This is a genomic window from Pedococcus sp. NPDC057267 (assembly GCF_042668795.1).
Taxonomy (GTDB): domain Bacteria; phylum Actinomycetota; class Actinomycetes; order Actinomycetales; family Dermatophilaceae; genus Pedococcus.
Genome location: NZ_JBHUYG010000002.1, coordinates 1 through 57,186, shown reverse-complemented (window position 1 = coordinate 57,186; position 57,186 = coordinate 1). Strand labels below are relative to the sequence as shown.

General features: G+C 73.3%; 52 protein-coding genes (1 of these 52 only partly in view). 21 read left to right on the top strand and 31 right to left on the bottom strand.

Features of this window, described 5'->3' with window-relative positions; all coding sequences use genetic code 11:
- Nucleotides 1-879: the 3' portion of an HNH endonuclease gene (locus ACFUC1_RS00960; RefSeq protein WP_379116012.1), read on the top strand. It extends 549 nt beyond the left edge of the window; the window shows 879 of its 1,428 coding nt (coding positions 550-1,428); its start codon lies off the left edge, out of view; it ends in the stop codon at nucleotides 877-879.
- 95 nt (nucleotides 880-974) lie between these two features.
- Here the strand turns inward: ACFUC1_RS00960 and glgA are convergent, their stop codons facing one another.
- Nucleotides 975-2,171, bottom strand: coding sequence for a glycogen synthase (gene glgA / locus ACFUC1_RS00955; RefSeq protein WP_379116011.1), 1,197 nt, complete (start codon nucleotides 2,169-2,171; stop codon nucleotides 975-977).
- A gap of 76 nt (nucleotides 2,172-2,247) precedes the next feature.
- On the opposite strand from glgA, the gene glgC reads away from it, so the two are divergent.
- The 5 genes from glgC to cphA all read left to right on the top strand — a co-directional run bounded on the left by glgC (nucleotide 2,248) and on the right by cphA (nucleotide 9,470).
- Nucleotides 2,248-3,501, top strand: coding sequence for a glucose-1-phosphate adenylyltransferase (gene glgC / locus ACFUC1_RS00950; RefSeq protein WP_379116010.1), 1,254 nt, complete (start codon nucleotides 2,248-2,250; stop codon nucleotides 3,499-3,501).
- Entirely contained in the window at nucleotides 3,498-4,310 is an 813-nt protein-coding gene (locus ACFUC1_RS00945; protein WP_379116008.1) for an LLM class F420-dependent oxidoreductase, read from the top strand. The genes glgC and ACFUC1_RS00945 overlap by 4 nt, the downstream gene beginning before the upstream one ends.
- Nucleotides 4,311-4,473: 163 nt before the next feature.
- Nucleotides 4,474-5,679, top strand: a complete 1,206-nt coding sequence (gene serB, locus ACFUC1_RS00940) for a phosphoserine phosphatase SerB (protein WP_379116072.1) — start codon at nucleotides 4,474-4,476, stop codon at nucleotides 5,677-5,679.
- A gap of 9 nt (nucleotides 5,680-5,688) precedes the next feature.
- Nucleotides 5,689-6,549 carry a cyanophycinase gene (locus ACFUC1_RS00935; RefSeq protein WP_379116007.1) on the top strand — a complete coding sequence of 287 codons (861 nt, stop codon included), beginning with the start codon at nucleotides 5,689-5,691 and terminating at the stop codon, nucleotides 6,547-6,549.
- A gap of 68 nt (nucleotides 6,550-6,617) precedes the next feature.
- Complete coding sequence (gene cphA, locus ACFUC1_RS00930) at nucleotides 6,618-9,470, top strand: cyanophycin synthetase (RefSeq protein WP_379116006.1); 2,853 nt, start codon at nucleotides 6,618-6,620, stop codon at nucleotides 9,468-9,470.
- Between the two features lie 19 nt (nucleotides 9,471-9,489).
- On the opposite strand, the gene ACFUC1_RS00925 is transcribed toward cphA, so the two are convergent.
- Genes ACFUC1_RS00925 through ACFUC1_RS00915 form a run of 3 tightly spaced genes read right to left on the bottom strand, consistent with a single transcriptional unit; the run spans nucleotide 9,490 to nucleotide 13,255 of the window.
- The gene (locus ACFUC1_RS00925) at nucleotides 9,490-11,688 is read right to left on the bottom strand and encodes a tetratricopeptide repeat protein (RefSeq protein WP_379116005.1); all 2,199 of its coding nucleotides are present in this window, start codon (nucleotides 11,686-11,688) and stop codon (nucleotides 9,490-9,492) included.
- Between the two features lie 42 nt (nucleotides 11,689-11,730).
- Nucleotides 11,731-12,489: an enoyl-ACP reductase FabI gene (gene fabI, locus ACFUC1_RS00920; protein ID WP_379116004.1), complete on the bottom strand. Its 759-nt coding sequence runs from the start codon at nucleotides 12,487-12,489 to the stop codon at nucleotides 11,731-11,733.
- Nucleotides 12,490-12,544: 55 nt separating this feature from the next.
- On the bottom strand, nucleotides 12,545-13,255 hold the full coding sequence (locus tag ACFUC1_RS00915; protein WP_379116003.1) for a beta-ketoacyl-ACP reductase: 711 nt from the start codon (nucleotides 13,253-13,255) through the stop codon (nucleotides 12,545-12,547).
- Between the two features lie 153 nt (nucleotides 13,256-13,408).
- Between ACFUC1_RS00915 and ACFUC1_RS00910 the strand changes: the two genes are divergently transcribed.
- Entirely contained in the window at nucleotides 13,409-13,732 is a 324-nt protein-coding gene (locus ACFUC1_RS00910) for a DUF3099 domain-containing protein (protein WP_379116001.1), read from the top strand.
- Nucleotides 13,729-13,950 (top strand): hypothetical protein, encoded by a 222-nt coding sequence (locus ACFUC1_RS00905; RefSeq protein WP_379116000.1) that lies wholly within the window; start codon nucleotides 13,729-13,731, stop codon nucleotides 13,948-13,950. The genes ACFUC1_RS00910 and ACFUC1_RS00905 overlap by 4 nt, the downstream gene beginning before the upstream one ends.
- A gap of 29 nt (nucleotides 13,951-13,979) precedes the next feature.
- Here the strand turns inward: ACFUC1_RS00905 and moaA are convergent, their stop codons facing one another.
- Nucleotides 13,980-15,026 (bottom strand): GTP 3',8-cyclase MoaA, encoded by a 1,047-nt coding sequence (gene moaA / locus ACFUC1_RS00900; protein ID WP_379115999.1) that lies wholly within the window; start codon nucleotides 15,024-15,026, stop codon nucleotides 13,980-13,982.
- 32 nt (nucleotides 15,027-15,058) lie between these two features.
- Here moaA and ACFUC1_RS00895 point away from each other — a divergent pair, with 32 nt between their 5' ends.
- On the top strand, nucleotides 15,059-15,931 hold the full coding sequence (locus ACFUC1_RS00895) for an SURF1 family protein (protein ID WP_379115998.1): 873 nt from the start codon (nucleotides 15,059-15,061) through the stop codon (nucleotides 15,929-15,931).
- Between the two features lie 113 nt (nucleotides 15,932-16,044).
- Nucleotides 16,045-16,977, top strand: a complete 933-nt coding sequence (locus ACFUC1_RS00890; protein ID WP_379115997.1) for a DMT family transporter — start codon at nucleotides 16,045-16,047, stop codon at nucleotides 16,975-16,977.
- Here ACFUC1_RS00890 and ACFUC1_RS00885 read toward each other — a convergent pair.
- The 10 genes from ACFUC1_RS00885 to ACFUC1_RS00840 all read right to left on the bottom strand — a co-directional run bounded on the left by ACFUC1_RS00885 (nucleotide 16,974) and on the right by ACFUC1_RS00840 (nucleotide 28,516).
- A complete protein-coding gene (locus tag ACFUC1_RS00885; RefSeq protein WP_379115996.1) occupies nucleotides 16,974-18,851 on the bottom strand; it encodes an ABC transporter ATP-binding protein in 1,878 nt (625 codons plus the stop codon). The two genes, ACFUC1_RS00890 and ACFUC1_RS00885, sit on opposite strands and share 4 nt — an antisense overlap.
- 91 nt (nucleotides 18,852-18,942) lie before the next feature.
- A complete protein-coding gene (locus ACFUC1_RS00880; RefSeq protein WP_379115995.1) occupies nucleotides 18,943-19,734 on the bottom strand; it encodes an enoyl-CoA hydratase/isomerase family protein in 792 nt (263 codons plus the stop codon).
- Nucleotides 19,731-20,447, bottom strand: a complete 717-nt coding sequence (locus ACFUC1_RS00875; protein ID WP_379115994.1) for a sirohydrochlorin chelatase — start codon at nucleotides 20,445-20,447, stop codon at nucleotides 19,731-19,733. Before ACFUC1_RS00875 ends, ACFUC1_RS00880 begins: the two co-directional genes overlap by 4 nt.
- 10 nt (nucleotides 20,448-20,457) lie before the next feature.
- The gene (cobA, locus tag ACFUC1_RS00870) at nucleotides 20,458-21,732 is read right to left on the bottom strand and encodes a uroporphyrinogen-III C-methyltransferase (protein WP_379115993.1); all 1,275 of its coding nucleotides are present in this window, start codon (nucleotides 21,730-21,732) and stop codon (nucleotides 20,458-20,460) included.
- Complete coding sequence (locus tag ACFUC1_RS00865) at nucleotides 21,732-23,165, bottom strand: sulfate adenylyltransferase subunit 1 (protein WP_379115992.1); 1,434 nt, start codon at nucleotides 23,163-23,165, stop codon at nucleotides 21,732-21,734. The genes cobA and ACFUC1_RS00865 overlap by 1 nt, the downstream gene beginning before the upstream one ends.
- Nucleotides 23,165-24,139: a sulfate adenylyltransferase subunit CysD gene (gene cysD, locus ACFUC1_RS00860; RefSeq protein WP_379115991.1), complete on the bottom strand. Its 975-nt coding sequence runs from the start codon at nucleotides 24,137-24,139 to the stop codon at nucleotides 23,165-23,167. Before cysD ends, ACFUC1_RS00865 begins: the two co-directional genes overlap by 1 nt.
- Nucleotides 24,136-24,936, bottom strand: coding sequence for a phosphoadenylyl-sulfate reductase (locus ACFUC1_RS00855; RefSeq protein ID WP_379115990.1), 801 nt, complete (start codon nucleotides 24,934-24,936; stop codon nucleotides 24,136-24,138). Before ACFUC1_RS00855 ends, cysD begins: the two co-directional genes overlap by 4 nt.
- Complete coding sequence (locus ACFUC1_RS00850; protein WP_379115989.1) at nucleotides 24,933-25,136, bottom strand: hypothetical protein; 204 nt, start codon at nucleotides 25,134-25,136, stop codon at nucleotides 24,933-24,935. Before ACFUC1_RS00850 ends, ACFUC1_RS00855 begins: the two co-directional genes overlap by 4 nt.
- Complete coding sequence (locus tag ACFUC1_RS00845) at nucleotides 25,133-26,854, bottom strand: nitrite/sulfite reductase (RefSeq protein ID WP_379115988.1); 1,722 nt, start codon at nucleotides 26,852-26,854, stop codon at nucleotides 25,133-25,135. The genes ACFUC1_RS00850 and ACFUC1_RS00845 overlap by 4 nt, the downstream gene beginning before the upstream one ends.
- A gap of 60 nt (nucleotides 26,855-26,914) precedes the next feature.
- The gene (locus ACFUC1_RS00840; RefSeq protein ID WP_379115987.1) at nucleotides 26,915-28,516 is read right to left on the bottom strand and encodes an ABC-F family ATP-binding cassette domain-containing protein; all 1,602 of its coding nucleotides are present in this window, start codon (nucleotides 28,514-28,516) and stop codon (nucleotides 26,915-26,917) included.
- 152 nt (nucleotides 28,517-28,668) lie between these two features.
- Here ACFUC1_RS00840 and ACFUC1_RS00835 point away from each other — a divergent pair, with 152 nt between their 5' ends.
- Complete coding sequence (locus ACFUC1_RS00835) at nucleotides 28,669-29,598, top strand: neutral zinc metallopeptidase (RefSeq protein ID WP_379115986.1); 930 nt, start codon at nucleotides 28,669-28,671, stop codon at nucleotides 29,596-29,598.
- 33 nt (nucleotides 29,599-29,631) lie between these two features.
- Here the strand turns inward: ACFUC1_RS00835 and ACFUC1_RS00830 are convergent, their stop codons facing one another.
- From ACFUC1_RS00830 to ACFUC1_RS00775, 12 genes are all read right to left on the bottom strand, one after another.
- Nucleotides 29,632-30,189, bottom strand: coding sequence for an acVLRF1 family peptidyl-tRNA hydrolase (locus ACFUC1_RS00830; RefSeq protein ID WP_379115985.1), 558 nt, complete (start codon nucleotides 30,187-30,189; stop codon nucleotides 29,632-29,634).
- 37 nt (nucleotides 30,190-30,226) lie between these two features.
- On the bottom strand, nucleotides 30,227-30,556 hold the full coding sequence (locus ACFUC1_RS00825; protein ID WP_310157142.1) for a metal-sulfur cluster assembly factor: 330 nt from the start codon (nucleotides 30,554-30,556) through the stop codon (nucleotides 30,227-30,229).
- Nucleotides 30,553-31,044 carry a Fe-S cluster assembly sulfur transfer protein SufU gene (gene sufU / locus ACFUC1_RS00820; protein WP_379115984.1) on the bottom strand — a complete coding sequence of 164 codons (492 nt, stop codon included), beginning with the start codon at nucleotides 31,042-31,044 and terminating at the stop codon, nucleotides 30,553-30,555. Before sufU ends, ACFUC1_RS00825 begins: the two co-directional genes overlap by 4 nt.
- Nucleotide 31,045: 1 nt before the next feature.
- Entirely contained in the window at nucleotides 31,046-32,341 is a 1,296-nt protein-coding gene (locus ACFUC1_RS00815) for an aminotransferase class V-fold PLP-dependent enzyme (protein WP_379115983.1), read from the bottom strand.
- Nucleotides 32,342-32,386: 45 nt separating this feature from the next.
- Nucleotides 32,387-33,148 (bottom strand): Fe-S cluster assembly ATPase SufC, encoded by a 762-nt coding sequence (gene sufC / locus ACFUC1_RS00810; RefSeq protein ID WP_379115982.1) that lies wholly within the window; start codon nucleotides 33,146-33,148, stop codon nucleotides 32,387-32,389.
- Between the two features lie 33 nt (nucleotides 33,149-33,181).
- Nucleotides 33,182-33,541 carry a non-heme iron oxygenase ferredoxin subunit gene (locus tag ACFUC1_RS00805; protein ID WP_379115981.1) on the bottom strand — a complete coding sequence of 120 codons (360 nt, stop codon included), beginning with the start codon at nucleotides 33,539-33,541 and terminating at the stop codon, nucleotides 33,182-33,184.
- Nucleotides 33,538-34,749, bottom strand: a complete 1,212-nt coding sequence (gene sufD, locus ACFUC1_RS00800; RefSeq protein WP_379115980.1) for a Fe-S cluster assembly protein SufD — start codon at nucleotides 34,747-34,749, stop codon at nucleotides 33,538-33,540. Before sufD ends, ACFUC1_RS00805 begins: the two co-directional genes overlap by 4 nt.
- On the bottom strand, nucleotides 34,746-36,164 hold the full coding sequence (gene sufB, locus ACFUC1_RS00795) for a Fe-S cluster assembly protein SufB (RefSeq protein WP_316009103.1): 1,419 nt from the start codon (nucleotides 36,162-36,164) through the stop codon (nucleotides 34,746-34,748). Before sufB ends, sufD begins: the two co-directional genes overlap by 4 nt.
- Entirely contained in the window at nucleotides 36,161-36,898 is a 738-nt protein-coding gene (locus ACFUC1_RS00790) for a helix-turn-helix transcriptional regulator (RefSeq protein ID WP_379115979.1), read from the bottom strand. The genes sufB and ACFUC1_RS00790 overlap by 4 nt, the downstream gene beginning before the upstream one ends.
- A gap of 49 nt (nucleotides 36,899-36,947) precedes the next feature.
- Nucleotides 36,948-39,917: an AAA family ATPase gene (locus ACFUC1_RS00785; RefSeq protein WP_379115978.1), complete on the bottom strand. Its 2,970-nt coding sequence runs from the start codon at nucleotides 39,915-39,917 to the stop codon at nucleotides 36,948-36,950.
- Between the two features lie 53 nt (nucleotides 39,918-39,970).
- A complete protein-coding gene (locus ACFUC1_RS00780; RefSeq protein ID WP_379115977.1) occupies nucleotides 39,971-40,156 on the bottom strand; it encodes a hypothetical protein in 186 nt (61 codons plus the stop codon).
- 142 nt (nucleotides 40,157-40,298) lie between these two features.
- A complete protein-coding gene (locus ACFUC1_RS00775; protein ID WP_379115976.1) occupies nucleotides 40,299-40,481 on the bottom strand; it encodes a hypothetical protein in 183 nt (60 codons plus the stop codon).
- Nucleotides 40,482-40,662: 181 nt separating this feature from the next.
- On the opposite strand from ACFUC1_RS00775, the gene ACFUC1_RS00770 reads away from it, so the two are divergent.
- The 4 genes from ACFUC1_RS00770 (at nucleotide 40,663) to ACFUC1_RS00755 (ending at nucleotide 44,047) form a co-directional block, all read left to right on the top strand.
- Nucleotides 40,663-41,373 (top strand): ABC transporter ATP-binding protein, encoded by a 711-nt coding sequence (locus ACFUC1_RS00770; protein WP_379115975.1) that lies wholly within the window; start codon nucleotides 40,663-40,665, stop codon nucleotides 41,371-41,373.
- The gene (locus ACFUC1_RS00765; RefSeq protein ID WP_379115974.1) at nucleotides 41,370-42,152 is read left to right on the top strand and encodes an ABC transporter permease; all 783 of its coding nucleotides are present in this window, start codon (nucleotides 41,370-41,372) and stop codon (nucleotides 42,150-42,152) included. Before ACFUC1_RS00770 ends, ACFUC1_RS00765 begins: the two co-directional genes overlap by 4 nt.
- A 525-nt stretch (nucleotides 42,153-42,677) precedes the next feature.
- Nucleotides 42,678-43,661: a heme A synthase gene (locus ACFUC1_RS00760; protein ID WP_379115973.1), complete on the top strand. Its 984-nt coding sequence runs from the start codon at nucleotides 42,678-42,680 to the stop codon at nucleotides 43,659-43,661.
- A gap of 71 nt (nucleotides 43,662-43,732) precedes the next feature.
- Nucleotides 43,733-44,047, top strand: a complete 315-nt coding sequence (locus ACFUC1_RS00755) for a hypothetical protein (protein ID WP_379115972.1) — start codon at nucleotides 43,733-43,735, stop codon at nucleotides 44,045-44,047.
- Here ACFUC1_RS00755 and ACFUC1_RS00750 read toward each other — a convergent pair.
- Entirely contained in the window at nucleotides 44,034-44,984 is a 951-nt protein-coding gene (locus tag ACFUC1_RS00750; protein ID WP_379115971.1) for a heme o synthase, read from the bottom strand. The genes ACFUC1_RS00755 and ACFUC1_RS00750 overlap by 14 nt on opposite strands.
- A gap of 174 nt (nucleotides 44,985-45,158) precedes the next feature.
- Between ACFUC1_RS00750 and tkt the strand changes: the two genes are divergently transcribed.
- From tkt to pgl, 6 genes are read left to right on the top strand one after another with little or no spacing between them, the layout of a single operon-like run.
- Complete coding sequence (gene tkt, locus ACFUC1_RS00745) at nucleotides 45,159-47,327, top strand: transketolase (RefSeq protein WP_379115970.1); 2,169 nt, start codon at nucleotides 45,159-45,161, stop codon at nucleotides 47,325-47,327.
- A gap of 5 nt (nucleotides 47,328-47,332) precedes the next feature.
- Nucleotides 47,333-48,472, top strand: a complete 1,140-nt coding sequence (gene tal, locus ACFUC1_RS00740; protein ID WP_379115969.1) for a transaldolase — start codon at nucleotides 47,333-47,335, stop codon at nucleotides 48,470-48,472.
- Nucleotides 48,469-50,127, top strand: coding sequence for a glucose-6-phosphate isomerase (locus tag ACFUC1_RS00735; protein WP_379115968.1), 1,659 nt, complete (start codon nucleotides 48,469-48,471; stop codon nucleotides 50,125-50,127). The genes tal and ACFUC1_RS00735 overlap by 4 nt, the downstream gene beginning before the upstream one ends.
- On the top strand, nucleotides 50,124-51,668 hold the full coding sequence (gene zwf, locus ACFUC1_RS00730) for a glucose-6-phosphate dehydrogenase (RefSeq protein ID WP_379115967.1): 1,545 nt from the start codon (nucleotides 50,124-50,126) through the stop codon (nucleotides 51,666-51,668). Before ACFUC1_RS00735 ends, zwf begins: the two co-directional genes overlap by 4 nt.
- A gap of 55 nt (nucleotides 51,669-51,723) precedes the next feature.
- Entirely contained in the window at nucleotides 51,724-52,974 is a 1,251-nt protein-coding gene (gene opcA, locus ACFUC1_RS00725; RefSeq protein WP_379115966.1) for a glucose-6-phosphate dehydrogenase assembly protein OpcA, read from the top strand.
- Complete coding sequence (gene pgl / locus ACFUC1_RS00720; RefSeq protein WP_379115965.1) at nucleotides 52,971-53,714, top strand: 6-phosphogluconolactonase; 744 nt, start codon at nucleotides 52,971-52,973, stop codon at nucleotides 53,712-53,714. Before opcA ends, pgl begins: the two co-directional genes overlap by 4 nt.
- A gap of 22 nt (nucleotides 53,715-53,736) precedes the next feature.
- Here the strand turns inward: pgl and ACFUC1_RS00715 are convergent, their stop codons facing one another.
- From ACFUC1_RS00715 to ACFUC1_RS00705, 3 genes are read right to left on the bottom strand one after another with little or no spacing between them, the layout of a single operon-like run.
- Complete coding sequence (locus ACFUC1_RS00715) at nucleotides 53,737-54,522, bottom strand: glycosyltransferase (RefSeq protein ID WP_379115964.1); 786 nt, start codon at nucleotides 54,520-54,522, stop codon at nucleotides 53,737-53,739.
- Nucleotides 54,519-55,922 (bottom strand): PIG-L family deacetylase, encoded by a 1,404-nt coding sequence (locus tag ACFUC1_RS00710; protein WP_379115963.1) that lies wholly within the window; start codon nucleotides 55,920-55,922, stop codon nucleotides 54,519-54,521. Before ACFUC1_RS00710 ends, ACFUC1_RS00715 begins: the two co-directional genes overlap by 4 nt.
- Complete coding sequence (locus tag ACFUC1_RS00705; RefSeq protein WP_379115962.1) at nucleotides 55,919-57,052, bottom strand: acyl-CoA dehydrogenase family protein; 1,134 nt, start codon at nucleotides 57,050-57,052, stop codon at nucleotides 55,919-55,921. The genes ACFUC1_RS00710 and ACFUC1_RS00705 overlap by 4 nt, the downstream gene beginning before the upstream one ends.
- Nucleotides 57,053-57,186 lie beyond the last annotated feature (134 nt).

Sequence of the window (57,186 nt, the reverse complement as noted above, 5' to 3'; positions counted from 1 at the left end):
CCAGAGCTCGCCATGCACTACGACGCCAACGGCCGGTTCCACCTGCGCTACTCCGCTCCCGCCACCGTGGGTGCGCTGGTCGAGCAGGCCATCAAGGAGGCCAAGGACGCCCTGTTCACCCGGGCACGCGGGTCCGGGTCCGACGACGACGGCGACCCCGCACGGAGTCCAGGCGAGCCGGACCACACCGCCATGGCTGCTGCGGCCGCCGCCGGCCGGTCCGGCGTCACCGGCCGGCCGACCCACGCCGATGCCCTGGAGGAGCTGGCGAACCGGTCACTGGCCTCGATCGCCTCGACCAGCCGGGCGTCGCACTACCGGGTCTACCTGCACCTGTCGACCGACGGGGCGTGGGTCAACGGCGGTCACGCCATCCCGCTGCGGCTGCTGGGCCGGTTCGTCAGCGACGGCGTGGTCCAGCCGGTGTGGGAGACCGAGGGCCGCCCGGTCTCGGTGGGCCGCGGCATGCGGATCCTGCCCGAGCGGACACGCCGGCTGGTCGAGGACCGCGACCGCGGCTGCCGGTTTCCCGGGTGCGGGGCCACCCGGTTCGTCGAGGTCCACCACGTCCAGGCCTGGTCCGACGGGGGCGCCACCGACGAGGACAACCAGGTCAGCCTCTGCCCGCACCACCACGACGCCCTCGACCGGGGCGACTTCAGCCTCACCGGTGACCCGACCAGGCCCGACGGGCTCGTCGCGACCAACCGGTACGGCATCCGCATCCGGCCACCGCGCCCCGTCGACACCACACCTCCGCCGGGCGGCGACCCACCCGTCCCGCTGGACGCCTACACGCCGCCGACCGGTGAGCCGGTGCGCTGGCGGGACCTCGACATCCTCCCCGACTCCGGGCTACCACCACGCCGGGGTGGGTGAGCGCACGCACGCGGACTCGGCGACGGGCGCCTCCGGGCGGTGGACTGACACCCGCCCCAGGCCACCCAGTTCGCGGGGGCGCGGAAGGTGACCCGTCAGCGGCGGGCGAGGACGGAACGGTAGACGTCGAGGGTCTGCTCGCCGATCGACGCCCACGAGAACGCCTCGACCGCGCGCTTGCGGCCGGCCTGCCCCATCCGCCGGGCCCGGCCGGTGTCGCTCACCGCATCGGTGAGTGCCGCGGCGAGGTCGGCGACGAACCGGTCGGCGTCGAGCGGGATGCCGCTGCCGTCCTGGCGCTGCTCGATCGGCACCAGCCAGCCGGTCTCGCCGTCGACGACGACCTCGGGGATCCCGCCGGTGGCGGTCGCGACGACGGGCGCCTCGCAGGCCATGGCCTCGAGGTTGACGATGCCGAGGGGCTCGTAGATCGACGGGCAGGCAAAGACGGTCGCCGACGACAGCAGGGCGACGACCTCGGCACGCGGGAGCATCTCGGGGATCCACACGACCCCGGTGCGGCTCGTGCGCAGCTCCTCCATCAGGCCCTCGACCTCGGCCTTGATCTCAGGGGTGTCCGGCGACCCCGCGCACAGCACCAGCTGCACCTCCGGCGGCAGCTGCGCAGCCGCCCGCAGCAGGTACGGCAGTCCCTTCTGCCGGGTGATCCGCCCGACGAACACCACCGACGGCCGGTCGGGGTCCACCCCGTGCCGGCGCACCGTGTCGAGGTCCTCGTGCCGTCGCCACAGCTCGGAGTCGATGCCGTTGTGCACCACCGCGACCCGGTCCGGATCGACCTGCGGGTAGGAGCGCAGGACGTCCTGCCGCATGCCCTCGCTGACCGCGATCACCGCGTCCGCCGCCTCGTATGCCGTGCGCTCCACGAACGAGGACAGCCGGTACCCGCCGCCGAGCTGCTCGGCCTTCCACGGGCGCATCGGCTCCAACGAGTGCGCCGTGACGACGTGCGGCATGCCACCGAGGAGCGAGGCCACGTGGCCGCCGAAGTTGGCGTACCAGGTGTGGGAGTGGACGACGTCCGCGCCGACGCAGTCCCCCGCCATCGACAGGTCGACGCCCATGGTCCGCACGGCGGCGTTCGCGCCCGCGAGGTCCGGCAGGTCGGCATACCCGGTCGTGCCGTCCTCGGCCACGGGCTCGCCGAACGCGCGCACCCTGGTGTCGATGTCGCCGCGGGCACGCAGCGCGCGCACCAGCTCCGCGACGTGGACCCCCGCGCCGCCGTAGATGTTGGGCGGGTACTCCTTGCTGAGGATGTCCACTCTCACGCCCGGAAGACTAGTGCCGTGATCCGTTCGCGGACAGGGGTCGCCACGTCGGCTGGCATTCCCTAGGGTCAGCGGTATGCCGTATCGCCGCGGAGCCCCGAGAGTCCTGGCCATCGTCCTTGCGGGAGGGGAAGGCAAACGGCTCATGCCGCTCACCGCCGACCGCGCCAAGCCGGCCGTGCCGTTCGGCGGCATCTACCGGCTCATCGACTTCGCCCTCTCCAACGTCGTGAACTCCGGCTACCTCAAGGTCGTCGTGCTCACGCAGTACAAGTCGCACAGCCTCGACCGCCACGTCACCAAGACCTGGCGCATGTCGAACATGCTCGGCAACTACGTCACCCCGGTGCCGGCCCAGCAGCGCATCGACAAGAACTGGTACCTCGGCTCGGCGAACGCGATCTTCCAGAGCCTCAACCTGATCCACGACGAGCAGCCGGACATCGTCGTCGTCGTGGGCGCCGACCACGTCTACCGCATGGACTTCTCCCAGATGGTCAAGCAGCACATCGAGACCGGTGCAGGCGTGACCGTCGCGGCGATCCGCCAGCCGATCTCGCTCGCCGACCAGTTCGGCGTCATCGAGGTCGACGACGCGGACCGCCGCAAGATCGGCGCGTTCCGCGAGAAGCCCAAGGACGCCAAGGGCCTGCCGGACTCCCCTGACGAGGTGCTGGCGTCGATGGGCAACTACGTCTTCGACGCCGACGTGCTCGTCGAGGCGGTCACGCGCGACAACGACCGCGAGGGCAGCAAGCACGACATGGGCGGCGACATCGTGCCGGCGTTCGTCGCCGAGGGCCGCGGCTACGTCTACGACTTCAAGGACAACGTGATCCCGGGCGCGACCGAGCGCGACCAGGCGTACTGGCGCGACGTCGGGACGATGGACTCGTACTGGGAGGCCCACATGGACCTCGTGTCCATCCACCCTGTCTTCAACCTCTACAACTACGACTGGCCGATCTACACCGACTACGGCCCCTTCCCACCGGCCAAGCTGGTCCACGGCGCCGCGGGCAAGTTCGGCGAGGCGCACAACTCCGCCGTCTCCCCCGGTGTCGTCATCTCCGGAGCGACCGTCACCAACTCGGTCCTCTCGCCGCGCTGCCACATCCACAGCGGCACGACGATCGACGACAGCGTCCTGCTCGACGGGGTCGAGGTCGGCCGCGGCTGTGTCATCAGGCGCGCCATCATCGACAAGGGCGTCGTCGTCCCGCCGGACACCACGATCGGCGTGGACCGGGAGAAGGACCTGGCGCGCGGGTTCATGGTCACCGAGTCGGGGCTCACCGTCGTCGCCAAGCAGCAGGAGGTCCCCGCGTGAGCGAGCGTCCGATCCGGATCGCCGTCCAGCTCCAGCCCCAGCACGCCGAGTACGCCGCGATCCGCCGTGCCGCCGCGGAGGCGGAGGAGATCGGTGTCGACGTCGTGTTCAACTGGGACCACTTCTACCCGCTCTACGGCCAGGCCGACGGCGCGCACTTCGAGTGCTGGACGATGCTCGGCGCCTGGGCCGAGGCGACCGAGCGCGTCGAGATCGGTGCCCTCGTCACCTGCAACGGCTACCGGAACCCGCAGCTGCTGGCCGACATGGCCCGCACCGTCGACCACATCAGCGACGGCCGCCTCATCCTCGGCATCGGCTCGGGCTGGTTCGAGCGCGACTACGACGAGTACGGCTTCGAGTTCGGGACCGCGGGCGGCCGCCTCGACCGGCTGGCCCACGACCTGCCGCTCATCGAGCAGCGCTGGGCCAGGCTCAACCCACCGCCCACCCGCCCCATCCCCGTGCTGATCGGCGGTGGCGGCGAGCGCAAGACCCTGAAGATCGTCGCGCAGCACGCGAACATCTGGCACGGCTTCGGCAGCGCGGACACCATCGCGCACAAGCACGCCGTCCTCGACCAGTGGTGCGAGAAGATCGGCCGCGACCCGGCCGAGATCGAGCGATCCGCCGGTGTCTCCCCCAAGCCCGGGCGCCACCCCGAGGACGTCAAGGACTACGCCGCCGGCGCCGAGGCCCTGTATGCCGTGGGCACGCGCCTGTTCACCGTCGGCATCGGGGGCCCGCACTACGACCTCGGGCCGCTGCGCGACCTGGTCGCATGGCGAGACTCGCGCCAGGGGTCCTGACCCGCGTCGATATCGTGACCGCGTGACCGAGCCGAACCCCGAGCAGACGCCGGGGGGCGTCCCGACCACCGGCCCCGCTGCGACCACCGGTGCCGCTGCGACCACCGGTGCCGCTGCGACCACCGGTGCCGCTGCGACCACCTGCGCCGAGGACGTCGCGACCCTGCTCGTCACCATCAGCGGTGACGACCGCCCGGGAGTGACCAGCGCGTTCTTCGACGCCATCGCCGATGTCGGGGCGGAGGTGCGCGACCTCGAGCAGGTGGTGGTCCGCGGCCACCTCACCCTCGCCATGCTCCTCGCGCCGGGGGCCGGCGAGGACCGGCTGCGCGAGGTGCTCACCGCCGTCGGCCGCGACCTCGGCCTCAAGGTCAAGCTGCGCAGCGGCACCGGAGACAGCCTGCGCCAGCGCAGCGGACGTGCCGCCGTGGTCGTGCTGGGGTCCCCGCTCCGGGCGAGTGCCGTCGCCTCGGTGACCGCCCGGATCGCCTCGCACGGAGCCAACATCGACCGCATCCGCCGGTTGGCGCGCTACCCGGTCACGACCGTCGAGTTCGACGTCTCAGGCGCCGACGTCGACCGGCTGCGCCGCGAGCTCGCCCTGGAGTCGAGCATCCACGGCGTCGACATCTCCGTCGCGGTCGGCGGCCTCGCCCGGCGGGGCCGCCGGCTCGTCGTCATGGACGTCGACTCCACCCTCATCCAGGACGAGGTCATCGAGCTGCTGGCCCTGCACGCCGGCAAGGAGCGCGAGGTCGCCGAGGTGACCGAGGCCGCCATGCGCGGCGAGCTCGACTTCGCGGAGAGCCTGCGCCAGCGGGTGGCCGTCCTCGAGGGCCTGCCGGTGTCGGTGCTGGACGACGTGCGGGCCGCCGTCCGGTTCACCCCCGGGGCCCGGACCCTCGTTCGCACCCTGAAGCGGCTGGGCTTCACCGTCGCCGTCGTCTCCGGCGGGTTCCTCGAGGTCGTCGAGGACCTGGCGCGGGAGCTCGGCATCGACCACGCCCACGCCAACCGCCTCGAGGTGCGCGACGGCCTGCTGACGGGCCGCGTGCTCGGCGAGATCGTCGACCGGCAGGGCAAGGCGCGGGCGCTTCGCCGGTTCGCCGAGGAGGCCGGGCTGCCGTTGTCGCGGACCGTGGCCATCGGCGACGGCGCCAACGACCTGGACATGCTCGAGGCCGCGGGCCTCGGCGTGGCGTTCAACGCCAAGCCGGTGGTGCGCGAGCAGGCCGACACCTCGGTGACCGTCCCGTACCTCGACGCGGTCCTCTACCTGCTCGGCATCACGCGCGAGGAGATCGAGGAGGCGGACGCGGCTGACGGCACGCCGACACCGGCTCCGCCGATCCCGCAGCCCGGCTCCTAGGCTGGCGCAATGGCATCCCCGAGGAAGCGCGGCCGGCCCACCCTGTTCGTCATCGGGGGTGCCGAGGACCGCGTCGGCAAGGCGACCGTGCTGCGGCGGTTCGTCCGCCTCGCGGGCGGGCGGCGCGCCCGCATCGTCCTCATTCCCACGGCGTCCTCGTTCCCCGACGAGGTGACCGCCTCGTACACCGACGTCTTCACCCGGCTCGGCGCCCCGGCTCCCTCGGTCGTCGACCCCCAGGACCGGGTGGAGGCCCACGACGAGGAGCTCGTCGCCCTCGTGGACGGGGCCACCGGCGTCTTCATGAGCGGCGGCAGCCAGCTCAAGCTCAGCCAGCGCTTCCCGGGCACCCCGCTCGGCGACGCGATCCACCGGGCGCACGCCCGGGGTGCGGTCGTCGGCGGCACGTCGGCCGGCGCCTCGATCATGAGCCAGTTCATGATCTCGATGGGCGACGAGGGCATCACCCCGCGCCAGCGGCACAGCCAGCTCAGCGCCGGTCTCGGCCTCGTCGAGGGCGTCATCATCGACCAGCACTTCGCCCAGCGGTCGCGCTACGGGCGGCTCATGTCGATGGTGGCCGCCTCCCCCAGCCTGCTCGGCATCGGCATCGACGAGGACACCGCGGTCGAGCTCGTCGACGGCCGCACGTTCACCGTGCACGGCTCGGGTGCGGTGTTCGTGCTCGACTGCCGCACCGCCCAGTCCGACGCGCCCGACGCCCGCCGGGGGGCCCCGCTGATGGTGTCCGGAGCGGTCGTGCACTCGCTGCCCGCAGGCGCTACGTTCGACCTCGCCGAGGTGCGGCTCGTCGAGTTCGTCGAGAAGCACCCGGACGCCGCGGTCGCCCTGGCGACGGCCAAGGCCTGACCGCCCCCGGAGCGTGTGCCGACGACGTCACTGCCCCCGTCCGTCCTGCTGACCAGCGAGGAGTGCCCATGGCAGACCGTCCCACCCCGACCGGACCCGCGGCCCCGGAGCTGCGGATCGTCGAGTCGCGGGTCTACCGCGGTGGGAACGTGTGGTCCTACAACCCGGCGATCCACCTGGTCGTCGACCTCGGTGTCCTCGAGGGCTACCCCAGCGACACGATCGAGGGCTTCACGGACCGCCTGGTCGAGCTGCTCCCCGGCCTGGAGAACCACACCTGCTCGCGCGGCGTGAAGGGCGGGTTCGTCGAGCGGCTGCGCGAGGGCACCTGGCTCGGGCACGTCGCCGAGCACGTCGCGCTGCAGCTGCAGCAGGAGGCAGGGCACGACCTGCGCCGGGGCAAGACCCGGGCGGTCAAGGGCCAGCCCGGCCGCTACAACGTCATCTACGACTACAACGACGAGACCGTGGGACTGGCCGCGGGGACGCTCGCGGTGCGGCTGGTGAACCACCTTGTGCGTGCCGAGGAGGGCTTCGACTTCACCGAGGCGCTCGACGTCTTCCTCCGCCAGGCCCAGCGCGCGGCGTTCGGCCCGTCGACGCAGGCGATCCTCGAGGAAGCCATCTCCCGGGACATCCCGTACATCCGCCTCAACAGCGCCTCCCTCGTCCAGCTGGGCCAGGGGGTCCACGCGCAGCGGATCCGCGCCACGATGACGTCCAAGACCGGCGCGCTGGCCGTCGACATCGCCTCCGACAAGGACATGACGACCCGGCTGCTCGCCTCTGCGGGGCTGCCCGTGCCGAAGCAGGAGACCGTCCGGTCCGCCGACGGGGCTGCCGCCGCGGCCCGGCGCATCGGCTTCCCCGTCGTCGTCAAGCCGCTCGACGGCAACCACGGCCGGGGTGTCGTGCTCGACCTGCAGTCCGAGGACGAGGTCCGGGACGCCTTCGTCGTCGCCGAGGGCGAGTCGCGGCGCGGCTACGTCATCGTCGAGTCGTTCATCACCGGCCGCGACTACCGGTGCCTCATCGTGGGCGGGAAGATGCAGGCGATCGCCGAGCGCGTCCCGGCGCACGTGATCGGCGACGGGTCCCACACGGTGAGCGAGCTGGTCGACATCACCAACGCCGACCCCCGTCGCGGCGTCGGCCACGAGAAGGTCCTCACCCGCATCAAGGTCGACGACGCGGCAGTGGCGCTCGTCCGCGACCAGGGCTGGGAGATGGACCAGGTGCCGCCGGAGGGGCAGATGGTCAAGCTCGCCCTCACCGGCAACATGTCGACGGGCGGCATCTCCGTCGACCGCACCTTCGAGGCCCACCCGGACAACGTCGAGATCGCCGAGGAGGCGGCCCGGATGATCGGGCTCGACGTCGCCGGCATCGACTTCATCTGCCCCGACATCGCCTCGCCCGTGCGTGAGACCGGCGGCGCGATCTGCGAGGTGAACGCCGCGCCCGGGTTCCGGATGCACACGCACCCGACGGTCGGCGAGCCGCAGTACATCGCCCGGCCCGTCGTGGACCTGCTCTTCCCACCCGGCTCCCCCTCCCGCGTGCCGATCGTGGCCGTCACCGGCACCAACGGCAAGACGACCACGTCGCGCATGATCGCCCACATCTTCAAGGGGATCGGGCGCAAGGTCGGCATGACCTCCACCGACGGCATCGTGATCGACGAGCGGCTCGTCTACAAGGCGGACGCCTCCGGCCCGCGGTCCGCGCGGATGGTCCTGCAGAACCCGCGCGTCGACTTCGCCGTCATGGAGGTCGCCCGCGGCGGCATCCTGCGCGAGGGACTCGGCTACGACCGCAACGACGTCGCCGTCGTCACCAACATCGCGCCGGACCACCTCGGCATGAAGGGCATCGACACCCTCGAGCAGCTGGCCGACGTCAAGGCGGTCATCGTCGAGGCCGTGCCGCGGGACGGCTTTGCGGTCCTCAACGCCGACGACGACCTCGTGCGCAAGATGCGCCGGCGCTGCTCCGGCAGCGTCGTCTGGTTCTCGCTCCAGCCGCCGGGCAGCAAGGTGCGCGAGTACATCGACGACCACTGCCGTCGCGGTGGCCGGGCCGTGGTGCTCGAGCCGACCGACCGCGGCGACATGATCACCATCAAGCACGGGCGCCGCTCGATGCAGCTCGCCTGGACGCACCTGCTTCCCGCGACCTTCGGCGGCACCGCGAAGTTCAACGTCGCCAACGCGATGGCGGCTGCGGGCGCCGCCTTCGCCGCCGGGGCCGGCCTCCACGAGATCCGCCAGGGCCTGCGCACCTTCACCACGAGCTACTACCTCTCCCCCGGCCGCATGAACCTCGTCAACGTGCACAACGTGGACGTGTTCGTCGACTACTGCCACAACGCCCCCGGCATGCGGGTGCTGGGCGAGTTCGTCGACCGGTATGCCGAGCAGAAGTCCGGTCAGGCGGACCTGGGCAAAGTCTCCCGGATCGGCATGGTGTCGACCGCAGGCGACCGCCGCGACGACGACATGCGCGAGCTGGGCGCCATCGCGGCACGCCACTTCGACGTCGTCGTCGTCCGCGAGGACAAGCGCCTCCGCGGCCGGCCGTTGGGCGAGACGGCCGAGCTCATCGCCGACGGAGTCCGCGCGGAGATGGGCAAGGAGGGCGTGCGCTGCCGCCAGGTCGAGGTCGTGCTGGCGGAGGTCGACGCGGTGCGGCACTGCATGGCCCGTGCCAACCCCGGCGACGTCGTCGTGCTCTGCGTCGACCAGCACGCCGAGGTGCTCGCCGAGCTCGAGACGATGACGCAGTCGGCCCAGGCGGGCGCGCACAACCGCGACGGCGTGAGCGACCCCGACCTCGACCCGGTCGAGCTCCAGAGCGAGGCGGAGGTGGCCGGCAACGAGGCCGCCGCGGAGGGCGCGGAGGGCGAACCGGTCACTGCCTGAGGGGCGGTGACCGGGCGGCTCACCGCCCGCGCAGCTGTGCGGCATACCGCGACAGCGCGCCTCGGTAGCCCTGGGTGTCGTCGTCGCCGGCGTGGTGCAGCAGGACCTCCAGGAGGTCCGCCACGGCCTCGCCGGGGCGGCCGCAGTCGAACGCCGCCAGTGCACGGAACGCCGCCACCGCGGCGGACCCCGGGCGCTCCGACTCGAGCTGGGTGAGCAGGTCGTACGCCGCGTCGGCATGACCGGTGTTGCGCAGGCTGGACGCGAGCTGGATCCGGGCCCGGTGCCGGTGCGGCTCGCGCAGGCCTCCAGCGAGGGCCTCGCGGTACGCCTCGACGGCCTCGGACTCGCGGTCGGCCGCGTCGAGCGCCGAGGCGTACTCGTAGACCAGCCGGGGGTCGTCCGGGCGACGGTCGCGCAGGACCCGCGCGGCCTCGACCCGGGCGCTGTGGTCGTGGAGGGCCCACAGGGCGGTGATCTCGGGCTCCAGCTCGTGCTCCCCGCGGGCCGCAACGACCTTGCGCCGCACGTCCGCGGCCGTGTCGGAGGTGGCGCCCTGCTCCCCCAGCCAGGCCGCCACCTGCGCCCGCTCCGAGTGGCACATCAGGGCCACCACGTCGCCGTCGGCGGCGCCGGGGACGAGCGCCTGCAGTCCGCCCAGCTCGGTGTCGTAGGACTCGATGTCGGCCACGCCGGCGCGGGCCAGCCCGGCGCGAAGGTGGGCCTCGAGCTCCTCCATGGTGCGCCCGCGCAGGTAGTGCGCCTTGTGCGCTGCGACCACCCTGTCGGCGCGCAGCCCGGCGATCTCGCCCATGGCCTCGAGCAGCTCGTCGGTGCGGTCGCCGGCGAGGCCCAGGCCGAGGTGGACCTGGCCGCCGGGCACCGTCAGGCCGTGCGCCACGTCGAGCAGCGCCTCGAGGCCCGCCTCGTTGTGCGCGAGGTCGACGATGACCGTGATCTCGGCGCCGTCGGGGCGCCTCAGCGTGTACGTGTTCATGCGCCCGGGGTTGAGCCGGTCGTCCGGTGCGAACGTCCGCAGCCCCTCGACGACCGCGTCGCGCGGTATGCCGAGCCCGAGCGCCGCTGCCGCACCGGCGAGGACGTTCGCGATGTTGTGCTGCGACAGGCCCGACAGCGTGGCCGGCACGTCGAGCACGCTGACCAGGCGGTCGGGGTCGCGGCCGGCCTCGAGCACGGTGACGTCGCCGTCGAGGACCGTCACGGCACGGCCGCCGAGGTCCAGCGCCTGGCGGATCGCCGGCGCGTCGGACCGCAGGGCGAAGACCCACGGCTTGGCGCGGGTCCCGGTGCGCATCGCCCAGACCCGCGGGTCCTCGCCGTTGAGCACGGCCCAGCCACCGGGCCGCGTGGCCTTGGTGACGATCGCCTTGACCTCGGCCAGCTGGTCGACGGTGTCGATCCCCTGCATCCCGAGGTGGTCGGCCGACACGTTCGTGACGACGCTGACGTCGTTGTGGCTGACGCCCATGCCCTTGAGCAGCATGCCCCCGCGCGCGGTCTCCAGGATGGCCAGCTGGACGCCGGGGGCGCTGAGGACCGCCCGCGCCCCGGCGGGCCCCGAGTAGTCGCCGGCCTCGACGAGCTCGCCCTGGACGACGATGCCATCGGTCGAGGACCAGCCGGTCCGCAGGCCGGCGGTCATGCCGATGTGCCCGAGCAGCCGGGTCGTGGTGGTCTTCCCGTTGGTGCCGGTCACGGAGGCGACAGGGATCGTGGGCCGGACGATCGCGGGCCGGTCCCCGGGTGCGGCGGCCGCCACCACGGCCGCCTGGTCGGCGACCGCGTCCCGGCCCTCGAGCCAGGCCTGCAGGACCGGACCGGTGGCCTCGCCCAGCGCCCTCGCCCGCCCGCGGCGTCGCCAGACGAACGCGACGACGACCTGCGCGGGGCTGGAGCCGGCCCGCACCCGCACGCCGAGCCGGGTGGTCCCGCTGGCCGCCGCGGTCGCGCGGACGGCGCGCTCCACGACGCGCATGACGAACCGCTGGCGCGCCTGCGTGCCGGGCGCACCCGGCCGGGCACCAGGCATACCGACGCGCCCGGCGAGGCGACCCAGGTCGGGCTCGGCTGCTGCGAGGTACCCGGGCAGGTCGAGGGTGACCTTGACCGCCGGCTTGGCGAAGTAGAGGTTCGGCCCCTCGAGGACGCGGACCTCGGTGACCGTGACGGTCTCGGCCACGCCGGATGCGGACGTCATGGCGTCAGACGCTACTGCCCGCCCCCGGCTCGCGCGCCGCCGCTACTGGCCCATGGCGTGCACGCCGCCGTCGACGTGCACGATCTCGCCGGTGGTGGCGGGGAACCAGTCGGACAGAAGGGCTGCACAGGCCTTCGCGGCGGGCACCGGGTCGTTGACGTCCCAGCCCAGCGGGGCCCGCTGGCCCCAGGTGTCCTCGAAGGCGACGAAGCCCGGGATCGACTTGGCCGCGGTCGTGCGGATCGGCCCGGCGGAGACCAGGTTGCTGCGGATGCCCTTCGGCCCGAGGTCGCGGGCGAGGTAGCGGTTCGTGGACTCGAACGCCGCCTTGGCCACACCCATCCAGTCGTACACGGGCCAGGCGAACTTCGCGTCGAAGGTGAGGCCGACGATCGCCCCGCCCTCGCGCATCAGCGGCAGGGCCGCGACGGCCAGCGACTTCAGCGAGTAGGCCGAGGCGTGCATCGCCGTCGACACGTCCTCGAACGTGCCCTCCATGAAGTTGAAGGCACCCTGCGGCGCGAACCCGATCGAGTGGAGCACGCCATCGAGGTGGTCGACGTGCTCGCCGAGCCGCTCGGCCAGGCTGTCGAGGTCGCCCTGGTTCGTGACGTCGAGCTCGATGACCGGCGGGGTGGTCGGCAGCCGCCTGGCGATGGTCTGGGTGATCTTGAAGGTGCGCCCGAACGACGTCAGGACCACCTCGGCCCCCTGCTCCTGCGCCAGCTTGGCGACGTGGAACGCGATCGAGGAGTCCATGAGGACGCCGGTGACCAGCAGCTTCTTGCCCTCGAGCAACATGGGGGTTCTCCTTCGTGGAGTGGGGTCCTGCAGGGGGTCGGACAGGTGGGTCGGGTCAGTGGCCCATGCCGAGGCCGCCGTCGACCGGGATGACGGCGCCGGTGATGTATGCCGCGTCGTCGCCGGCGAGGAACCGCACCGCGGCGGCGACCTCGTCCGCCTGGCCGAAGCGGCCGGCGGGGATGCTCGCGAGGTAGGCCTTCTGCCGGTCCTCGGGCAGGGCCGCGGTCATGTCGGTCTCGATGAAGCCGGGGGCGACGACGTTGGCCGTGATGCCGCGACCGCCGAGCTCGCGCGAGATGGAGCGGGCGAGGCCGACGAGGCCGGACTTGCTGGCGGCGTAGTTGGCCTGCCCGGGCGACCCGTAGAGACCGACGACGCTGGAGATGAAGACGATGCGGCCGCGGCGCGCGCGGATCATGCCCTTGACCGCGCGACGGGCGCAGCGGAAGGCCCCGGCGAGGTTGGTGTCGAGGACGGAGTCGAACTCCTCGTCGCTCATCCGCATCAGGAGGGTGTCCCGGGTGATGCCCGCGTTGGCGACGAGCACCTCGACGGGGCCACCCAGCAGCTCCTCGGCCTCGGTGAAGGCCGCGTCGACGCTGGCGGTGTTGGTGACCTCGCAGCGGACCGCCCGCAGGCCCTCGGGGGCCTCGCCGGAGCGGTTCGTCACCACGACGTTCTCACCGGCAGCGTCGAGGGCTCGGGCGATCGCCAGCCCGATGCCGCGGTTGCCCCCCGTGACGAGGATGTTGCGCCCAGCCATCGATCTCCTCCGTGCCTCGCGGCGGTCGGTCGGTCGTGCGACGGGCCCCGTCCGGGGCCCGCTGCGACCCTACCGACTACCCATCGGTAGGCCGCACCCGGAACGCCCGGGGCCAGATCGGTGGCGTCGACCGTCCCGGCTTATCGTTGAAGGGTGCCCCGTCCCCGCCGCTCCCACCACGACGAGCCCGTCGTGCAGTCGGTGACCTCCGCCCCCGAGTCGCTGGCCGAGGAACAGGCCCACCGGATCAAGCGCTACCTGCTGACCATGGCCGTGCGCACCGTCTGCTTCGTCGGTGCGGCGGTGACGGCCACCAAGGGTGCGTCTCCCTGGGTGTGGGGCACGCTGTCCATCGCGGCGATCCTGCTGCCGTACGTCGCCGTCGTCATGGCCAACGCCGTCCGGCCCCGCGCCCCGGGCGGCTCACGCCCGGTCGTGCCGCGCGGGGACGGGCCGCCGCAGATCGGGCCGCGGTGACCCCAGCGGTGACCGACCTCGTCTGCAGCGCCAAGGGCTGCCGCCGCGAGGCGACCTGGGCGCACCTGTGGAACAACCCGAAGCTGCACACCCCCGACCGGCGCAAGGTGTGGCTGGCGTGCGCCGACCACCGGGACTCCCTCGGGGAGTTCCTGTCCGTCCGGGGCTTCCTCAGGGAGACCGTGGCGGCGGACGCCATCCCTGCGGACGCGGGCTAGCGCTCCCCCGTGTCGGCACGCCAAGCCGGCTAGCCGCCGATCGAGGACATCGGGCGCGCCGGCTGCACGAACGCCTCCGTGCCGATCCCGTGCCCGGGTGCCTTGCGCCACATCTCCCCACGGATGAGGCCGGCGATCTCCTCGTCGCTCGCGCCGTCGCGCAGCGGGCCGCGCAGGTCGGTCTCGGCCTGCGAGAAGAGGCAGTTGCGCACCTGGCCGTCGGCCGTCAGCCGGGTGCGGTCGCACGCGGCGCAGAACGGCGCGGACACGCTCGCGATGATGCCGACCGTCTCCGGTCCGCCGTCGACCAGGAACCGCTCGGCCGGTGCACTCCCCCGGTCCTGCGCGGGCAGCGGCGTCAGGGTGAACCGCTCGGACAGCCGCTCGCGCACCTCGTCGGCGCCGATCATGGTCGAGGCGTCCCACCCGTGCTGGGCGTCCAGCGGCATCTGCTCGATGAAGCGCAGCTCGTAGCCGCGGTCCAGGCACCACTGCAGCAGCTCGGCCACGGAGTGGTCGTTGATGCCGCGCATGGCGACCGCGTTGACCTTGACCGGCGTCAGGCCAGCCGCTGCGGCCGCCTTGAGCCCGGCCTCGACGTCGTGCAGCCGGTCGCGGCGGGTCAGGTCGGCGAACTCGCGCGGGTCGACCGTGTCGAGGCTGACGTTGATGCGGTCCAGCCCGGCGTCGGCCAGGGGCTGGGCGAGCCGGTCGAGGCCGACGCCGTTGGTGGTCATCGCGATCGAGGGCCGTGGGTCCAGGGCGGCGATGCGCCGGACCACGTCGACGAGGGAACGGCGCAGCAGCGGCTCCCCGCCCGTCAGCCGCACCTGGCGGACCCCCAGCCCCACGAAGATCCCCACGAGGCGCACGAGCTCGTCGTCGGTGAGCATCTCGGGCTTGGCCAGCCACGGCAGCCCCTCGGCCGGCATGCAGTAGCGGCAGCGCAGGTTGCACCGGTCGGTCACCGACACGCGCAGGTCACGGGCCACCCGTCCGTGCCGGTCGGGCAGCCCCGGCAGGTCGGCCGGCGGGCGCGCGCTGTCGCGCACCGTCGGGAAGGGGAGGCCGGTCATGGCCCCCAGCCTAGGCCGGGTACCGTGAAGAAGTGTTCAGGACGTTCACCTCGCGACGCTGGCTGGGCGCCCTGGCGGTGGCCGCGGTGTTCGCCGTGGCGGCGTTCTTCCTCGGCCGGTGGCAGTGGCACCGCTACGAGGCGAAGGCCGCGCGGGCCGACCGGATCCACGCCCACTACGGCGCGACGCCGCGCCCGGTCGGCCAGGTCCTGGGCGCGTCACCGATGCCGCTGGCCTCCGACTGGACCCGGGTCACCATGACCGGGACGTATGCCGCGGACAGCCAGCTGCTGGTTCGCAACCGCCCCCACGAGTCCGTCTACGGCTACGAGGTCGTCGTGCCGTTCCGGGCCGACGGTGCCGGCACGGTCCTGCTCGACCGGGGGTGGGTGCCCAACGGGGCGACTGCGGAGACCCGTCCCGACGTGCCCCCCGTCCCGACCGGTCAGGTGACCGTGACGGGGTGGGCGCGCCAGGGGGAGCCCTCGCTCGGCCGGAAGATGCAGCCGGGGCAGCTCGCGAGCATCAACCTGCGCGAGGCGTCGGCAGCAGCCGGCACGCCGCTGCTCGGGGGCTACGTCATCGTGCAGAGCGAGCGGACGGCCGACGGCGGCACGCCACCGCGACCGGCCGCTCTCGAGGCGCCCGACACCGACCTGGGCCCCCACCAGGCCTACGCGTTCCAGTGGTGGCTGGCCATGGTGGCGGGCTTCGTCCTGGTCTGGTTCGGCGCCCGGCGCGAGTACCTCGAGTCGTTGGAGCCCGCCGCCCCCGACACGGGGGACCGCACCGGACCCGCCGCCGAGGGCGACAGGACGGCCGAACCGGTGGGGGCCCGGGCGGGTCGCGGGGGTCGTCCCGCCAAGGTGAAGAAGGTGCGCATCTGGGACGAGGAGGACGGCTGAGGCAGCGCCCGGACGCCGCCTGACCACCTGCTGGGCGAGAACTGGCAGTCATCGGGCGGAGATTGGCACCGCCGCCGTCGCGGCTGCGCGCGGCACGGCATACGGTCCTGCTCGTGACGACGCCCGACCGCACCCGCACGCTCAGCCTCCTGACCGTCCCCGTCGTCCTGGTCCTGTGGGCATCGGCGTTCGTCGCCATCCGCCACCTCGGCCCGTCGGTCTCGCCCGGCGCGCTGTCGCTCGGTCGGCTGCTCGTCGCATCCGTGGTCCTCGGCGCGATGATGCTGAGCCGCCCCCGGACCTGGCCGAGCCGGCGCGACCTGCCGCTGCTCGTGACGTGCGGGGTGCTGTGGTTCGGCGTCTACAACATAACGCTCAACGCCGCCGAGCGCCGTATCGACGCCGGCACGGCCGCGATGCTGGTGCAGATCGGCCCGATCGTCGTGGCCCTGCTGGCGGCGGCCTTCCTCGGCGAGCAGCTCACCCGCTGGCTCGTGGCGGGTGCGGTCGTGGGGTTCGCGGGCGTCGTCGTGATCGGCCTGGCCAAGTCGGGCCACGCGGGGGGCGACCTCGGCGGCGTCCTGCTCGCCGTGGTGGCAGCGCTCACCTACGGCGCCGGTGTCGTCACGCAGAAGCCGCTGCTGTCCCGGCTGCCGGGGCTCGAGGTCACGTTCCTCGCCTGCGTCATCGGCGCGGTGGTGTGCCTGCCCTTCACGCCCGAGCTGGTCGACACGGTGCGCCACGGGAGCGCGACGACGCTGCTGCTCGTCGCCTACCTCGGGGTCTTCCCCACTGCGGTGGCGTTCCTGCTCTGGGCGTTCGCGCTGTCGCGGACGAACGCCGGCACGCTGGCCCTGACGACCTTCCTGGTGCCGGTCATCGCCACGGGGCTGGGGTGGCTGCTCCTCGGCGAGCTGCCCCCGGCGGGGGCGTACGTCGGGGGCGCCCTGTGCGTCGTGGGCGTGGTGCTGACCCGGCGGCGTCCACGACCGGGTCGCGGCACCGCGGACCAGAAGGTTCCCGAGCCGGACGTGGTGCCCTCCTAGGCGGGGACGTCGGACTCCTGCTCGGCGAACTGGGTCGTGTACAGGTCGCGGTAGAGGCCGTGACGCGCCATGAGCTCGGTGTGCGTCCCGCGCTCGACGACGCGCCCGCCGTCGACGACGAGGATCTGGTCGGCGCCGCGGACGGTCGACAGCCGGTGCGCGATGACGAGGGCCGTGCGGCCGGTCAGGGCGGTGTCGAGGGCACGCTGGACGGCGGCCTCCGACTCGCTGTCGAGGTGGGCAGTCGCCTCGTCGAGGACGATGAGGCCCGACCCCTTGAGCAGCAGGCGGGCCAGCGCGAGGCGCTGCTTCTCGCCGCCGGAGAGCCGGTGGCCCCGGTCGCCGACGACGGTGTCCAGGCCCTCGGGCAGGGCGTCGACCAGGGCCCAGACGTGCGCGGCCTTCAGGGCGGCGACCATCTGCTCCTCGGTGGCGTCCGGCGCCGCGTAGGCGAGGTTGGCGCGGATGGTGTCGTGGAAGAGGTGCGCCTCCTGCGTCACGACCCCGACCGTCGAGTGGACCGAGTCGAGGGTGGCGTCGCGCACGTCGACGCCGTTGATCCGCACGGCGCCCGTGGTCGGGTCGTAGAGGCGCGCGACGAGGCTGGTGATGGTCGTCTTGCCGGCCCCGCTCGGGCCGACGAGGGCGACGAGCTGCCCCGGCTCCACGGTGAACGTGACGTCCCGCAGGACGGTCCCCGAGCCCTTGCGGTCGCCGATCGCCGTGCTCTCGAGGGAGGCGAGCGACACGTCGTCAGCCGAGGGGTAGCGGAAGCCGACGCCGTCGAGCTCGACCGACACCGGGCCGTCGGGCAGCGGGCGGGCACCCGGCCGCTCCTGCACGAGCGGCTCGAGGTCGAGCACCTCGAAGACCCGCTCGAACGAGACCAGGGCCGTCATGACGTCGACGCGGACGTTGGAGATGGCGGTGAGCGGCCCGTAGAGCCGGGCGAGCAGCGCGGTGAGGGCGAGGAGCGTGCCGACGGTGAGGGTGCCGCCGACGGCCATGAGGCCGCCGAAGCCGTAGACCATGGCGGTCGCCAGCGAGGCGACGAGGGTGAGCGCCACGAAGAAGACGCTGCGGTTCATGGCGATCTTGACGCCCATGTCGCGCACGCCGGCGGCACGCTCTGCATACTCGGCGTCCTCGCGGCGGGCGTCGCCGAAGAGCTTGACGAGCAGCGCGCCGGCGACGTTGAACCGCTCCGTCATCCGCGTGCCCATGTCGGCGTTGAGGCCCATCTGGGCGTGGCTGAGACCGGCGAGCCGGCGGCCCATCCAGCGCGCCGGGACGATGAAGAAGGGCACCAGCGCCAGTGACGCCAGCGTCAGCTGCCACGAGAGCGTCGCCATGGTGCCGATGATCAGGGCGAGCGACACGACGTTGCTGACGACACTCGACAGCACGGACGTGAAGGCCTGCTGGGCGCCGAGGACGTCGGAGTTGAGCCGGCTCACCAGGGCGCCGGTCTGGGCGCGGGTGAAGAACGCGATCGGCTGCCGCAGCACGTGCGCGAAGACCTCGGTGCGCAGGTGGTAGATCAGCCCCTCGCCGATCCGGGCGGAGTACCACCGCTGCACCAGCGTCAGGGCGCCGTCCGCCAGCGAGATGGCCGCGACGAGCAGGGCCAGCTCGACCACGACGCCCCGGTCCTTGGGGATGATGCCGCGGTCGACGATGTCCTTGAGCAGCAGCGGGGTGGCGACGACCAGCGCGGCGTCGAGGACGACGACCACGACGAAGACGGCGATCTCGCGCTTGAACGAGCGCGCGTAAGACAGGGTGCGCCGGGCCGTCCCGGGGGCCAGCTTGCGGTCCTTGACCGAGTCGTCACGGGTCAGTGAACGCATGGCCATCCAGCCAGACATGCTCATGCGCCACCTCCGAGTCGTTCCGGCGGGACAACGCCTGTGCGCCGGGTCGCATTCCCATGGTGCCGCCCGGCACCGACAGGGCGGCGGCGGGTCAGCTCCGGGCGCGCTGGAGCATCCCGTGCAGCAGCCGGCCCTGGGCCTCGCGCTCGAGCCGCAGCTGGGTCCCGCGGTCGCTCGTCGCGGCGGCAGCCAGCAGCGGCTTGAGCTCGCGCAGCGCGTCGGCTGGGGCGGCGAGCAGGGCCGCGACGAGGTCGGCCGTCGTGGCCTCGAGCTCGGCACGCGGCACCGCGACGTTGGCGAGACCGGTCGCGACGGCCTCCTGCGCCCCCACGAAGCGCCCCGTCGCGCAGATCTCGAGCGCCCGGCCCGGGCCCACGAGCCGCACGAGCGGCCCCGTGCCGCCGAGGTCGGGCACCAGCCCCAGGGAGGTCTCGCGCATGGCGAGCTGGACGTCGTCGGCGACGACGCGCAGGTCGGCGGCCAGGGCGAGCTGCATGCCCGCCCCGATGGCGTGACCCTGCACGGCAGCCACGACCACTGCGGGCACCGACGCCCACGCGGTGAACCCGCGCTGGAACGCCTCGATCGCGTCGGCCGCGGCGTCCGGGCCGCCGACGGCCAGGGCGAGGATGTCCTGCTCCCCCTCGACACCTCCCGGCCGCAGCATGCCGCGGTCCAGCCCGGCCGAGAACGACTGCCCCTCACCCCGCAGCACCACGACCCGCACGGAGGGGTCCAGCCCCTCGGCGACCGCCGCCAGGGCCGCCCACAGGCTCGGGGTCTGTGCGTTGCGCTGCTCCGGCCGGTCGAGGCTGACGGTGACGACGTCGCCCACGCGGGCGACGTGCAGGTGCGGGTGCGGCCGGTCGGGGGTGTCGCTCACCCGGGCAGGCTACCCGCGGGCAGGTTGTCGGCGCGGGCCAGCACGAGCTTGGCCACCGCGTCGGTCTGCGCCAGCGCGCCCGGCACCATCGTGACCCCGTGCCGGCCGCACTCCTGGGCCATCCGGTCGCGCAGGATGCCCTCGGCCACCATGAAGGACACGGCGACGGTCCGGTCGGTGTCCTCCGGCAGCCGCCTCAGGACCTGCTCTAGCGTGGCGCCCCCGTCGAGGGCGGCGACGTCCCAGCGCCCCCACCCCTCGCGCGGGTGCTCCTGGACGACGTGCGTGACGGCGGCGACGGCGTCGCTGTCGCTGGACCCGGCGGCATACAGCAGCACTGCAGTGTGCGGGTCCGGGGCGACGCCGTGCGCGAGCAGGAGCTCCTCGGCGGCGTCGAGCAGCATCGGGTGGGGCCCGAGCGGCTCGGCGAGGGCGACCCGGGCGCCGGACGTCGAGGCGATCTGCTCCACCGCGGAGGGCACGTCCACGCGGGCGTGGTACGCGGGGGTGATCAGCACCGGCACGACGACAGCGTGGTCACCGAGCGCGGACGCCGTGGCCGCCGGGGTCGGTTCGTGGTGGTCGAGGTATGCCGTGTGGACGGGCCGTGCGGGCGCCAGCGCGCGCACGTGGCCGGCCAGCTCCTCCACGCCGCGGGCGTGCCGGGGGTCCGGCGAGCCGTGGGCCAGCAGCACGATGTCGGGTGCACTCACCGTAGGGACGCTACTCCCCTGCCAGGTCACCGAGGCGGCTCCGCACCGACACGACGTCGCCGACCACCACGACGGCGGGCGCGCGGACGCCGGCCCGGACGGCATCCGCGGCCGCGTGCTCGAGCGTGGTGACGGTGGTGCGCTGCTGCGGCGTCCAGCCCCGCTCCACCAGGGCCACGGGGGTCGTCGCGGCCCGTCCGGCGGCCACCAGCGCCGCTGCGGTCTCGGCGAGCCGCGTGACGCCCATGAGCAGCACCAGGGTCGCGTCCGGGGCGGCGTCGGCCGCCGCCGAGATCACGTGGTCGGCCCCCTCGTGGGCGGAGGCGACGACGAACGACGCCGTGATGCCGCGGTGGGTCACCGGGATGCCGGCGGCGGCGGGCACGGAGACCGCCGAGGTCACGCCGGGGACGACCTCGACCGGTATGCCGTGCTCGGCGCAGTGCAGCGCCTCCTCGCCGCCCCGGCCGAGGACGAACGGGTCACCGCCCTTGAGCCGGACGACGTTGCGGCCCTGAGAGGCGTGGTGGACGAGGATCTCGTTGATCCGCTCCTGGCTGCTGGGGTGGTTGCCGGGGGTCTTGCCGACGTCGACGACCTCGACGTCCGCGGCCAGCGTGTCGAGCAGCCCGCGGGGGCCCAGCCGGTCGGTGACGACCACGTCGGCCGCCGCCAGCAGGGCGCGTCCCCGCACGGTGATGAGGTCGTCGGCGCCGGGGCCGCCCCCGACGAGGGCCACCCGGCCCGGCCGGGACGGTGCCTCCCCCGACGCCGCCACGCGGTGGCGACGCACGGGCAGGGTGCCGGAGTCGAGCGCCGCCAGGACTGCGTCGCGGACGGCGGCGGCTCGGCGCGGGTCTCCCCCGGCGTTGACGGCGACGGTGAGGCCCTCGGCCCCTGTGCCCTCGCGACCGCGGGCCACAGCGGGCGTCCAGGCGCTCGATGCAGCGGCGTCGTCGGCCCGCACGCACCAGACCCGTGCTGCCTCGGCCTCGCGGGCCACCTGCGCGTCCGTGGCCGGGTCGCCCGTGGCGGTGTGCACGAGCCACGCGGGCTCGGGCTCCAGGAGGTCGCCGGCGACGTACTCGCGCTCGTGCCACCGGACCTGCCCGGCCGAGGCTGCCGCCGCCAGGTCCTCGCACACCCAGGGCGCCACGACGTCGACGACGGCGCCGGCGTCCAGGAGACCGCGGGCGCGACGCGCTGCCACGGGACCGCCCCCGACCACCACGGCGCGGCGGCCGTGGACGTCGAGGGTCAGCGGGTAGTCCGCGGCGGCGGTCATCAGATGCCCTCGCCGACAGCGCGGTCCGGGGCGTCGGCCATGCCCGCCGCCAGGGTGGCACCGTCGGACTCGTCGATGAGCAGGAAGGCCCCGGTGCGGCGCAGGACGCGGTAGTCGTCGACCGGCACGTCCTCGGCGAGGCGGAGGCGCACCCGCCCGATCGCGTTGAGCGGCAGGCCGTCGGGGGCGGTGCGGTGCTCCATGGTCTCGATGTCGAGCTGGTCGACGACGTCCTCGACCAGGGCCCGCGTGGTCCGCGTGCCGACGCGCAGCAGCACCCGGTCGCGCTGGCGCAGCGGACGGTCCGAGAGCACGGCGACCGTGCCGGCGATGGACCGCGTCAGGAGGCCCGGTTCGTCGGTCGCGGCGATGAGGTCGCCTCGCGACACGTCGACGTCGTCGGCCAGCCGCAGCGTGATCGACTGGGGCGCGAAGGCCACGTCGAGCTGCTCGAGGGAGCCGTCGGGCCGCGTGCGGTCGATGGCCTCGACGGTGGTCGTGCGACCGGACGGCAGGACCGTCACCCGGTCGCCGGGGCGGACCACGCCGGAGGCGAGCCGCCCGGCATACCCGCGGTAGTCGGGGTGCTCGGGTGTCCGCGGGCGGATGACGTACTGCACCGGCAGCCGCAGGGGCTGGGTCGAGGGGTCGGTCCCGACCGGCACGGACTCGAGGTGCTCGAGCAGGGTGGGGCCGGTGTACCAGGTGGCGCGGTCGGACCGGTCGACGACGTTGTCGCCGAAGAGGGCCGAGACCGGCACGGCGACGACGTCCTCGATGCCGAAACGCGTTGCGTGGCGTGCGAACTCGGCCACGATGGCGTCGAAGCGCTCCTGCGACCAGCCGACCAGGTCCATCTTGTTGACCGCCACCGCGACGTGCCGCACGCCGAGGAGCCCGGTGACCGCAAGGTGCCGCCGGGTCTGCTCGACGACGCCGTGACGGGCGTCGATGAGGATGAGGGCGAGCTCGGCGGTCGAGGCGCCCGTGACCATGTTGCGGGTGTACTGGACGTGGCCCGGGGTGTCGGCCAGCACGTAGGACCGCGTGGCCGTGGAGAAGTACCGGTAGGCGACGTCGATCGTGATGCCCTGCTCGCGCTCGGCCCGCAGGCCGTCGGTCAGGAGCGCCAGGTCGGCGGCGTCGAGGCCGCGCTCGCGGCTGACCCGCTCGACCGCGTCGAGCTGGTCGGCGAGGACGGACTTGGTGTCGTAGAGCAGCCGCCCGACGAGGGTCGACTTGCCGTCGTCGACCGAGCCAGCCGTGGCCAGCCGGAGCAGGTCGTGCCGGGGAGGCGCGCTGGTGGCCGGCGCCTCGGCGGCGGGCTCTGCGGTGTCGGCGGGCGCTTGCGTGTCGGCGGGCGCTTGCGTGTCGGCGCGGGCTGCGGCTCCGGGAGCGGTCACGGCGGCTTCCTGGTGGGTGTCGACGGTCATCAGAAGTACCCCTGCTTCTTGCGGTCCTCCATGGCGGCCTCGGAGAGGCGGTCGTCGGCGCGGGTCGCCCCGCGCTCGGTGAGCCGGGAGGCGGCGAGCTCGAGGATGACCCCGGCCACGTCACCGGCGTCGGACTCGACTGCACCGGTGCAGCTCATGTCGCCGACGGTTCGGTAGCGGACCCGCCGGGTCTCGACCGGCTCGCCGTCCTTGGGGCCGCCCCACTCGCCCGGGGTCAGCCACATGCCGTCGCGCCGGAAGACCTCGCGGTCGTGTGCGTAGTACAGCTCCGGCAGGGCGATGCCCTCGCGCTCGATGTAGCGCCAGACGTCGAGCTCGGTCCAGTTGGACAGCGGGAAGACGCGGACGTGCTCGCCCGGGGCGTGGCGGCCGTTGTAGAGGTCCCACAGCTCGGGCCGCTGGCGTCGGGGGTCCCACGCGCCGAACGCGTCGCGCAGGCTGAAGACCCGTTCCTTGGCCCTGGCCTTCTCCTCGTCGCGGCGGCCGCCACCGAAGACGGCGTCGAACTTCCCCGCCTCGATCGCGTCGAGCAGGGGCACCGTCTGCAGCGGGTTGCGCGTCCCGTCCGGCCGCTCGCGCAGCCGCCCGTCGTCGATGTAGTCCTGCACCTTCGCGACGACGAGCCGCACACCGAGGCGCTCGACCGTCGCGTCGCGGTAGTCGAGCACCTCGGGGAAGTTGTGCCCGGTGTCGACGTGGAGCAGGGCGAACGGCAGCGGCGCGGGCGCGAAAGCCTTGATCGCCAGGTGCACCATGACGACCGAGTCCTTGCCGCCGCTGAAGAGGATGACCGGGCGCTCGAACTCCCCCGCCACCTCGCGGAAGATGTGGATCGCCTCGGACTCGAGGTGGTCCAGGTGGTCCAGGACGAGCGGCGTGGCGCTGGTCCCGGTCGTCAGGCCGGTGGCCGGATGTGTCGTGGTCACAACGGTTTCCGTCTCGGTCGTGGTCATGTGTGCAGCCCGCACTCGGTCTTGTCCTTGCCGGACCAGCGCCCGGCCCGTGGGTCCTCGCCCTCGGCCACCGGCCGCGTGCAGGGCGCGCAGCCGATCGACGCGTAGCCCTCCTGCCGCAGCGGGTTGAGGAAGACGCCGTGCTCGGCGACATAGCGGTCGACGTCGTCGTCGGTCCACGCGGCGATCGGGTTGAGCTTGACCAGGCCACGGCGCGCGTCCCAGGTGACCAGGTCGATGTCGGTGCGGGTCGGGGCGTCGGCGCGTCGCATGCCGGTGACCCACGACTCGTAGCCCTCGAGCGCGCGGTTGAGCGGCTCGACCTTGCGCATCGCGCAGCAGGCGTCGGGGTCGCGGTCGTGCAGCCTCGCGCCGTACTGCTCGTCCTGCTGCGGCACGGTGAGCAGCGGCAGGATGGTGCGGATCTTGATCGGCAGCATGGCCTGGTAGGCGTCGCGCGTGCCGAGCGTCTCGACGAAGTGGTACCCGGTGTCGAGGAAGAACACGTCCGCGCCGGTGAGGGTGGTGCCGACGAGGTGCACGAGCACCTCGTCACCCATGGAGGACGCGACGGTGAGGTGCTCGCCGAAGGTCTCGTGCGCCCAGCGCAGCGCCTGGGCGGCCAGGCTCACGCGTCCCTCGTACGCCGCGTGCTGCGGCTCGCGCTCCAGCGCGGCGAAGCGCTGCTGCGCCTCCAGGGCGATGGCCTCGAGCGCGGCCCGGCCGCGGGGTGTCCCGGCGCCGGTCGCTGCAGCCTCGGGGGCGGCTGCGTCGGGGGTTGCGGCCTCGGTGCTCACGGCTGCTCCTCTCGTCCGAGGGCGGCCTGCTCGGCCACCCGCCCGGGGATGTGCTGCGCCTCGACCCGGTCGAGCCGCACGGTGAAGACGCGGGCGCAGGCCCGGCACTCCCAGCCTCCGGACGGCTCCTCGACCGGCCAGAGGTCCTCCTCGGCACAGAAGGGGCAGTGCCGGACGACCCCGCGGGGGCTGTCGCTCATCGCAGGTCGTCCTCGTCCGCCCGGTGAGCCCAGTGGGCGAAGGACTCCTCGCCGTCGCGCTGCGCGAGGAACGTGCGGGCGAGCCGCTCGAGGTAGTCGGGCAGGTCGAGGGCGCGGACCTTGAGCGCGCGGGTCTTGCGCGCCAGCTGGGGCTCGGTGCCGAGACCGCCGCCGAGGTGGACCTGGAAGACCTCCACGAGTGTGCCGTCCTCGTCGGTCTGCACCATGCCCTTGAGGCCGACGTCGGCGACCTGGAAGCGGGCGCAGGAGTTCGGGCAGCCGTTGACGTGGATCGTGAAGGGCACGTCGAAGTCCGGGAGGCGGCGCTCCATCTCGGCGATGACGGTGTTGGCACGCGCCTTCGTTTCGACCAGGGCCAGCTTGCAGAACTCGATGCCGGTGCAGGCCATCACGCCGCGGCGCCACTCGGACGGGTCGGAGGGCAGCCCCAGGGCCGCGAGGCCCTCGGTGAGCGCCGCGACCTCGGGCTCCGGCACGTCGAGGACGAGCAGCTTCTGGTGGGCCGTGAGGCGCACCCGCCCGGAACCGTGGCGCTCGGCGAGGTCGGCGACCGCCTCGAGGGTGGTCCCGCTGACCCGTCCGGCCAGCGGGGCGACGCCCACCCAGAAGCGCCCGTCCTGCTGGGGGTGGACGCCCACGTGGTCGCGGCGGTGCGCGCTCGGGGCCTCGGGGGCCGGGCCGTCGAGGAGGGCGCGGCCGAGGTACTCCTGCTCGAGCACCTCGCGGAACCGCTCGACGCCCCAGTCCGCGACGAGGAACTTCAGCCGGGCGCGGTTGCGCAGCCGCCGGTACCCGTGGTCACGAAAGATGGAGACGACGCCCCTCCACACCTCGGGCACGTCGGCGAGCGGCACCCAGGCGCCGAGCCGCTGGGCGAACATCGGGTTGGTCGACAGGCCGCCGCCGACCCAGACGTCAAACCCGGGCCCGTGCTCGGGGTGGACGACCCCGACGAAGGAGATGTCGTTGACCTCGTGCGCGACGTCGAGGCTCGGGCTGCCCGAGATGGCGGTCTTGAACTTGCGCGGGAGGTTGGAGAACTCGGGACTGCCGATGTAGCGGCGACGGATCTCCTCGACGGCCGGGGTCCCGTCCACCACCTCGTCGGCGGCGATCCCGGCGACCGGCGACCCGAGGATGACGCGCGGGGTGTCACCGCAGGCCTCGGACGTGGTGAGCCCGACGGACTCCAGCCGCGCCCAGATCTCCGGCACGTCCTCGACGCGGATCCAGTGCAGCTGGACGTTCTGGCGGTCGGTGATGTCGGCGGTGTCGCGGGCGAACTCTCGGCTGATCCCGGCGACGGCGCGCAGCTGCTCGCCGGACAGGGAGCCGCCGTCGCTGCGGACCCGCAGCATGAAGTACTCGTCGTCGAGCTCGGCCGGGTCGAGGCTGGCCGTCCTGCCGCCGTCGATCCCGGGCCTGCGCTGGGTGTACAGGCCCCACCAGCGCATCCGCCCGCGCAGGTCCTCACCGGGGATGCTGGCGAACCCCTCCTTGGCGTAGACCTGCTCGATCCGCGCCCGCACGTTGAGGCCGTCGTCGTCCTGCTTGAACTGCTCGTTGGCGTTGAGCGGCGTGCGGTCGCCGTCGGCCCAGGCGCCGGTGGCCTTGCCGGCCTGCCGCCGGGGTCGGGTGGGGGTCTGCGTCACCCGACCTATTCTGCACGGCTCGTTATGGATCGCATAACGGTCCATTATCCGACCGTAATTCCCACCGTTCCGGCAGGCTTTTCACGGGAGAGGCGGTCCCGCGCGTCAGGCGAGGGCGATGAGGTCCCGGTAGTCCTGGCCCCAGAGGTCCTCGACGCCGTCGGGCAGCAGCAGGATCCGCTCGGGCTCGAGCGCGTCGACGGCGCCCTCGTCGTGCGTCACGAGGACGACCGCACCCTTGTACGTGCGCAGGGCACCGAGGATCTCCTCGCGCGAGGCCGGGTCGAGGTTGTTGGTCGGCTCGTCGAGCAGCAGCACGTTGGCGCTGGACACGACGAGCATGGCCAGCGACAGGCGGGTCTTCTCGCCACCGGACAGCACGCCGGCGGGCTTGTCGACGTCGTCGCCGCTGAACAGGAACGACCCGAGCACCTTGCGGACCTCGGTCTCCCCGAAGCTGTCCGGCGCCGCCGACTTCATGTTCTCGAGCACCGAGCGGGTGACGTCGAGGTTCTCGTGCTCCTGGGCGTAGTAGCCGAGCTTGAGGCCGTGGCCGGGCTCGACCTTCCCGGTGTCCGGCTCGTCGACCCCGGCCAGCATGCGCAGCAGCGTCGTCTTGCCCGCGCCGTTGAGGCCGAGCACGACGACGCGCGAGCCGCGGTCGATGGCGAGGTCGACGTCGGTGAAGATCTCGAGCGAGCCGTAGGACCGCGACAGCCCGCTGGCGCGCAGCGGCGTCCGCCCGCACGGCGCCGGGTCGGGGAAGCGCAGGCGCGCCACCTTGTCGGTGACCCGCTCCCCCTCGATGCCGGCGAGCATGCGCTCGGCCCGCTTGATCATGTTCTGTGCGGCGACGGCCTTGGTGGCCTTCGCGCGCATCTTCTCGGCCTGCTCCATGAGCGCCGCGGCCTTCTTGGTCGCGTTGGCGTACTCACGCTTGCGCCGCCGCTCGTCGGTCTCGCGGGCCTGGAGGTAGGCCTTCCAGCCGACGTTGTAGAGGTCGAGCTCGGCGCGGTTGGCGTCGAGGTGGAAGACCCGGTTGACGACCGCGTCGAGCAGCTCGACGTCGTGGCTGATGACGACCAGGCCGCCGGAGTACCCCTTGAGGTAGTCGCGCAGCCACGCGATCGAGTCGGCGTCGAGGTGGTTGGTCGGCTCGTCGAGCAGCAGGGTCTCCGCCCCGGAGAACAGGATGCGCGACAGCTCGACCCGTCGCCGCTGGCCACCGGAGAGGGTGCCGAGCGTCTGCCCCAGGATGCGCTCGTCGAGGCCGAGGGCGCTGGCGATGGAGGCGGCCTCGGACTCCGCGGCATACCCGCCACGGGCGGTGAACTCGCCCTCGAGCCGCGCGTACCGGCGCATCGCCTTGTCGCGGGTCTCGTCGTCGGCGCTGGCCATGCCACCCTCGGCGGCCCGCATCTCACGGACGATCCGGTCGAGGCCGCGCGCCGACAGGATCCGGTCGCGCGCGAGGACCTGCAGGTCGCCCGTGCGCGGGTCCTGTGGCAGGTAGCCGACCTCCCCCGAGCTCGTCACGGAGCCGGCGGCGGGCTGCCCCTGGCCGGCCAGGACCTTGGTCAGGGTGGTCTTCCCCGCGCCGTTGCGGCCGACCAGGCCGACGCGGTCACCGGCGGCGATCCGGAAGGTGGCCCCGTCGAGCAGGAGGCGGGAACCGGCGCGCAGCTCGACTCCACTGGCGGCGATCACGACGAAGCTCCTGACATCGGGGGCACCGCGACACCCGCGGCACAAGGGGGCGCCCTCCGCGAAGTTGCGTGGGCGCCGACTGGGGACTGTGATTCCTAGTCTAGCGAGCGTGCGCCGGCACTGAGCACACGCCCACAGGCCGTGGAGGACCGATGAGCTTCAACGACGACGTCAAACTCGACACCTCCCAGGTCGGGGGCGGTGGGGGCGGCGGCGCCCCCGGCGGTCTGGTCGTCGGCGGGGGCGTGGGCGGCATCATCCTGCTCATCGTCATGCTCATCTTCGGCATCAACCCCGGCTCGGTGCCCACCAGCCCGGGCTCGGGCAGCGACGGCGGCAGCGGATCCGTGCAGCCCGGCGGATCGACCGACCCCTCGCAGTTCTCCCAGTGCAGGACGGGCGCCGACGCCAACCGCAACGACACCTGCCGGGTCATCGCCACGGTGAACTCGGTCAACGCGTTCTGGAGCAGCGAGCTGCCCCGCTACGGCCGCAACTACACGCCGGCCAAGACGATCCTCTACAGCGGCTCGACCCAGTCAGCGTGCGGGACCGCCTCCAACCAGGTCGGGCCGTTCTACTGCCCGCTGGACAAGCAGGTCTACATCGACGCCAGCTTCTTCCAGATCCTGTCCGACCAGTTCGGCTCGAGCAGCGGTCCCCTGGCCCAGGAGTACGTCGTCGCGCACGAGTACGGCCACCACGTCCAGGACATCCTCGGCCTGCTCGACCGCGCCCAGCAGGACCCCAAGGGCGCCCAGAGCGGCAGCGTGCGGGTGGAGCTCATGGCCGACTGCCTCGGCGGCGTCTGGGCCAACCACGCCACGCAGACCCAGGGCGAGAGCACGAGCGGCGGCCAGGTGGCGTTCCTCAAGCCGCTGACCGAGCAGGACATCAAGGACGCGCTCTCCGCCGCCTCCTCGGTCGGCGACGACCGGATCCAGCAGAAGACGCAGGGCCAGGTCAGCCCCGAGACGTGGACGCACGGGTCGGCCGCCGCCCGGCAGAAGTGGTTCACCACCGGCTACACGTCCGGTGACCTCAACCAGTGCGACACCTTCAGCGTCGACAAGGTCGAGTGACCTCCCGGCTCGACCCTCAGCGCTCCTCGACCCTCAGCGCTCCTCGACGGTGACACGGACGGCGCGGCCCCGGCGCAGGGCGTCGTCGAGCACGGACCGACGCGGGTCGGGCAGGCCGTAGAGCTCGCGGCGCGGCAGCCCGTCCAGGGCCGCCAGGCGCGGGTCGGCCAGCAGGTCACGGACGAGGGCCTTGTCGCCCCCGACGACGAGCCCCGTGGGCGCGGCCGCGCCGGACCCGCCGCCGTGCGCCCGGGGGACGAGAAGGCGCACGGCATGGTCCGCGACGGCACGGACGAGCTCGTCCGCCTGGTTGCCCCGGCGGCGGGCGAACCGCTGCTGGGACCAGCCGCCGGCCGCCGTGCGCGACTGGACGTGCCGGGTGCCCACCTTCGACACGGCGTATGCCGCGCCCTCGGCCAGCCCCACGGCATACCCGCCGCGGCGGACCAGCACCACGGCCAGCGGCACGTGGTCGAACCGCTCGGTCCCGACCACCCGTTGGGGGGCGTCGGGACCGGGGTTGTTGGCGGTGAACCGCTGCAGCCAACCCTCGAGCCGCTCGGGCGCGACCTCGACGACGCGAGTGCTCACCGGGCGGCGGTGGGTCGGCAGGTCAGGGGTCGGCAGGTCAGAGGTTGAAGCCGAGGGCGCGCAGCTGCTCGCGGCCGTCGTCGGTGATCTTGTCCGGGCCCCACGGCGGCATCCAGACCCAGTTGATCCGGTGGGTCGCGACGAGTCCCTCGAGCGCCTGGGCGGTCTGGTCCTCGATGACGTCGGTGAGCGGACAGGCCGCCGACGTGAGCGTCATGTCGAGGACGGCGTGGTTCTGCGCGTCGACAGTGATGCCGTAGACGAGGCCGAGGTCGACGACGTTGATCCCGAGCTCGGGGTCGACGACGTCGCGCATGGCCTCCTCGACGTCCGCGACGTTCGGCTGGGTGGTCGTGGTCTCGCTCATCGTCCTACCTTGTCCTCGTCCTTCTGGCTGCGGCCCGTGACCGCGGTGGTGTCGATCCCTGCCTGGTGCAACGCGTCGGTGAGGGCCATCCATCCCAGCAGAGCACACTTGACGCGGGCGGGGTACTTCGAGACGCCGGCGAACGCGACGCCGTCACCGATGACGTCCTCGTCCCCCGGGTCCTGCCCCTTCGACGTCAGCATCGTGCGCATGGCCTCGTGGGTCGCCATGGCCTCGGCGACGGTGTGCCCGATCACCTCGTCGGTGAGCACGCTCGTCGACGCCGTCGAGATCGAGCAGCCCAGGGCGTCGTAGGACACGTCGCGGATCACCGCGTCGGCGCCCTCGCCCTCGACCTGGACCCGCAGGGTCACCTCGTCGCCGCAGGTGGGGTTGACGTGGTGCACCTCGGCGCCGAACGGCTCGCGCAGGCCGGCGTGGTGCGGTCGCTTGGAGTGCTCGAGGATGAGCTCCTGGTACAGGTCCACGTCAGACCGCCACCCCAAAGACGTCGGGCACCCGGTCGAGCGCGTCGAGCATCGCGTCGACCTCGCCGGGGGTCGTGTATGCCGCGAGCGAGGCGCGCGTGCTCGCGGTGACGCCCATCCGGCGGTGCAGGGGCCACGCGCAGTGGTGGCCCACGCGGACCGCGACGCCCTGGTCGTCGAGCACCTGCCCGACGTCGTGGGCGTGGACGCCCTGGACGTCGAAGGCGACGGCGCCGACCCGGTCGACGGCGTCGGCGGGCCCGACGACGCGGACCCAGGGTCGCTCGGCCAGGCCGGCGAGCAGCCGCTCGGTGAGCGCGTGCTCGTGGGCGGCGATGCGGTCCATGCCGAGCTCGCCGAGGTAGTCGATGGCGGCGGCGAGGCCGACGGCCTGCGCCGCGTTGGGCGACCCGGCCTCAAACCGCTGCGGCGGTGCCGCGTAGGTCGACCCCTCCATCCGGACCGTCTCGATCATCGAGCCGCCGGTGATGAAGGGCGGCATCGCGTGCAGCAGCTCGCTGCGACCCCAGAGGACGCCGACGCCGGTGGGTCCGAACATCTTGTGGCCCGAGAAGGCGGCGAGGTCGACGCCGAGGTCGACCACGTCGAGCGCGACGTGCGGCGCCGACTGGCAGGCGTCGAGCACCGTGAGGGCGCCGACCCCACGGGCGGCCTCGACCAGCCGGCGCACCGGGTTGACCGTGCCCAGGACGTTGCTGACGTGGGTGAAGGCGAAGACCTTGGTCCGCTCGGTGAGCAGCTCGCCGAGCGCCGGCCCGTGGCGGCCGTCGAGGTCGAGTCGACCCTCGTTGGTCACGCCGACCCAGCGGAGGGTGGCGCCGGTGCGGCGGCAGAGCTCCTGCCACGGCACGAGGTTGGCGTGGTGCTCCATCTCGGTCACCAGCACCTCGTCGCCCTCGCCGAGGGTGAACCGCGGGTCCTTGGCCTGGCCGGCGACGGTGCCCGAGAACGCGTAGGCGACGAGGTTGAGCGACTCGGTGGCGTTCTTGGTGAACACCACCTCGTCCTGTGCCCCGCCGACGAAGCGCGCGACGGTCGCCCGGGCGCCCTCGTAGGCGTCGGTGGCCTCCTCGCTGAGCTGGTGCGCCCCGCGGTGCACAGCGGCGTTGACGTGCTCGTTGAAGGCGCGCTCGGCGTCCAGCGCACCGGCATACCGCTGCGAGGTGGCCCCGGAGTCCAGGTAGACCAGCGGCCTCCCGTCGCGCACGGTGCGCGACAGGATCGGGAAGCCGGCCCGGATGCGGGCCAGCTCCTCCTCGCCGAAGGGGGTGCTCATGGGATCGCTCTCGTCAGGTACGTCGCGGATGGGGAGGGCGGTCGCTCAGGCCTGGGCGGCCGCGACGTAGCGGTCGTAGCCCTCGGCCTCGAGGCGGTCGGCCAGCTCCGGGCCACCCTCCTCGACGACCTTGCCGTCGACGAACACGTGCACGAAGTCCGGCTTGATGTAGCGCAGGATCCGCGTGTAGTGCGTGATGAGCAGGACGCCCACGTCGGTGTTGTCCTTGGCGCGGTTGACGCCCTCGGAGACGATGCGCAGGGCGTCGACGTCGAGGCCGGAGTCCGTCTCGTCGAGCACCGCGATCTTCGGCTTCAGCAGCTCCATCTGGAGGATCTCGTGGCGCTTCTTCTCACCACCGGAGAAGCCCTCGTTGACGTTGCGCTCGGCGAACGCCTCGTCCATCCGCAGGTTGGCCATGGCGCCCTTGACGTCCTTGACCCAGGTGCGCAGCTTGGGAGCCTCGCCGTCGACCGCGGTCTTGGCGGTGCGCAGGAAGTTCGACACGGTGACGCCGGGGACCTCGACGGGGTACTGCATCGCGAGGAACAGGCCCGCGCGGGCGCGCTCGTCGACGCTCATCGCCAGGACGTCCTCGCCGTCGAGGGTGACGGTGCCGCCGGTGACGGTGTACTTGGGGTGACCGGCGATGGAGTACGCGAGGGTCGACTTGCCCGAGCCGTTGGGGCCCATGATCGCGTGGGTCTCCCCCGACTTCACCGTCAGGTCGACGCCGCGGAGGATCTCCTTGGTGCCGTTCTCGGTCTCGACCGTGACCTGCAGGTTGCGGATCTCAAGAGTGGACATGCGGTGTGTTCCTCGTTCTTCTTCTCGGGAGGCTCAGGCGTTCAGGGGGGTCGTGCCGACGAAGACCTCGTCGCCCTCGACCTTGACGGGGTAGACGTTCACCGGGACGGTCGCGGGCGGCCCCGACGGCTTGCCGGTGCGGACGTCGAAGCGCGAGCCGTGCAGCCAGCACTCGAGCGTGTGGTCGTCGAGCTCGCCCTCGGAGAGCGAGACGTTGGCGTGGCTGCAGGTGTCGTCGAGGGCGTAGACCTCGCCGGAGCGGGTCCGCACGATCGCCATGAGCTGGCCGTAGACGTCGGCTGCGGCCGCGCCGACGGCGGGCAGCTCGTCGACCCGGCAGACGCGCACGAAGTCGACGTCGTCGGACTCGGTGACCTCGGCGGCGCTGCTCACGCGGTGACCTCGGCGGACGGGGTGGCCGTCACCGGCGGGCGCTGGGTGCCGGCGAGCTCTGCGTCGATGACCTCCATGAGGTGGTCAGAGACCTCCGGCACGCCGATCCGGGCCACGATGCTGGCGAAGAAGCCGCGCACCACGAGCCGGCGGGCGACGTCCTCGGGGATGCCGCGCGCCTGCAGGTAGAACAGCTGCTCGTCGTCGAAGCGGCCGGTCGCCGACGCGTGGCCGGCCCCGACGATCTCGCCGGTCTCGATCTCGAGGTTCGGGACCGAGTCCGCGCGCGCCCCGTCGGTGAGGACGAGGTTGCGGTTGAGCTCGTACGTGTCGGTGCCCTCGGCGCTGGCGCGGATGAGGACGTCGCCCACCCAGACGGTGTGGGCGGTCTCGCCCTGCAGCGCGCCCTTGTACTCGACGTTGGAGTGGCAGTGCGGCGCCTCGTGGTCGACGAAGAGGCGGTGCTCCTGGTGCTGGCCCGCGTCGGCGAAGTAGACGCCGAGGCCCTCGAAGGACCCGCCCGGCCCGGCGTAGCGGGCGTTGGTGGAGACGCGCACGATCTTGCCGCCGAGGGTGACGACGATGTGCCGCAGCCGCGCGTCGCGCCCGATGAGCGCGTCGTTCTGCGTGACGTGCAGGGTGTCGTCGTCCCACTCCTGGACGGTGACGAACGTGAGGTCCGCCCCGTCGCCGACCTTGATCTCGACGGCGGCACCGCACTCCGCGGAGCCGCGGTGGGTGAGCACCACGGTCGCCTTGGAGTGGTGGCCGGCCTCGACGACCAGGTGGCCGTTGACCCGGGCCAGGTCGCGCGCCTCGACGGTGATGCGCACCGGCTCGGTCAGCTCGGCCTCGGCCGGGATGCTGACGCGAGTGGCCTTGGGCTCGCCGGCCCAGGCGATCGCGGCGGCACGGTCGGCGGGGACCAGCACCCCGGTCGACCGCGGCTCGACCCGGTCGGTGGTGACGCCCTCGGGCGCCTGGACGTCGAGGCTGAGCTTGTCGACCTCGGTCGCACCGGGCTGGAACAGCGAGGACAGGCGGTCGACCGGGGTGAACCGCCACTCCTCCTCGCGACCACCGGGGACGGCGAAGTCGTCGACCTCGTAGGACGTCTTGCGCTCGGCTCGCGACTGGTCGGGCACGAACGCCTCGGCGGAGTCGGTGTGGGCGCCGGAGGCGGGGTTCTTCTGGGCCAGCAGGCTCAACCCACTGCTCCTTCCATCTGAAGCTCGATCAGGCGGTTCAGCTCGAGGGCGTACTCCATGGGCAGCTCGCGCGCGATGGGCTCGACGAACCCGCGCACGATCATGGCCATGGCCTCCTCCTCGGTGAGGCCGCGGGACATCAGGTAGAACATCTGGTCCTCGGACACCTTCGAGACGGTCGCCTCGTGGCCCATGGTCACGTCGTCCTCGCGGATGTCGACGTACGGGTAGGTGTCCGAGCGGCTGATGGTGTCGACGAGGAGCGCGTCGCAGACCACCGAGCTCTTCGACCCGTGCGCGCCCTCGAGGATCTGCACGAGGCCGCGGTAGGACGTGCGGCCACCGCCGCGCGCCACCGACTTGCTCACGATGGTCGAGGAGGTGTTGGGGGCCGCGTGGACCATCTTGGAACCGGCGTCCTGGTGCTGGCCCTCGCCGGCGAACGCGATCGACAGGGTCTCGCCCTTGGCGTGCTCGCCGAGCAGGAAGACGGCTGGGTACTTCATCGTGACCTTGGAGCCGATGTTGCCGTCGATCCACTCCATCGTCGCGCCCTCGGCCGCGGTCGCCCGCTTGGTGACGAGGTTGTAGACGTTGTTCGACCAGTTCTGGATGGTCGTGTAGCGGACGCGGGCGTTCTTCTTCACGACGATCTCGACGACCGCGGAGTGCAGTGAGTCGGACTTGTAGATCGGCGCGGTGCAGCCCTCGACGTAGTGCACGTAGGAGCCCTCGTCGGCGATGATCAGCGTCCGCTCGAACTGGCCCATGTTCTCGGTGTTGATCCGGAAGTAGGCCTGCAGCGGGATGTCCACGTGCACGCCCGGCGGGACGTAGATGAACGAGCCACCGGACCACACGGCGGTGTTGAGCGCGGCGAACTTGTTGTCACCGGCGGGGATCACCGACGCGAAGTACTCGCGGAACAGGTCCTCGTGCTCGCGCAGGCCGGTGTCGGTGTCGACGAAGATGACGCCCTTCTCCTCCAGGTCCTCGCGGATCTGGTGGTAGACGACCTCGGACTCGTACTGGGCCGCGACGCCGGCGATGAGGCGCTGCTTCTCCGCCTCCGGGATGCCGAGCTTGTCGTAGGTGTTCTTGATGTCCTCGGGCAGCTCGTCCCAGGTGGTCGCCTGCTTCTCCGTGGACTTCACGAAGTACTTGATGTTCTGGAAGTCGATGCCGGTGAGGTCGCTGCCCCAGCTCGGCATGGGCTTCTTGTCGAACAGGCGCAGCGACTTCAGCCGCAGGTCGAGCATCCACTGCGGCTCGTTCTTGCGCGCCGAGATGTCGCGCACGACGTCCTCGTTGAGGCCACGGCGAGCCGAGGCGCCGGCCGTGTCGCTGTCGGCCCAGCCGTACTCGTAGCGCCCGAGGTCCTTCAGACCCGGGTTCAGCTCCTCGATGGTGCTCATCGTGAAGACCCTTCTGTTGAGGTGACTGCAGTCGGTCGGGTGGCAGCGGGGACTGCCGGGGTGGGGACGAAGGTGGTGCAGACGTGGTCGCCGTGGGCGAGCGTCGCCAGGCGCTGGACGTGGACTCCCAGCAGCCGCGAGAACGCATCAGTCTCAGCGTCGCAGAACTCAGGAAATTCCCGTGCCGCGTGCTGCACCGGGCAGTGCCCCTGGCAGAGCTGTATGCCGGTGAACGGGCTCGCGCTGCCAGGCTCCCCGACGGGCCGAGCCGTGGCTGCGAAGCCGTCGCGGGTGAGGGCGGCGACCAGGGCGTCGACCCGGGCCCCGGTGTCCTCGCCCGCCTCGGCGAGCTCGCCGGCATACCGCTGCTCGAGCTCGCCCACGCGCGCCTCGGCGAACCGGCGCACGGCACCGTCGCCGGCCTCGGCCGCGAGGAAGCGCAACGCCTGGGTGGCGAGGTGGTCGTAGTCGGACTCGAGGGCCTGGTGGCCGGCGTCGCTGAGCACGTACGCACGGGCCGGACGGCCGCGGCCACGGGTGGCGTGGGCCGACTCGCGCTCGGCGATGAGGCCGGCCTCGGCGAGGTTCTCGAGGTGGCGGCGGACGGCCGGTGCGGTGAGTCCGAGGTCCTCGGCCAGCGTCGCGGCGGTGATCGGGCCCCGCTCGCTGATCGCCTGCAGCACCCGGTCGCGCGTGCGCGACTCGAGCACCTGGGGGGCGACCGCGATATTCACAACACCGATGTTACGTAATTACCGAGGACGAGGGAAAGGAAGGCCACCCTTACCCGTGGGGCGGCTGGTCCAGCAGGCCACGGTCGCGGGCGACGGCGACCGCCTCGCCGCGGCCGGCCACGCCGAGCTTGGCCAGGATGTTGGAGACGTGCACGCTCGCGGTCTTGGCGCTGATGAACAGCTGCGTGCCGATCTGGCGGTTGCTGCGCCCGAGCGCGACGAGGGCGAGGATCTCGCGCTCCCGCGGGGTGAGCGCCTCGCCGTGGCGGCCGGCCGGCCTGGTGGCCGAGGACCCGCGCGCTCCCCCGCCGGCGCGGATCTCGGCCCGCAGCGGCTCCGCGCCGAGGTCGCGTGCGGTCTCGAGGGCCGCCTGCAGCACGGTCGACGCCTCGGGGTCGCCGACCGCCTGCAGCGCCGCGCCGAGCCGCGCCTGCGACCGGGCGGTCTCGTAGCGGTGGCCGTACGCCGTGAACGCGTCGACGGCGCGGCGCCAGGCAGCGACGAGCGCGTCGCTGTCCACCGCCTGCCCGCCCAGCCAGCGCAGCCGGAGCTCCTCGGCGCGGGCGCGCTCGATCCACGCCTGCGCCTCCGGCCCGTGCTGTCCCGGCGTCTCCGAGACGCGGGCCCACACCTGCTCCGCATCGTCCGCGGCAGTGCGCCCCCGCGCGAGCAGCTCGCCCCGCTCGGCGGTGGGCACGGTCGCGATGTGGCTCGCGATCTGGCCCAGCAGGAGGGCGCTGAGCCGGGTCTGCGCCTGGAAGTGGCGGTGCCAGACGTCGGTGAGGACCGCGACCGCGTCGTCGTGCACCGCGACGGCCGCGGCGAGGTCACCGAAGTAGCCGTACAGGTCGACCGCAGCGCCGCCGGCGAGAACCGCGACGAAGCCCTCCTCCGCCCACCACGGCCGGGTGGCCTGCACGAGGGCCGCGTCGGCCGGCGCCCCGCGGGCGGCGAGGAGGAACAGCCGGGCCGCCGCGAGCAGCGCACCGGCGGGCTGGGGCGGGTCCTCCTCGCTGGAGTCGAGGGCCGCGTCGGCCTCGGCCCAGCGACCCGCCTCGTAGGCGGCGACCCCGGAGAGCAGCCGGGCGTCGAAGGCGTAGGGGGCCCAGCCGAGGCCGGCCCGGCGCCCGGCCTCGGCACCCTGGCGGTAGACCTCGAGGGCCTGGTCGAGCCGGCCGGCCCTGTGGTGGAGCGACCCCAGGTGGTGCAGGGCGCGCACGAGCGCGGCGTCGCCGGCCCCGCCACCCGTCGCGATGATCCGCTCGAGCGTGGCCTGGCTGACCTCCGGGTCGCCCACCCGCTCGAGGACACGTGCCTCGACGACCCGCACCTCGTCGGCCACCTCGGGCACGCCCGCCGCGGTCGCGGTCTCGACCGCCTCGCGCGCTGCACCCACGGCCTCCTCGTCGCGTCCCCGGTCGACCAGCGCCTGCACCCGGGCGCCGAGGAGCCGGGCGCGGACCTGCGCGGCGCGCGCGTCCTCGGCGAGGCCGGGGTCCTCGAGCAGTCCCAGCCCTTCCTTGGTGGCGGCCAGCGTGTCGAGGGGGCTCTCGGTGAGCCGGGCGGTGGTCGCGAGGGCGGCGAGCAGCTCGGCCCGGCCGAGCGGGCCGGCCTCCGGGCTCCGGCGCTCCAGCCGCTCCTCGAGCAGCGCGAGCGCCTTGAGGGCCCGGCCCCGCGCGGTCGACGCGGCCGCGGCGCGCAGGACGAGACGGTCGGCGTCAGGGTGCCCGTCCGGCATCAGCGCCAGCGCGCGCTGGTAGTGGCGCCACGCCTCGTCCGGGCCGCCGACCGACATCGCGGCGTCGCCGGCGTTGATGCTGGCCGTCAGTGCGACCTCGCGGTCACCGGCCGCGGCGGCGTGCCGCGCCACGTCGGCCCAGGTGCCCAGCGAGGGGTCCGACCCCAGCGCCGCGGCGTAGCGCTCGTGGGCGCGCACGCGCTCGCCGGGCAGCAGGTCGTCGTAGACGGTCTCGGCGAGCAGGGCGTGCCGGAAGGCGTAGCCGCCGGTCTCGGTCGGCACCAGGACGTGCTGCTCGACCGCGTCGCGCAGGCCCTGGTCGAGCTCGGCCTCGTCGAGGCCGGCCACGGCGGCGAGCAGCAGGTGGTGCACCTGGCGGCCGGCGGCCGAGGCCATCCGGACGACGTGCTGGCCGTGCGGGCCCAGCTGGTCGAACCGCACGAGCAGGAGCCGGGACAGGTCCTCGGCGACTCCCTGGTGCCCGAGCGAGCTGGCGGCCACGAGCTCCTCGGCGAAGAAGGCGTTGCCCTCGGCGCGTTCCACGACGGCGCGGACCTGCCCCTCTGTCAGGGGCCGGGGCGCGATGCCGTGGACGAGCTCGCGGACCGCGGCGTCGGGCAGCGGCTCGAGCTCGAGCCGGTGCAGGTCACCCAGGCGGGACCAGTGGGCCAGGGTGGCGCGCAACGGGTGCCGCCGGTGCAGGTCGTCGCTGCGGTAGGACGCGACGACGGCGACGCGGCCGCTGAAGCCACGAGTGAAGAGCAGGGTCAGCAGGTCGCGGGAGGACTGGTCGGCCCAGTGGACGTCCTCGACCACGACGAGCACCGGACGCACCCGCGCGAGGTCCTCGAACGCGGCGTGCACGGCCTCGACGAGCTCGCCGCGGTCGATGGCCTCGTGTGCGGGTCCGGGGGACAGCTCGTCGGCCCGGCGCCGCCGGCTCGGGAACAGGCCGGCGAGGTGCGGGTGCGCGAGCAGCAGGCCCTCGACGGCCTCCGGCTCGTGCACCTCGAGACGGCCGAGCATCTCGCTGAACGGCAGGTACGGGAGCGCCTGGCCCGCCTCGCCGAGGCAGTGGCCCACCAGGACCGCCCACCCGGCTGCGCGGGCCCGGCCGGCGACCTCGGCCAGCAGCCGGGTCTTGCCGATCCCGGCGTCGCCGGAGAGCAGGACGAGCCCCGAGGCGCCGTCGCGGGGACCGAGGCCGACGAGGTCCGCGAGCCGCGCGGCATCCGCCTCGCGCCCCACGAACACTCCCCCGGCGGCACCGTCCAGACCCACGGCCCCGATTATGTCGGAGCGGCCCGACACGGTGCCGGAGGTCGCGGACACGCTCAGGCCGGTCGCGGGGTGGTGCGCCCATGGCGGTGCCCGGCGCGCACGCCCCGAAGGACCTCGCGCACGCGCCCGGCGTGGTGACGACCGGAGGCGGCACGACGGGCGCCGGCGCCGGCCATCATGCTCTCGCGGCGGTAGGCGATCTCGGCCTGGAGGAAGATCGGGTCTGCGGTGGTGCTCATGGTTCCTGCTCCTTCGGTGGTCCTTCTGTTGTGCTGACGGCTCCACGCTCGTCGGCTGAGGTGGGCCGCCACATGGGGCGGATGCCTTATCCCTGCGACGTGGCGCACGACGGGGGCCTTAGGCGCCCCCGTCGGCACCGGCTCAGGCCGGGCGTGGCGTCGGGTGCGCCGACCCGTGGCCGGGCCGCCGACGCCAGGGCAGGTGCCACCTCGCGGACGGGCGGCGACGGGGTGTGCGCGGGCGGGCGACGTTGGCGTGTCCCAGGGACTCCTGCTTCCACGCGAGCTCGGCGGCGATGGTGAGGGGGTGGGCGGTGAGGTTCATGGCACTCTCCTGTGGCTGGTGCCGCCCGGGTGGGCGACGCCGTCCACGCTCGGTCCCTGAGGCCCCCCGCCACATGGGGCGGATGCCCAGTCCTGTGGCGGCGGGGGGCCTCACGTGGCGCTCGTCACGGCACCCCCGCCCGGCGCGGGGAGGCCGGCGGGGCCGACCTAGACTCGAGGTCGTGCAGCCCGCCGTCTCCGTCACCGCCGTCGCCAAGCGCTACGGCTCGGTCCGCGCCCTCGACGGCGCCACGTGGACCGCCGCGTCCGGGCAGGTCACGGCAGTCCTGGGCCCCAACGGCGCGGGCAAGACCACCCTCGTGGAGTGCTGCGAGGGCCTGCGCCGGCCCGACTCCGGCGAGGTGCGGGTCCTCGGCACCGACCCGTGGCACGCCCCTGCCGCCCACCGCGCACGCGTCGGCGTCATGCTCCAGGACGGTGGCCTGCCGGGTTCGGCACGACCGGTGCGGCTGCTCCACCACCTGGCCCGGATGTACACCGCACCCGCCTCCGTCGCCGAGCTCACCGAGCGGCTCGGCATCGGCGGCTTCGCGGGCACCTCGGTGCGGCGCCTGTCCGGCGGCCAGCGCCAGCGGGTCGCCCTCGCCGCAGCCCTCGTCGGACGGCCCGAGGTCGCCTTCCTCGACGAGCCGAGCGCCGGTCTGGACCCCCACGCACGCCTCGACGTCTGGGAGCTGGTGCGCTCCGTCGCGGACGACGGTGCCGCCGTCGTGCTGACGACGCACTCCTTCGAGGAGGCCGAGCGGCTGGCCGACCGCGTCGTCATCGTGGCGGCCGGCCGCACCGTCGCCGAGGGCACCGTCGCCGAGGTCGCCGACGGCGAGACCCTCGAGCGCCGCTACTTCGACCTGACCCGGAGGGCCGCCGCGTGAGCGCCACCGCACCCAGCCCGGCCCTCACCGGGGGCAGCGAGGCCGCCCCTCCGCTGCAGCGCGTGCTGGCCCAGGCCCGGTTCGAGGCGGGGAGCCTGCTGCGCAACGGCGAGCAGCTCCTCGTGGCGATCGTCCTCCCGGTCGCCGTGCTGGTCGCCGTCGTGCACATGCGGGCGGTCTCGCTCGGCACCGGGCCCCGCGTGGACCTGGCCGTGCCCGGCGTGCTGGCCCTGTGCGTCATCTCCTCGGCGTTCACCGGGCAGGCCATCGCCACCGGCTTCGACCGCCGCTACGGCGTCCTGCGCCTGCTCGGCGTCACCCCGCTCGGGCGCACCGGGCTGCTCGCCGCCAAGGCCGTGGCCGTGCTCTCCGTGGTCGCGCTCCAGGTCGTCGTCGTGGGCGCCGTGGGCCTGGCCATGGGCTGGCAGCCGGCACTCGCCGGCATACCGGCTGCCGTGCTCACCACGCTGCTGGGCACCTGGGCGTTCGCCGCGCTCGCCCTGCTCCTCGGCGGCACCGTCCGTGCCGAGGGGGTGCTGGCGCTGGCGAACCTGCTCTGGATCGCGTTCCTGGGCCTCGGCGGCGTCGTGGTCGCCGGGTCCGAGCTGCCGGGCCGGTATGCCGGGGTCGTGCGCCTGCTGCCGTCGGCGGCGCTCGGCGACGGCCTGCGGGCCGCGCTGGCCCACGGCAGCGTCGACGCCGGCGCCTGGCTCGTGCTGCTCGTCTGGGCGGTCGCCGCGACCGCGCTCGCGCGCCGGCTGTTCCGCTGGAGCGACTGAACCCCGAGGGCGCGCCGGAACGCCGTCACGGTCGCCAGCAGGGCGAGCCCGCCCACCAGCCAGAACGGCTCGTAGACGCCCAGCGACCACCGCACCCCGTCGGGGACACCGCTCGTCCCGCCCGCGAAGACGGCGGTCGAGGCGACGTGCCCGAGCATCACGACGTACCCCAGCGTCGCCGGCCACACCAGCCAGGAGCGGGAGGCGAGCTTGGCGGCCCGCTGGTCGGGCCGCAGCAGCCACGACACGACCGCCCCGGCCAGGCACAGCGGGATCGCCAGCAGGTCGATGACGAACAGCGCTGTGCTGTCGAGCACGGAGACGCCGACCGGCAGCAGCGCCGTGCCGCCGAACCCCCAGTAGGTGTGGACCGCCCCGAACAGCAGCATCCACCCGGCACTCCCCCGCCACGCGTTCCTCAGCATGGGACCAGTCAGCCAGCCGCGGAGGGCGCGCACCATCAGGTGGACCCCCGAGCCGACCCCCAGCGGCCTCGGGGACGGCCCTGAGACGTACCCTCGTGGGGTGGCCACAGCAGCACCCGCACCGCCCCGCGCCCCCTCGGTGACGACCCCCGGGTCGGAGTGGCTCCCGCGCATCCTCATGCTCAACCTCGCCGTCGAGGTCCTCATCGTCGTCACCGGCGGCCTCGTCCGGCTCACCGGCAGCGGCCTGGGGTGCCCGACGTGGCCGCAGTGCGTCCCGGGCTCCTACACGCCCGTCCCGCACCAGGCCGAGGGCTACCACCGGTTCATCGAGTTCGGGAACCGCACGCTCACCAGCGTGGTCGGTGTCGTGGCCCTGCTGGCCGTGTACGCCGTGTGGCGCTGGAGCGGCCCCACCCGCACCCGCTGGTATGCCGTGTGGGAGCGCGGCGGCTCCCGGCGCGAGCTCATGGTGCCGGCACTCGTCGTCCTGGGCGGAGTCGTCGTGCAGGCCGTGCTGGGCGGCATCACCGTGCTCACCGGCCTGAGCCCCATCACCGTCTCGCTCCACTTCCTGGTGTCGATGGTGCTCGTGGCCAGCGCGGCCTACCTCGTCGCGCGCCGCCCGACCCCGACCGGTCCGCGGCCCCTCGTGGTGCACCCGCTCGTCGAGCGCCTCGCCTGGCTCACCTGCGCGGTCGGCGCGGTGGTGCTGGTGCTCGGCACCGTCGTGACGGGCAGCGGGCCGCACTCGGGCGACGCGAACGAACCGGCCCGGTTCGGCTTCGACCCGCGCACCGTCTCTTGGCTGCATGCCGACACTGTGATGCTCTTCGTGGGGCTCGTGCTGGCCGTGTGGCTGGCGGCGCGCCTCACCGGCACCGAGACGACCTCGGCCCGGGCCTGGCTGGCCGTGCTGGGCGTGACGGCCCTGCAGGGGGTCGTCGGGTACACGCAGTACTTCACCGGCCTGCCGTGGGGCGTCGTCCTCGCGCACATGCTGCTCGCCACCCTGCTGGTCGTGGCCCTCACTCGGGCCGTGGTGGCCCTCCGCGCGACGGAGGCCACTGCCCCGCAACATTAGGCAAGAGTTCTTTTGCCCTGCTCGTCCCACTCGGGGCACCCGGACCGCGCCTGGGCGCGATGGTGCTCGGCATGCTGCTGGTCGGCATCGGCGTCGTCGCCGGGAACGTCGTCCGCGGGGCCTGGCGCAACCGCTACGTCCCGGCCGACATGGTCGCCCGACAGGTCACGACGGCCCAGGTGGTCAACCTCGGCACCATGCCCGTCGCCGTGCTGGTCGCCGGCTGGCTCGGCTCGGCGATCGGGTTGCGCGAGACCATCGCCCTCATGGCCGGGTTGCACGTGCTGGCGTGCGCGTCGATGTGGTGGAGCCCGCTGCGGGGGCTGCGCGACATGCCCGAGCCGGGCCCCGACGCGCCGACGCCGGACGAGGTCAGCGGCCGGTGACCGAGAGGTAGAACAGCGGGTCGAGGGCGACGCCGAGGAAGAGGATCGCGACGTAGCTGATCGAGAAGTGGAACAGCCGCATCGGCTTCAGCACGGTGGGACCGGCGCCGGCCTTGGCGGCGCGCAGGAGGCGGTACGCCTCGGCCAGGAAGAGCCCGCCCGTCACGACCGCGGTCACGAGGTAGAGCCAGCCCATCGGGTTGACCCAGACGAGGGCGATCGAGGCCACGACCATCGCCCACGAGTAGGCCACGATCTGCCGTGCCACCACCACGAACCGCTCGACGACCGGCAGCATCGGCACGTGCGCCGCGGCGTAGTCATCCTTGAACTTCATCGACAGGGGCCAGTAGTGCGGCGGCGTCCAGAAGAAGATGACGAGGAAGAGCATCACGGCCGACCACGACACCGAGTTCGCGACCGCCGACCAGCCGATGAGGACCGGCATGCACCCGGCCGCACCGCCCCAGACGATGTTCTGCCGGGTCCGGCGCTTGAGCAACATCGTGTAGCCCACGGCATACATGACGATCGCCCCGAGGCTCAGCGCCGCCGACAGGACGTTGACGAACGCGAGGAACCACACCGTCGAGAGGACGGTGAGGACGACACCGAAGACGAGTCCCGCCCGCGGGGACACCTCGCCGGTGACCATCGGCCGGTTGCTGGTGCGGTGCATCTCCGCGTCGATGTCGCGGTCGTAGACGCAGTTGAAGGTGTTGGCCGCACCGGCGCTCAGCGCACCGCCGACCAGGGTGGCGACGATCAGCCACAGGGATGGAACTCCCTTGTGCGCCAGGAACATCACCGGCACCGTCGTCACGAGCAGCAGCTCGATGATGCGGGGCTTGGTGAGGGCCAGGTATGCCGCCGCCTTGCTGCGCTTCGCCGGCGCCGGGGACCCGGCGACCCGGGCGGTCGGATCGAGAGCGGTCACGGCGTCCTTCGCAGGAGGGGCAGGTCTGTCTGGCCGGGCCAGTCTAGCCCCGCTCCCCGTGCGCCCGACCCACGGGACTGGATGCGACGCACGTCACGGCCGGGACTAGTCTCGGACGCGTTGTCGTTGCCATCGGTGCAGCCGACAGTGCACCCAGCGTGAGGAGACCTCTCAGTGCCCACAGCAGCCCGCTCGTCCAAGTCCTCGGCCATCGCCGGCCGGAGCTCGTCGCTCAAGCGACCAGTCGCCCGGAAGGTGGGCTGGACGGACCTCGACGTACGGGCCGTCGACACCGCCCGCGTCCTCGCGGCGGACGCGGTGCAGAAGGTGGGCAACGGCCACCCGGGCACCGCGATGAGCCTCGCGCCTGCGGCATACCTGCTGTACCAGAACGTGATGCGGCACGACCCGAGTGACCCGCACTGGCTCGGCCGCGACCGGTTCGTCCTGTCGGCGGGCCACTCGAGCCTCACCCAGTACATCCAGCTGTACCTCTCCGGCTACGGCCTCGAGCTCGACGACCTCAAGGCCCTGCGGACCTGGGGCTCCAAGACCCCGGGCCACCCCGAGGTGCACCACACCGACGGCGTCGAGATCACGACCGGGCCGCTCGGCTCCGGCCTGGCCTCCGCGGTCGGCATGGCGTTCGCGCAGCGTCGCCAGCGGGGCCTGCTCGACCCCGAGGCGCGCCCGGGCACGAGCCCGTTCGACCACCACATCTGGGTGATCGCGTCCGACGGCGACATCATGGAGGGCGTCACCCACGAGGCCTCCGCCCTCGCCGGCCACCAGGAGCTCGGCAACCTCACGGTCATCTACGACCAGAACACGATCTCGATCGAGGACAAGACCGAGATCTCCTTCTCCGAGGACGTCGCAGCCCGCTACGAGGCGTACGGCTGGAACACCGTCACCATCGACTGGCGCGGCGACGGCTCCAGCGGCGGGTACGTCGAGAACGTCGACCAGCTCCACGGCGCCCTCGAGCGCAGCCGCACCTCGCGCCGGCCCACCCTCATCGTCCTGCGGACGATCATCGCGTGGCCGGCCCCGACCAAGCAGGACACCGGCAAGTCGCACGGCTCGGCCCTCGGCGCCGACGAGATCGCCGCGACCAAGGAGCTGCTCGGCTTCGACCCGAAGAAGACCTTCGAGGTGCCGCGGTCCCTGCTGTCGCACACCCGCAAGGTCGTCAAGCGCGGCCAGGCCGCGCGCAAGCAGTGGGACAAGGCGTATGCCGCGTGGCGTGAGGCCAACCCCGAGCGCGCCACCCTGCTCGACCGCCTCGTCGCGCACGAGCTGCCCGCCGGCTTCGACAAGAAGCTCCCGGTCTGGGAGGCGGACGCCAAGGGCGTCGCCACCCGCGCGGCCTCCGGCAAGGTCCTGGGCGCCCTCGCCGACGCCGTCCCGGAGCTGTGGGGCGGCTCGGCCGACCTCGCCGAGTCGAACAACACGACGATGGAGGGCCAGCCGTCCTTCATCCCGCGCGCCAAGCAGACCCGCGAGTGGAGCGGCGACCCCTACGGGCGCACCCTGCACTTCGGCATCCGTGAGTTCGGGATGGGCCTGATCCTCAACGGGATCGCCCTCGAGGGGCTCACCCGCCCCTACGGCGGCACGTTCCTCGTCTTCTCCGACTACATGCGCCCGGCCGTCCGCCTCGCCGCCATCCAGCGCGCGCCCGTCACCTTCGTGTGGACGCACGACTCGATCGGCCTCGGCGAGGACGGCCCGACCCACCAGCCGATCGAGCACCTCGCGGCGCTGCGGGCGATCCCGGACTTCGACGTGGTGCGCCCTGCCGACGCCAACGAGACCGCGGCCGCCTGGGTCGCGATCCTCAGGAACCGGCGGCCGGCGGGCCTGGCGCTCTCGCGCCAGCCGCTTCCGGTCGTGCCGCGCGGCGGCGCCGACGGTGCCGCCAGGGCGAGCAACGTGGCCAAGGGCGGGTACGTCCTCTACGAGGCGAGCACCGGCACCCCGGACGTGATCCTCGTGGCCACCGGCTCGGAGGTGCAGCTGGCCGTCGCCGCGCGCGAGAAGCTCGAGAAGTCCGGCATCGGGACCCGCGTGGTCTCCATGCCGTGTCGCGAGTGGTTCGACGAGCAGTCGGCCGCCTACCGCGAGAAGGTCCTGCCCGCCGCGGTGCGGGCCCGCGTGTCCGTCGAGGCAGGGGTGCCCCAGGGCTGGCGCGAGATCGTCGGCGATGCCGGCGAGATCGTCGCCATCGACCACTTCGGCGCCTCCGCCGACGCGGCGACGCTCTTCCGGGAGTTCGGGTTCACGCCCGAGACCGTGGTCGCCGCCGCCAAGAAGTCCCTCAAGACCGTCAAGGGAAAGTGAATTCCATGACCGAGAACGCAGCACTGAAGGCCCTCGCCGACAACGGCGTCTCCGTGTGGCTGGACGACCTCTCGCGGGACCGGATCGAGACCGGCAACCTGCAGGAGCTCATCGACACCAAGGGCGTCGTCGGCGTGACGACCAACCCGTCGATCTTCCAGGCCGCCCTCGCCAAGGGTGACCGCTACGACGCCGACCTGCGCAAGCACGCAGCCGCCGGCGACACCGTCGACCAGGCCGTCTTCGGCCTGACCACCGACGACGTGCGCAACGCCGCCGACATCCTGCGCCCCGTCTTCGACGCCACGCACGGCAAGGACGGCCGCGTGTCGATCGAGGTCGACCCGCGCCTGGCCCACGAGACCGCCAAGACGGTCGAGCAGGCCAAGGAGCTGTGGACCACCGTCGACCGCCCCAACGTGCTCATCAAGATCCCCGCCACCGTCGAGGGCCTCCCGGCCATCTCGCAGGTGCTCGCCGAGGGCATCAGCGTCAACGTCACGCTGATCTTCTCCCTCGACCGCTACCGGGGTGTCATGAACGCCTTCCTCACCGGCCTCGAGCAGGCCCGCGAGGCCGGCAGGGACCTGTCGAAGATCCACTCCGTCGCCTCGTTCTTCGTCTCGCGCGTCGACACCGAGATCGACAAGCGCCTCGACGCGATCGGCACCGACGAGGCCAAAGCCCTCAAGGGCCAGGCCGGTGTGGCGAACGCCCGGCTGGCGTACCAGGCGTACGAGGAGGTCTTCTCGACCCCGCGCTGGCAGAACCTCGCCGACGACGGCGCCAACGCGCAGCGTCCGCTGTGGGCATCCACCGGCGTGAAGAACCCCGACTACTCCGACACCCTCTACGTCACCGAGCTGGTCGCCCCCAACACGGTGAACACCATGCCGGAGAAGACGCTCGAGGCCGTCATCGACCACGGCGACATCCGCGGCGACGCGGTCACCGGGGCGTACGCCCAGGCGGGCGAGCTGCTCGACCACCTCGAGTCGCTCGGCATCTCCTACACCGACGTCACCGACGTGCTGGAGAAGGAGGGCGTCGAGAAGTTCGAGGTGTCCTGGCAGGAGCTGCTCGACGAGGCCCAGCACGACCTGGACCTCGCGCGCGCCGACGTCGACGCCGAGGGCGACAAGTGAGCGCACTCGGCGTCGTCGCCTCCGGCGCGGCCGCTGACGCGATCGCGGCGAAGGTGCCGGAGCTCGTCGAGGCGAAGTTCGCCAGCCACCTCTTCGCCCAGGACGCCACGCTCTGGGGCCCGGCCGCCGAGTCCGAGGCCGCGATCCGGCTGTCGTGGGTCAACCTCCCGCGCTCGTCGCGCCCGCTCATCGGTGAGGTGGCCGCCCTGCGCGACCAGCTCCGCGCCGAGGGCGTCGACCGGGTGGTCCTGTGCGGCATGGGCGGGTCCTCGCTCGCGCCCGAGGTGATCTGCGCGACGGCCGGGGTCGACCTGGTCGTCCTCGACTCCTCCCAGCCCGACATGGTCCGCGACGCGATCACCGACCTCGAGCGCACCGTCGTGGTGGTCTCGAGCAAGTCCGGCTCCACCGTCGAGACCGACTCCCAGCGGCGCGCCTTCCAGGCCGCGTTCTCGGAGAAGGGGATCGACCCGACCACCCGCATCGTCGTCGTGACCGACCCGGGCAGCCCGCTCGACGAGCAGTCGCGCGCCGACGGGTACCGCGTCGTCAACGCCGACCCCAACGTCGGCGGCCGCTACTCCGCCCTCACCGCCTTCGGCCTCGTGCCCTCCGGCCTCGCGGGCGTGGACATCGAGTCGCTGCTCGACGACGCAGAGGCCGTCGCCGACGTGCTCAGCGCCGACGACGACGCCAACCCGGGGCTGCGCCTCGGCGCGGCGATGGCGGGCACCGACCCGCTGCGCGACAAGCTCGTGCTCGTCGACGCCGGCTCGGGCATCGTCGGCTTCGCCGACTGGGCCGAGCAGCTCATCGCCGAGTCGACCGGCAAGCAGGGCACCGGCATACTCCCCGTCGTCGTCGGCGGCGAGGACGACCCGGAGGTCCGCCGGCCGGGAGCCGACGTCACCGTGGCCCGCCTCGTCGGCGAGGGCGACGACGACACCGACTCCCCCGGCGAGCCCGTCCACCCCGACCACTCGACCGTCGAGGTGAGCGGACCGCTGGGCGCGCAGCTGCTGCTGTGGGAGGTCGCGACGGCGGCCGCCGGGCGGCTGCTCGGCATCGACCCGTTCGACCAGCCCGACGTCGAGAGCGCCAAGAAGGCGGCTCGGACCCTGCTCGACCAGGGCATGGGTGCCGCTGACGAGCCGGCCGCCACCGACGGCGCGATCGAGATCCGCGCGCTCGGCGGTGACTGGCTCGGTGGCGCGACCACCGTGCCCGACGCCCTCGCCGCCCTGTTCGGGCAGCTCGACGCCGAGCACGGCTACGTGGCCGTCATGGCATACCTCGACCGCCTCGCCGACGCCGACCTCGCGTCGGTGCGCCCGGTCCTGGCCCGGCACACCGGCCGCCCCACCACGTTCGGCTGGGGCCCGCGGTTCCTGCACTCGACCGGCCAGTTCCACAAGGGTGGCCCGGCCACCGGCGTCTACCTCCAGGTGACGACCGAGCCGCACGAGGACCTCGCGGTCCCCGGCCGCGAGTTCAGCTTCGGCGACTTCGTGGCGGCCCAGGCCGCCGGCGACGCCCAGGTCCTGGCCGAGCACGGTCGCCCCGTGCTGCGCCTGCACCTCACCGACCACGACGCCGGCCTGGCCCAGCTCAGCGCCGCCCTGCGTGGCCTGCCCGCCGCCGAGGGGAACGCATGAGCCCGACGAGGGTGACGCAGGAGCAGAACCCGCTGCGCGACCCGCGCGACAAGCGGCTCCCCCGGATCGCCGGCCCCAGCGGCCTCGTGCTGTTCGGCGTGACCGGTGACCTCGCGCGCAAGAAGCTCATGCCGGCGATCTACGACCTGGCCAACCGCGGCCTGCTCCCGCCGGGCTTCGCGCTCGTCGGGTTCGCGCGTCGCGACTGGGCCGACCAGGACTTCGGCAAGATCGTCTACGACGCGGTGAAGGAGCACGCGCGGACGCCGTTCCGCGAGAGCGTGTGGCGCAACCTCGCCGAGGGGTTCCGGTTCGTGCCGGGCACGTTCGACGACCCCAACGCCTTCGACCTGCTCGCCGAGACGGTGAAGTCGCTGGAGGAGGAGCGTGGCACGGGGGGCAACCTCGCGTTCTACCTCTCCATCCCGCCGTCGTCGTTCTCCGTGGTCTGCGAGCAGCTCGAGCGCTCCGGCCTGAGCCGCCCGCAGGGCGACTCGTGGCGCCGGGTCGTCATCGAGAAGCCGTTCGGCCACGACCTCGAGAGCGCCCGCCAGCTCAACGAGATCGTCGAGAGCGTCTTCCCGCCGGACTCGGTCTTCCGGATCGACCACTACCTGGGCAAGGAGACGGTCCAGAACCTGCTGGCGCTGCGCTTCGCGAACCAGATGTTCGAGCCGGTCTGGAACGCCAACTACGTCGACCACGTGCAGATCACCATGGCCGAGGACATCGGCATCGGTGGCCGCGCGGGCTACTACGACGGCATCGGCGCCGCCCGTGACGTCATCCAGAACCACCTGCTGCAGCTCCTCGCGCTCACCGCGATGGAGGAGCCGGTGTCGTTCCAGGCCGACCACCTGCGCGCCGAGAAGGAGAAGGTCCTCTCGGCGGTCCGCCTGCCCGAGGACCTCGGGAGGGCCACCGCCCGCGGGCAGTACGCCGCGGGCTGGCAGGGTGGCGAGCAGGTCATCGGCTACCTCGACGAGGAGGGCGTCGCGCCGACCTCGCGCACCGAGACGTATGCCGCGATGAAGCTCGAGATCGACTCGCGCCGCTGGGCGGGCGTGCCCTTCTACCTGCGGACCGGCAAGCGGCTCGGCAAGCGCGTCACGGAGATCGCGGTCGTCTTCAAGAAGGCGCCGCACCTGCCGTTCGAGCACACCGCCACCGAGGAGCTCGGCCAGAACGCGATCGTCATCCGCGTGCAGCCCGACGAGGGCATCACCATGCGATTCGGCGCCAAGGTGCCGGGCGCGCAGATGGAGGTCCGCGACGTCACGATGGACTTCGGGTACGGTCGCTCGTTCACCGAGTCCAGCCCCGAGGCGTACGAGCGGCTCATCCTCGACGTGCTGCTCGGTGACCCGCCCCTCTTCCCCCGCCACGAGGAGGTCGAGCTGTCCTGGCAGATCCTCGACCCGGTGGAGCGCTACTGGGCCAAGCAGAAGGGTCCGGTCGAGCCCTACGCCGCCGGCGGCTGGGGCCCTGCCAGCGCCGACGAGATGATGAGCCGCGACGGCCGCGTCTGGAGGATGCCATGAGCACCCTGTCCAGTACTCCGCTCGTTCCTCACTCCGACACTGAACGGGGACCCCGGTGATCGTCGACCTGCCCAGCACCACCACGGTGGCGATCAGCAAGAAGCTGGTCGCCCTGCGCCAGGACACCGGGGCCATGGCCCTCGGCCGCGTCCTGACGCTGCTCATCGTCGTCGACGAGAAGGACGCCGAGGAGGCCATCGAGGCCGCGAACGACGCGAGCCGGCAGCACCCCTGCCGCATCATCGCGGTCGTCCTCGGCAACCGGCGCGGACAGTCCCGCATCGACGCCCAGATCCGGGTCGGCGGCGACGCCGGCGCGAGCGAGGTCGTCGTGCTGCGTCTGTACGGCGCGCTCACCCAGCACGGTCGCAGCGTCGTGATCCCGCTCCTGCTGCCGGACTCCCCCGTGGTCGCCTGGTGGCCCAAGGACGCCCCCACGGACGTCGCGGCCGACCCCATCGGTGCGATGGCCCAGCGGCGGATCACCGACGCCGCGGAGTCCAAGAACCCGCGGGCGACGCTCAAGAGCCGCGCGCGGACCTACACCAAGGGCGACACCGACCTGGCCTGGACCCGCATCACGCTGTGGCGCGGGCTGCTCGCCGCGGCTCTCGACCAGCCGCCGTTCGAGCCGGTCCTGGAGGCCACCGTCACCGGCGGCTCGGACTCCCCGTCGACGGACCTGCTGGCGGCATGGCTCGCGGAGACGCTCCACTGCCCCGTGCAGCGGGCGCGCACCCGTGCCGGCAGCGGCATGGTCAGCGTCCGCCTCGAGCGACGCAGCGGTCCCGTCGACCTCGTCCGCCCGGACGGCGTCGTCGCGACGCTGAGCCAGCCGGGACAGCCGGTGCGCAGGATCTCGCTGGCCCGCCGGGGCACGGCCGAGTGCCTCGCCGACGAGCTGCGTCGCCTCGACCCCGACGAGATCTACGAGGAGACGATCAGCAAGGGCCTGGCCCGGGTCGGCACCAAGTCGGTCACGGCCAGCGAGGCGGTCCGCGAGGGCGAGGCGCCCTCCGTCAAGGACGCCGAGCGTGAGTCCAGGCGGATCGCCCGGGCCAACCACCATGCCGGCAGCGCGCAGATGGTCAGCGCTCCCCCGCCCCCGGAGAAGGCCGACGACACCTCGGTGCGCAAGGCTGCCGAGCGCAAGCTCGCGTCCAAGCGCGAAGCCCGCTCCGAGGACGCCGCTCCGGCGACGAAGTCCGCCACGAAGGGTGCTGGGACGAAGGGCGCCGCGAAGAAGGCCAAGGGCACGACCACCAAGGCCGCGAAGGCGGGCAGCTCCTCGGGAGCTGCGTCGTGAGCGGTGCGCAGGCACGCGTCGTCGTGCACCCGTCCAAGCAGGCCTTGGCCGACGCGTCGGCCGCCAGGCTCGTGACCGCCCTCGTCGACGCGCAGTCCCGCGGGCGCGAGCCGCACGTGTCGCTCACCGGTGGGTCGATGGGCTCGGCGATCATCGCCTCGCTCGCGGCCCTCCCGGCTCGCGACGCGGTCGACTGGTCGACGGTCTCGATCTGGTGGGGCGACGAGCGCTACCTCCCCGCGGGCGACGCCGAGCGCAACGACACCCAGAACGACGACGCCGGGCTCAGCAGCCTCGGCCTGGACCCGCAGCGGGTCCACCGGGTCCCCGGGCCCGACGCCAGCGAGTCGGCGGAGCAGAGCGCCGAGGAGTATGCCGCGACCCTGCGTGCCGTCGGTGCCGGCGAGTTCGACGTCATGATCCTGGGCGTCGGCCCCGACGGCCACGTCGCGTCGCTCTTCCCGGGGCACCCCGCGCAGCAGGCAACCGGCGCCATCGCGGTCGCGGTGCACGAGTCGCCCAAGCCCCCGCCGGACCGGGTCTCGCTGACCTTCGAGTGCCTCAACCGGTCCGAGCGGGTGTGGTTCCTCGTCGCCGGGGCCGACAAGGCCGAGGCCGTGCGCAACGGCGTGGCCGGCGCGGCCCCGGACGAGTCGTCCGCGGCGCAGGTGCACGGCTCCGCCGAGACGCTGTGGCTCGTCGACGTCGATGCCGCCGCGGAGCTGCCCGGGCGCGACTGACCGCGTCCTCGTCCCGGCGCCGTCACCCCCGCTCGGGGAGCGGCGCCGGTTCCATGCCCGGCAGGTCCCCGGACGGCAGTGCCGGCACCTCGGCGGCCAGTCTGCGCAGGTAGCCGGAGAAGCCTCCCCCGACGACCCGCCCCGCGCTGCGGGACGACGTGGCCACGCGTGTCGTGTCGGTCGCGACCCAGCGGTGGCCGGCCGTGCGGACGGCCTCGACGAGCAGGACGTCCTCGTGCACCGGCTCGGGCGGGAAACCACCCGCTGCGAGGTAGGCGTCGGCCCGGACCCCAAGGTTGGCCCCGTGGACGTGCGGGTGCCCCTCGCCCAGCACGTGGCGGGCACGCCACCGACCGAACAGCCCGCCGGGCAGGTCCGTGGGCACGACGGTCCCGGTCACGAGGTCGGCCCCGGCCTCGGCGAGCTCGACCTGGCGCCAGAGCCACTGCGCCGGGACCGTGGTGTCGGCATCGGTGCAGGAGATCCACGTCGTGGACAGGGAGCCTGCGTGGACGTCCCCGAGGGCGGCCGACACGCCCGCAGCCCGGGCAGCCCCCACGACGCCGGTGTCGGACCACAACCCCCGCACGTGCCGACGCGCGGCCACGACCCCGGCCGTCCCGTCGGTGCAGCGGTCGAGGACGACGACCACGACGACCTCGACGTCGGGGCGCCGACGCCCGAGCGCGGTGCGCGCCGCGTCGACACTGTCGAGGCAGGCGGGCAGCAGCTCCTCCTCGTCGCGGGCCGGCACGACGACGACCACCCGGCTGACGGCGTGTGCCGCACCGGCGCAGTCGCCGCTCACGCCTTGCCCTCCCGGCGCGCGGGCGAGACCGTGCCGGGCGTCCCCAGGAGCTCCACGAGGAAGTCCTCCTCCTCGTGGCGCACCAGCACCTCGAGGTCGACGAGCGCCCGGAACGTGTCGTGGACGTCCTCACCGTCCAGCGGCCAGCCGTCCACGGGATGCCGCCAGTCGCACAGCAGCACGGTCCCGCCGGGTGCCAGTGACGAGGGCAGCAGGCGGGTCACCTCGGCGAGGTCCTCCGGCGTCCAGAAGTAGCCCACCTCGGACAGCACGACGAGGTCGAACTCCCCCTCGGGCCAGTCGCGGGGCACCCGGGCCCGGCGCAGCTGCACCCGTCCCTCCCACGGCGCCAGCCGCCCACGGGCCCGCCGCAGCGCCTCGGCGCTCACGTCGAGGGCGAGCACGGAGTCGGCCCGGGGCGCGAGCTCGGCCGTCAGCACCCCGGTCGAGCACCCCACCTCGAGCACCCGGCCCAGCCGCTCGGTGAGAGGGGCGGCGAGCGTGGCCGCCCGCTTGCGGCGCTCGTACCACGACGAGTCGACGTCCCACGGGTCATCGCTGGACGCGAACATCCCGTCGAACACGGCGTCGCGCGGGTCGGCGGGACCGGCCGTGTCTTCGTGCCGCAGGTAGGTCTCGAAGGGCCGGTCGAAGTGCGCCAGCACGTGCGGCCCGAGCAGCACCTCGTCGCCCGGCTCGTCCGACAGAGGCGCGGTCTGCGAGGCGTGCAGGTCCAGGGCGGCCCGTCGTGCCGCCACCTGCTCCGGCGACAGGTCGACGGCGAGGACCTCGTCCCACGGCGCACGCTCCGGCATCCCCCAGTGCCACAGCCAGACGGGGTACTCCAGCAGCTGCGCACCTGCGCCGGCTGCAGCCTCCACCGCGGCCCGTCCGGCTGCCTCGTGGTCGCAGTGGCCGTCGTGGCGCCACGGCGCCAGGACCAGCGTCGCCGGCCCCGTCACGAGACGCGACAGGGTCGTAGCCAGCACGTCCGCGTGGTCCTCCAGGCGACCGTCCGGGAGCCGGAGCAGCTCGACCGTCGCATCCGCGGCGACCACCGCGACGGCGCGGCGGACCTCGTCCTCGCGCCGTGCGGCGAGCTCCTCGGGCGTGTGGGTGGGCGACGCCGGGTGCGAGCCCTCCCCGAGGGTGGCGACGACGACGGTGACCGGCACGGCGGAAGCGGACGCGGCGGCCACCAGTCCTGCGCAGCCGAGCGTCTCGTCGTCGGGGTGGGCGGCCAGCACGACGACGTGGTCCACTCCCGCGAGCACCTGCACGGGCGTGGCACGGTCCACCTCGACCCACTGCGGGGCGCCCAGCCACTGCGACTCGGCCGTCCCCGGCTCCCGGTGGTCGAACACCGGCGCCGCCGTCCGCGGTGGCCGGGGCGCGGTCACGGCGCTCCCCCGCCGTCCAGCAGCGACTTCCCCAGGACCGCCTGGTCGCGCTCCGCGTGGTGCTGGCGCACGTACACCTGCAGGTCCGCCACCCGTCGCGCGTGCTCCTCGTCCCCCGTCAGGGGCCCCGGCCCCAGGGCGTGGGCGGCATGCGCGAGGACGCGCTCCACCGCTTCGGCGACCACGCCGCGCACCCGCAGGGCCAGCAGGGCCCCCTGCGCCCCTTCGGCGTCCCCCGCATCCACCAGGCTCGCCGCCTCGAGCAGCGACGATCGCGCCGCGTGCAGCGCGCCGTCGACGGCCCCGAGGTGCATGAGCGCCACCTGGTCCGGCGGCCTGGTGCGGGCCGCGGCCACCATCGCCCGCGCGAGCCCGACCGCCCCGCCGTACCAGCACGCCGCCACACCGATCCCGCCCCAGGCGAACCCGGGTCGGGTCAGGTACCAGTCGTCCTCGCCCACCGGCACCGCCGGCACGCCGTCGAACCGCGTCGCGAGGCTGGGGACGTCGCGCAGCCCACGGGAGGCCCAGGTCCCGCCCCCACCCGTCACGCCGGGAGCACGCAGCTCGACCGCGAACGCCCGACGCGACCCCGGACCGGTGTGGGCCGTGACGACCGCGTGGCTGAGGCGGTCCGCCAGCGAGCACCAGGGCTTGACCCCCTCGAGCCGCCAGGTCCCGTCCCCGCCGCGCGTGGCGGACAGCCGCAGCCCCGGGCCCTCGGCGGCGAAGACGCCCCACGTCGCGTCCTGCGGCGCGGCGGAGCGGTCCACGCCGGCCTGGCGCAGGATGGCCAGGGCGTCCAGGTGCGGCTCGACCACCCGGGCTGTGGTGAGGTCCACCGCACCCAGGGTCGCCAGCACCGACCACAGCTCGCCGGTCCGCCCCTCGCCGGGCCCGGGCAGGACCGCCCCGAGCCCGCGCGCCAGGTCCAGCGACTGCCCGACGTCCCCGGCGGCACCGCCGGCCCGCGTCAGCAGCGCGCCGACCTCGGGCGCGATCGCGGCACCGTCGTCCCCGCCCCGGTCGGCGCCGTCGCGCGCGGCACCGGCCCGCGCGAGGAGCACGGGGACGACGGCCGCGCCGCCCGTGGCCGTCGGGTGGGGTCTCAGGGGGGTCGGGGAGGGCACCACCCCACCCCATCACGCCGGCCACGAACACGCAGGTCAGGCCGGGTGCGGCACCCCACGGAACCGGCGTGGGACGACGACGGCACGCGACGGCGGCGACACACGACGGCGCCCCCGGGACCGTGGTCCCGGGG

Excerpts from the sequence above, each read along its gene's own strand:
- glgC (WP_379116010.1), top strand. The coding sequence starts at position 2,248 with ATGCCGTATCGCCGCGGAGCCCCGAGAGTCCTGGCCATCGTCCTTGCG.
- ACFUC1_RS00935 (WP_379116007.1), top strand. The coding sequence starts at position 5,689 with ATGGCATCCCCGAGGAAGCGCGGCCGGCCCACCCTGTTCGTCATCGGG.
- cphA (WP_379116006.1), top strand. The coding sequence starts at position 6,618 with ATGGCAGACCGTCCCACCCCGACCGGACCCGCGGCCCCGGAGCTGCGG.
- ACFUC1_RS00925 (WP_379116005.1), bottom strand. The coding sequence starts at position 11,688 with ATGACGTCCGCATCCGGCGTGGCCGAGACCGTCACGGTCACCGAGGTC.
- fabI (WP_379116004.1), bottom strand. The coding sequence starts at position 12,489 with ATGTTGCTCGAGGGCAAGAAGCTGCTGGTCACCGGCGTCCTCATGGAC.
- ACFUC1_RS00915 (WP_379116003.1), bottom strand. The coding sequence starts at position 13,255 with ATGGCTGGGCGCAACATCCTCGTCACGGGGGGCAACCGCGGCATCGGG.
- moaA (WP_379115999.1), bottom strand. The coding sequence starts at position 15,026 with ATGACCGGCCTCCCCTTCCCGACGGTGCGCGACAGCGCGCGCCCGCCG.
- ACFUC1_RS00885 (WP_379115996.1), bottom strand. The coding sequence starts at position 18,851 with ATGAGCATGTCTGGCTGGATGGCCATGCGTTCACTGACCCGTGACGAC.
- cobA (WP_379115993.1), bottom strand. The coding sequence starts at position 21,732 with ATGACCGCCGCCGCGGACTACCCGCTGACCCTCGACGTCCACGGCCGC.
- ACFUC1_RS00865 (WP_379115992.1), bottom strand. The coding sequence starts at position 23,165 with ATGACCGTCGACACCCACCAGGAAGCCGCCGTGACCGCTCCCGGAGCC.
- cysD (WP_379115991.1), bottom strand. The coding sequence starts at position 24,139 with ATGACCACGACCGAGACGGAAACCGTTGTGACCACGACACATCCGGCC.
- ACFUC1_RS00850 (WP_379115989.1), bottom strand. The coding sequence starts at position 25,136 with ATGAGCGACAGCCCCCGCGGGGTCGTCCGGCACTGCCCCTTCTGTGCC.
- ACFUC1_RS00845 (WP_379115988.1), bottom strand. The coding sequence starts at position 26,854 with ATGGACCGTTATGCGATCCATAACGAGCCGTGCAGAATAGGTCGGGTG.
- ACFUC1_RS00835 (WP_379115986.1), top strand. The coding sequence starts at position 28,669 with ATGAGCTTCAACGACGACGTCAAACTCGACACCTCCCAGGTCGGGGGC.
- ACFUC1_RS00825 (WP_310157142.1), bottom strand. The coding sequence starts at position 30,556 with ATGAGCGAGACCACGACCACCCAGCCGAACGTCGCGGACGTCGAGGAG.
- ACFUC1_RS00815 (WP_379115983.1), bottom strand. The coding sequence starts at position 32,341 with ATGAGCACCCCCTTCGGCGAGGAGGAGCTGGCCCGCATCCGGGCCGGC.
- sufC (WP_379115982.1), bottom strand. The coding sequence starts at position 33,148 with ATGTCCACTCTTGAGATCCGCAACCTGCAGGTCACGGTCGAGACCGAG.
- sufB (WP_316009103.1), bottom strand. The coding sequence starts at position 36,164 with ATGAGCACCATCGAGGAGCTGAACCCGGGTCTGAAGGACCTCGGGCGC.
- ACFUC1_RS00780 (WP_379115977.1), bottom strand. The coding sequence starts at position 40,156 with ATGAGCACCACCGCAGACCCGATCTTCCTCCAGGCCGAGATCGCCTAC.
- ACFUC1_RS00775 (WP_379115976.1), bottom strand. The coding sequence starts at position 40,481 with ATGAACCTCACCGCCCACCCCCTCACCATCGCCGCCGAGCTCGCGTGG.
- ACFUC1_RS00755 (WP_379115972.1), top strand. The coding sequence starts at position 43,733 with ATGCTGCTGGTCGGCATCGGCGTCGTCGCCGGGAACGTCGTCCGCGGG.
- tal (WP_379115969.1), top strand. The coding sequence starts at position 47,333 with ATGACCGAGAACGCAGCACTGAAGGCCCTCGCCGACAACGGCGTCTCC.
- zwf (WP_379115967.1), top strand. The coding sequence starts at position 50,124 with ATGAGCCCGACGAGGGTGACGCAGGAGCAGAACCCGCTGCGCGACCCG.